The organism is Deinococcus cellulosilyticus NBRC 106333 = KACC 11606 (assembly GCF_007990775.1).
Taxonomy (GTDB): domain Bacteria; phylum Deinococcota; class Deinococci; order Deinococcales; family Deinococcaceae; genus Deinococcus_C; species Deinococcus_C cellulosilyticus.
Genome location: NZ_BJXB01000002.1, coordinates 1 through 57671, shown reverse-complemented (window position 1 = coordinate 57671; position 57671 = coordinate 1). Strand labels below are relative to the sequence as shown.

The following is a 57671-nucleotide window of genomic DNA, read 5'->3' as shown; positions in this document are numbered from 1 at the left end:
CAGTTGAATGGAGCCCGAGGTGTAAGTTGCAGATCCCTGCAGGGCAATGGGGTTGTCTTGCTGGTCCACAGCTGCAATGCGGAGTCCGCTGCCCTGTGCAGAAGTGAGGGAGGTGCCATGGCCAGAAACCACAAAGTTGCCGGTCAGGGTACCCTGTTTCAGTTGTGGCACAAAAGCCCCGGCATTCAGGTTTTCGGTGGTCAGTCTGGCATTCCAGCCTTCTGCGCTGTAGTGCGCGGTGCCCTGGATGGCTCCAGACAGCACAGCCTCCCAGATCTCCTGAGCTCGCTTCACGCTGAACTGAACGCTCTGGCCGGTCTTGCTCTCTCTGAGCTGTCCACTGCCCTGGATGCTCAGGTCGCTCCAGGGTCCAGAAACGGTGGCTGTCGCTCCCACAACCAGCGGATCATTGAGGCCCAGCAGAGGGGAGAGGTTCCACTCTGGAACAGACAGCTTTGCGTTCAGGCCCTTGAAAATGTCCCTCTGGATGCTGCCCTGAAAACGCGCATTCTGCCAGCTTCCGATCAGGTCCAGATCTCCGTTTCCGGTGGCTTGCAGCGTGGTTTGTTCACCAGCAACCTGTCCTGCAAACTGCAGGTTCCCCCTGAAAGCCCCATCCCAGGCCAGCGTTCCGGTCAATTTTCCTGTGGCTTCTTCACGCTGAATGGGCAGGTTGAAGCGCAGGTCTGCTTTTTGCAGGGTCAATTGATCCTGGTAGGTGCCCAGCAAGGTTCCTTCGACGGCTCCGGTAAGCTGGACCTGGATGTTCTTCAGGTCACGCACTTCAATGGCTGCTCTGGATGCGCCGAGTTGCAGGCCTTCGTAGGCTTCTGGCAATGTGGCCTGGACTTTCAGGAGTGGTTTCTGGAGTTCTCCAGAGGCTTCAAAGGTCAGGGGAACCTGTACCGGGTCCTGCAGGGTGCCTGATCCTCTCAGATTCAGATCCGGGTAAAGAGGTCCACTGGCCGTCACAGTGCCCTGAGGCAAAGTGGCTTCCAGTGCACTGGCGCTGAGCAAACCATCAAACCAGCGGAAATTCCCGTTCAGCTGTATATTTTGCACAGTGCCACTGGCCTGCAAGGTGGCATCCTTAAAGCTGTTCAGTGTGGCCTGTACATTGATTTTTCCATCCACATCTGCAATGCCTTTGAGATCCAGCGCACGGATGCTGGCTGTGCCCTGGCCCGAAGCCAGGTCCAGGTTTGCAGACAGTTCCCCTCCATCCACAGTGCCCTGAAGGGTGGTGAGGGTCTGTTCCCGGGTCTGTACCCGCAGATCAACTTCCTGATCAAAAAGTTGCCCCTTCAGTGCAAGGCTCAGGCTGTCATAAGTGCCTGTCGCAGTTCCCTGGGCCTGATCGAAACGCAGGCTGGCCTGAACCTGAGGGTAAACCCGACCCTGCAGTGCATAGGTTTTTTGCAGCGCAGTGCCTTTGAGATCGGTTTGGACCTGCAAGCCGGGGGTGACCTGGAAGGTCCCATCTGTGGAGACATCCTGATAGGCAGCAACCACAGTTCCTGTGGCTGTAAGGGTTTGCACGTCAAAATCCTTCAGACTCCCCTTGAGGGTGGCTTTTCCGGTCAGGCCTTCTGGAAGTTCAGGAACCAGTGCAGCATCCACTGTTCCCTCAAAAGTCTGGGCCTCGGGGGTGATCTGTCCCTGAAGGTCCGCCAGAGGATGCACCACACGCAAGCTGGCCTGATAGGTCCTGGGTGTCCAGAAACCACTTCCCTGCAACGAAAGCGCCTGGTCTTCCCACAGGGTTCCAGAGGTCTGCGCTTTGATGGTGAGGCGCTCGTAAGGTCCCGAGATGTCCGCCTGAATGCGGCCAGGGGTGAGGCTGTTTCTGTATGGCTCAGGAAGCAGACGGGTCACCAGACTGAAGGGAGCATTCACGCTTCCCTGAACATCTGGATAGAGTCGAGCCTGACCGCTGATCAGCCCGGTGAATTCTGCATTGACCCTCTGCAGGGTGGGGGAGACGCGCACCTGCCCGGTTCCTGCATCCCGCAGGGCATAACTCAGGGTCAGGCCCCCCGACAGCTGGCCTGCCAGATAAAGCACCTCTTCGTTGTCCTGTGACAGGGTGAATCTGCCCTGCTGGTAATTGCCTTTCAAGGTGAAAGTCTGGGCAGGAATCTCTGCCAGGTCGTTGAGCACTTGATATGACTGGCGAACAGTGGTGAGGGTTCCAGTGAGGCCCTCAAGGTTGCCCTGCAGGTTGCCTGTCAGGTAATTGCTTTTCAGTTGAACCTGATATTGAGAGAAATCCAGTTTGCCCTGTGCGGTTCCTGCCCCATATGGGCTGCTGAGGCTGGCCGTGAAGGTCTCTCCCAGGGCGTTCACGCTCAGGCGGTTGTCCTGGTAACGTGCTCCGAGCACCCCGTTGATTTTTCCCGAGCTGTACCGCAGGTTGCCACTCGCGGAGATGTCCTGGTAAACAAAGTTGCTGGCCTGGATGCGAATGTCATTCAACCCCCGGACCTGGATCTGTGCGGTGCCCTTTTCTGGACTGAAGACGGTGGCACCCACCCGGAAACGGTCCTGGGTTCCCTGGAGGGTGCCTGATGCTCTCAGGTCCCGATAGGTGGCCGCAACAGACCCGGAGTATTTCAGGCTGGAAGCATCGAGTTGCGCCCGGGCCCGCAGGTTCAGGTCCTGCTGCCTGAAAGCAGCGTCCACCGTCAGGTTTTTCCAGGGCCCTCTCAGGCTGGCCTGAAGTCTAGGTCCCTGCAAGCGTGCGGTGACTTTCCCGGCCCAGTCTGGATTCCACGTTCCAGAGAGTTGCAAAGTATAAGGTGCGCCCTGATAATCCACGGTCTCCTGTCCTGTGACAGACAGGGTGAGCTGCTCCAGGTCCTGCAGTTTTACTTGCAGTCCTCCGACCGTTCCTGAGCCCGTCACTGCAGGGGTCAGGTTGCCCTGCAGGCGGAAAGGTTTGGAGGCAACAACCAGACCTTCTCTCACAAATGCTGGAGTAGATCCACTGGCCTGAAACTTGAGGGCACCAAATGGACCATGGACCCTGATGGCGCTCTGGGTATCCAGTGCTGTCAGTGTCCCCCTCAGGTCGGCATTGGGATACACCTGCCCCTGAGCAGTGGCCCTGAATTGCTCACCCTCCACCTGCAGTTGCCCGGTCACCAGGTCAGGCCTGATGTTCAGCTGGGCCTGAATGGCACTCTCCTGATAACTGCCTGTAAATTCAGCTGTGCCTCTCGAATTCACCAGGTTCACAGCAAGTGTTCCATTCACAGGCAGGTTGAAGGCCTTCTGAACGGTGTCCAGAGGCAGGCTTCCGCTGGCATTCCATTTCCCATCTGCGAAGTTCACCTGCAACTGCCTGTTCTGCTGGGTGAGGGTGGCTTTCAGAGGCTGGTACTGCACATCTGCCAGAATCCCCCCGAGGTCCAGGCGGGCACGTTCAAGATCCGCTGTACCCGCAACAGGAAGGCCTTTCAGCGGTCCAAGCAGGGTGCCTTTCAGTGTGGCTTTCAGACCACTGAGGGTGGCGGTGACATCCTGGTATTCACTCTGCAGGCGCAGTGTTCCAGATGGAGAAAAGTCTTTGATCTGCAGGGTTCCACGGACCGTCTGGCGCACCCCTCCGGTGAAGGTGTAATCCTTCACCGTGACCTTGAAGTCCTCGGGTTTGCCCGAAGCCTGAATTTTTGAGGAGAGGAGGCTGAAATCCAGGGTTCGGGTGTTGAGGGTGAGTTCACCCCGCACAGGTTCTGCATCGGCAGGGAGATCCTGAATGCCCACTGTGCCCAGCAGGGTTTCTCCCCTGAGGTTACCCACCCCATCTATGGTTCCCACCCCCTGAATGGGCACATCTCTCAGTGCCCAGGTGGCACCACTGGACTGGTATCCCAGGTCCAGGTGGCGTGTGGAGAGGTTCAGAACCCCATCCTGATAGCTGCCCTGACCGTTCAGAGACAGCGGTCCGGTGATGTCGGTGTCCAGCTCGGAGTTGACCACACTCAGATTCAGACGGTCCAGTGTGCCACGGGCTTGCACATTGAGTTGGCCCCTCAGGTTTTCCTGCAGATCCTTCAAGTTGGTCTGTGCAGTGGCTTGCAGGGTCTGGTCATCCAGGCGGTAATTTCCGTTCAGATTGACTTTGAATGCCTGTCCTCTCAAACGCACCAACTGGTCTTCCAGTGTGGCTTTCGCAGTGATGTTTTCGCCTTGCAGGGTGGCATCCCCAGTCCAGAACTTGCCGAGGTTCTGCAGGGAGGCTTTCAGGAGCGCAGACTGTCCATAACCAGACGCCTGACCTGTGGCATCCACGAAGCTCTGCAGTTTTTCAGTCAGCCGGTAGCTGACTTCTGCATCTGGAACCTGAAGGTCTTGCAAGGTCACCGAACCAGCGTACCTGGCCTTTACAGTGACCTTTTCCCAGCCTCCTGTCTCAATGTGAAGTTTGCCCTGTCCTCCTAGACCACCAAAATCAAGTGATTTCAGCTGAGGGGTGCCATCTGCCACCACGTCCCAGCGTTCTTTTTTCAGATCAACGGCTGCACGGGCACGCACAGGTCCACCCAGAGCCTGCCCGGACAGGTCAGCAGTGATCAGGTCTCCTTCATGGTGCAGGGTGCCGTGAATGCCTGTGGCATCCACCTGTTTGAATTCAGGGACGTGCACCCGGCCCTCTGAGAGCTGCACATCTCCTTGCAGGTTGTCTGGAGTGATGGAGTAAGTCCCTTCCAGAAGTCCAGACTGGATGCCAGGGTAATAATGCTTGAGGATGCTGGCATCCCCTTTGAAGTCCACTTTGAAGTTGGAAAGGCCAGGATCGAAGCTGGCGACTGCATTGAGTTTCCCATAGCGGGTTTTGATCTGGGATTGCAGGGTGCGGGGTGACTGGTTGGTCAGGGAGAGCTCGGCATCCGGGACATTGATGGGTGTTCCATTGAGGCTGAGGGTGGTCTGTTCCACTTGCAGGGCATCCAGCTGGGTCTGCCAGGTGCCTTCTCCACCCCCTTCCAGTTTGCTGGGGTCCAGATCAATGTGGGCCTTCTTGAGGGCAGCCCGAATGTGAATGGTTTTGGCAAAGATTTCAGAGAGCCCCAGCTGGATGCGGGCTTCCTGGGCCTGGGCCTTGACCCCGGGCTGGCTGTATCTGACGTCCTGCAGTGTGAAATCCCACAGCCACCCACGAATGCCCTGTGCTTCAATGTGGGTGCCTGAGTTCTGGACGAAATTCAAAACAAGACGAAGCCCGACTGGACTCACCAGCAGACCAAGCAGAATGACCAGCAGGAGCACCAGTCCGAGGGTTCCCCAACCGAGGATTCTTCGCCACATACGCTAAATATTAAACACCATTCTGAGATGAAAACGGGTGATGGATTTTCTCATCTTGCTCTCCTTCAGTCAATTGAGCAACATCATGATCATGTTCAAGTCTGATGGTCACGGCCTGACCGGGTCACCTTTTGATGCTGGGCTTCATGGCACAATGGGGGCGTGAAAAGACTCAGCTGTCTGGTGGGGGGGAACTTCAACGGTTACCCCCAATTTCTCAAACGCTACGCCCTCGACCTGAAACTGTGCGGTTACATCGAAACCCTGCAAGATGGCCGCCTGGAAGTGGTCGCAGAAGGCCACGAAAAAGATCTTGAACGCTTCTTGCACTGGATCAAGCGTGGAAATCCTGCATCCCAGCCCAGAATCCTGGACACCCAGTGGTCCGAAAGCACCGGTTTGCAAGGTTATCACATTCACTGAATTGATCGGGCAAGGAAGTTCATGCGGCTGTAGGCCAGTTTGAAACCCATGCGCACCATGTTGTGGTAGGAGGGATTGGGATGTTCCGGGGTTTCTTCACCGGTTTCCACCACCACCCACTGGCAACCCAGATCATGGGCATCCCGGATGCGGGTCCGCATGATGGCCCCCTGAGACCCCTGATTGCGGTGCTCGGGCAGCGTGCAACCCAGACCCAGCCAGCCCACTTCGCCCTGGGTGTATAAAGCCCCTGCACCAACAGGGGTGTTGTCTTTGAAAGCCAGGTAGGACACCCAGCCTGGAATTCCCACCAGGTTGGCCACCCAGGGCCGCAGGAAGGCAGGCATCTGGAATCCCAGGGTGACCACTTCAGCAAAATGAGCGGCATGGCGGGAATCAATTCTTTCGATGCGAAAAGGGGTGTACACATCGGGTGCGTCACCTGCCCTGCGGTACATCTTGACCCAGTTGCTGCGGTGTTCAAGTCCTGCTGCCTCGATGCGGTTTTTCAGTTCGGTGGTGAGCAGGCTGGGGGCCACCTGAATGCCGTATTTTTGCAGCCCTGCTTGCTGGTAGGGGAGAAGCAGGCTTTCCCAGTCTCCAGACCAGTCTGTTCCGATCAGCCGATTGAACATGAAAACGTCCAGTTTCGGAGCAAGCAACTGACAGACATTCCCCTGCCAGGAGGTGCTGAGCCCAAAGCTGGCAGGGGCGTGCTGGTACTGGGCGACAAAAGCTCTGGCTTCGGAAAATTCCAGCATCTCCAGGTCCATGGTTTCCTCCGGTGGTGTGGGGCTGCAGAACAGACACAGCTTTCATTTCTTTCGAAAACAAAAACTGTGCCTGGATGGGATGATATTCAGACGTCCAGGGGCAAAGCGCGGGCACTGTCCAGCAGCTCCATCGCGTGTTGCACGGCCACGCTGGAGGTGCTGCCACTGAGCATGCGGGCCAGTTCAAAAAGCCTCGCTTGATCGTTCAGGCGGGTGACACGGGACACGGTGCGTCCTTCAGCACTGGTGGCTTTTTCCACTTTGAAGTGCTGGGTTGCGAAAGCTGCGATCTGTGGCAGGTGGGTCACCACCAGCACCTGCTTGTTGCGGGCCAGGCGGGACAGTTGCTCTCCGACTTTCATGGCGGTTTCCCCACCGATCCCGGCATCCACCTCGTCGAAAACCACGGTGGGGGTTTCACTCCCCAGCACGGTGCTGATGGCCAGCATCACGCGGGAAAGCTCGCCCCCTGATGCAATCGCTCCGATTTCCTTCAGTTGCTCCCCCATGTTGGCACTGAAGAGCAGCACCACATCTTCCAGTCCGTTTGGTCCCAGGTCGCTGGGGCTGATTTCAAACATCAGGCGTGCATTGGGCATCCCCAGGGCCTGCACCACAGCTTCCAGTCTCACACTCAGGGTGGGAGCTGCGCTCAATCGGGCCTGGGACAGTTCTTCTGCCCGTTTTTGCACCACAGCCCTGAGGGTTTCAATCTCCGATTCCAGGCTGCTGAGGTCGGCATTCTGGGATTCCAGGGTTTCAAGCTCCAGAGAGATCTGTTCCCGGTAATGCAGAACATCTTGCAGGGAAGGTCCGTATTTGCTTTGCAGGCGGTGCAGCTTGCCCAGCCGTTCTTCCAGCCGGTGGAGCCTTTCTTCATCAGGAACACTGTTTTCGGACAGGGAGACCAGTTCCTGACTGATGGCGGTCAGGGTGCTGAGGGCCTCTCTCAATTCTGCAAGCAGGTTCTTGGCATCTTCGCTGTACCTTGATGGTCCCTGCAGAGACTTCATGGCTGCCCTTATGGCATCCAGAGCATTCTGCTCGCTGCTCGACAGGATTTCTGCAGCCGTGCTGGCCCCATTGGCAATTTGCTCCATGTTGCTCAGGAGTGTGACTTCCTCCTGCACCAGCAGGTCCTCACCCACATTGAATTTGACCTCATCGATTTCCTGAAGCTGATAGGAGAGCAGGTCCAGTTGCCGGTTGCGTTCCAGTTCAGATTGTTTCAGGGCATTCAGGCGGCTCTGGGCTGCCATGTAGGCCTGGTATGCACTTTTGAAGCCCTCCACCACCTGGGCAGAGAGTGCCCGGTCCAGGTAGGCGTGGTGTTTTTTGATGCCCAGCAGTTCCTGAGCAGCATGCTGTCCGTGAACAGTGACCCTGGGAGAGGTGAACTCTGCCAGTTCCTTGACTGTGACCACTTCGCCTTCAATGCGGGCGGTGGAACGTCCAGCGGTGGAAACCCTGCGACTGGCCGACTGGTCTTTCCACCAGGCGGTGACCAGCAAACTGTCTTCCCCGGTGCGAACCAGATCCGCGCTCCCTCTGGCACCGAGGAGCAATTCGAGGGCATCCACAATCAAACTTTTTCCAGCTCCGGTTTCCCCGGAGAACACATTCAGGCCCTCACTCAATTCCAGATCGAGTGCGTCGGCAATGGCCAGGTTCCGCACTTCAAGGTTGTTGATCATGACATTTATTATAGAACGCCTGAAGCGAGTTTCCATGCCTTGCAGGGCTTTTTCGTACGGGCATCCTCAGGAATTCCTGAGGGGAGGGTTCAGGGTGAACAGGTGTTCATGGGTTTCGAAAAAGTGTGAACAACCTTTCGCTTCTAAAGTGAAAAAATTGAAAGTTTTGGAGCAGGATCATTGCTGGGTGATCGGCATTGTAAATAGAGGATCTTCGAAAAAACGTGTACAGAATAGGGAATACTTGAAATTTATCTGAAAGACTGACTTTGTTGTCTCTCAAAAACAACGCAAATTGTGAAGCTTTTGAAACCGGGGGTGCTTGACATTTCGCAAGAAGTGGAGTAAAAATTGAAACAAGCAAAAGAACGGAAAGGAACAGGTCATGGCCACACGAGACGACATCATCCTGTCACGTATTGAACAAGCCGGGAAAGTCACGGTAGAGGAACTGGCTGACCTGCTCGGTGTGTCCACTGTCACCATCCGCAGTGACCTGACCCGCCTCAGTGAGTCCGGTCTGATTCACCGCACCCGTGGAGGAGCCACCAAACCCATTTTGCAAAAGGTCGAGCGGCCTCTCGAAGAGACCCGCAAGATTCTCGAAGCTGAAAAACAACGCATCGCCAAAAAGGCAGCTTCACTGGTTCAGGACGGAGACACCATCTTCATTGATGTGGGTTCCACCTGCACGGCTCTGGCACGTGCCCTTCCCAACACCCTGCAGCATGTCACCATTGTCACCAATGGCCTGAACATTGCGCTTGAACTCGAAACCAGACAGTCGTTCACCATCGTGGTGACCGGCGGGACCGTACGCAAACTGCAACACTCCCTGGTCCAGCCTTACGGCATGGAAATCATCCGAAATTTCCGTTTTGACAAGGCCTTCATTGGCTGCAACGGGGTCAGTGCCGACTTTGGGGTCAGCAACAAGAACCTGCCTGAAGCGGAAGTCAAACGGGCGGTCTGCCAGAACTCCAAAGAGGTCTATGTGCTGGCCGACCACGAAAAGATCAAAACCGAATCCACTGCCCTGATCGCACCCCTGTCTGGCATCACTGCGCTCATCACCGACCACCGGGTCAAACGCAATGACCTGCATGAACTGGAGCAAACCGGACTTCGCGTGCTGGTGGTCTGATCCAGTAAAGCTTGACCATCCCCCTGTGCTCTGAACCCTTCAGAGGACAACCCCCATTCATTCCATTGTCTTGACAGTCTGAGGACCCTCAGATTGCGGGAAATTGTTGCGCTGTTTCACCCCACAGTCTGCCGCTGTGAGGTACAGGTCTGTTTGCCCTTCTGTATTGCAGGTGGGTCAGGATGTTTGCTGTCTCAGAGGAGACGTTTTAAGGAGGAGAGGTATGAAGAAAACCGTTCTGTTCAGTCTGGCACTGGTGGCAGGTGCTGCTGCTGCCGCCCCCAAAGGGGAAATCACGGTGTGGAGCTGGGACGTGGCTGCCAAAGCCCTGGAAGCCACCATCCCGAGTTTCAACAAGAAGTACCCCGAAGTGAAAGTCAAAGTGGTGGACCTCGGCAACCAGAATGTCTATGACCGTGGCCTCGCAGGTTGCGCCGCAGGTGGAGCAGACCTCCCTGATGTGTACAGCGTGGAAAATGGTGAAGCCGAAGTGTTCTGGGCCAGATTTCCCGACTGCTTCACCGACCTGAGTACCCTTGGGGCAGGCAAGTACCTCAAAAGCTTTCCCGCCTTCAAATGGACGGAACTGAGTGTGGGCAACAAGCGTTACGCCATGCCCTGGGACTCCGGCCCGGTGGTGATGTTCTACCGCCGTGACCTCTACAAGCAAGCAGGAGTGAGTGTCTCTTCCATCAAAACCTGGGATGACTTCATCAAGGCTGGCCAGAAGGTGAATGCCAAGTTCGGTGGCAAGGTCAAGATGGGTGTGATTGGCAACGGAAGTGATGACGAGTGGTTCCGCATGCTCGCCAACCAGAACGGGTGCTTCTACTTCGACAACGAAGCCAAAGAAGTGACTGTCAACAAACAGGGTTGCGTGGATGCATTAAATACCGTGAAAAAACTCTACGACGCCAAAGTTGTGCAGACCGGCGACTGGGGTGGGCAGATCACGGCGTTCAAGAAGGGAGACATTGCCACCTCGATGTTCGGGGCCTGGTATGAAGGCACCATCCGCAGCAATGCTCCTGAGTTGAGTGGCAAGTGGGGCGTGTACACCATGCCTGCCAACAAGAAGGGTGGCGTGCGTGCAGCCAACCTGGGGGGTTCCGCTCTGGCCCTGCCTGCCAGCAGCAAGAACAAAGAAGCCGCTTACGCGTTCATTGAGCACGCTCTGGCGACCAACGAAGGTCAGATTGCCATGCTCAAACAGTACGGTCTGGTGCCCTCCCTGCTGAGTGCAGCCAAAGATCCTTACGTGGCTCAGGGGCAGAAGTACTGGGGCAACCAGAAAGTATGGAAGACCATTCTGGACACCCTTGGGGATGTGCCTGCTGCCAGAGGAACGCAGTTCTTCCAGGATGCCCGTCAGGTCATGATTGTCGTCCAGGCTGATTTTGTGGCTGGCAAGTACAAGAGTGCCAAGGAAGCACTGGATGCTGCAGCGAAACAGATCAGTGCCACCACTGGACTGCCCATCGCCAAGTGAGTCCTGATCTCAGGAATTGACCGACCCTTTTTGCACCCGTAATGCACTGTTACGGGTGCACTTGCCCGAAGGAGGACCCCCATGCTTCGACTCAGGCAGAACCTGGTCCCGTATGGTTTTCTGTTGCCCTACCTGCTGATTTTCCTGCTGTTCTGGGCTTATCCGCTGGTTCAAAGCCTCATCGATTCTTTTGACGACTCCCGCATTCTGGGGTTTGCATTCAGCACCACAAACTGGACTCGACTTTTCGCAGATCCCTTTTTCATGACCGCCCTGAAGAACACCCTGATCATTCTGGCGATTCAGGTGCCCTTCATGCTGGCTCTCGCCATCAGTCTGGCCATTGCCATGAATTCACAGATGCTGAAGGCCAAGGGGTTTTACCGTTTTGCGTTTTTTGCTCCCCTGGTGGTGGGGACCACTGCTTACTCGGCGATCTTCCGCCTGATTTTCAACACCCAGTACGGTGCAGTGAACCACGGCCTGAACGCCCTGGGCCTGCCTTCCGTGGACTGGCTCAACCAGGGCACACCAGCCCTCATTGTGATCATGCTGGCCATCACCTGGCGCTGGACCGGATACAACGCCATCATCCTCCTCGCTGGCCTGCAATCCATTTCCAAAGACGTGTACGAGGCTGCTGCAATTGATGGTGCCTCCAAGTGGACCACCTTCTGGAGAATCACCTTGCCCCTGATGCGTCCAAGCATCCTGTTCTGCATGGTGCTGTCGGTGTTTGGGACGCTTCAGCTGTTCACCGAGTCTGCCCTGATCACTGCTGGTGGACCGGGGAATGCCACCATGACACTGGGCACCTACCTGTACCAGCAAGGCTTCAGAAGCTTCAACTTCGGCTACGCCAGTTCCATTGCTTACGCGGTTGCCATCCTGGGCGCCTTCGTGAGCTGGATTCAACTCCGCCTCCTCGGGAGGGACAACACATGACCACACCCACCCAGACCCACACCCAGGCCAAAGAAAACCAGAACCACAAAGCTGCAGAAAGTGTGCAGTCCCTGCTGCTGCACGTGTTCATGACCATTGGTGCGCTTTTGTTTCTGGCCCCGTTGTACCTGATGCTGGTGTACGCCACCCACCCGGACAACGGGATCTACTCCGGAGCCTTATGGTTTGGCAGTGAAGCGGTCAACAACTTCAAGAACCTGCAGGCCGACACCAACTTCCTGCGGGCGATGGGCAACTCCATCATCATTGCGGTGCTGTACACCGTGGTCAGCCTGATGCTGACCAGCATGGCAGGATTCGCGTTCACCAAGTACGAATTCTGGGGCAAGAACTTCTGGTTCGGGGTGATCCTGGCGACATTGGCGATTCCAGTGTTCGTGACGATCATCCCGCAGTACATCCTGATGGCCCGCAACTTCCACCTGACCAACACTTACTGGGCCGTGATTTTGCCTACCCTGGCAAACACCGTTGGGATTTTCTACATGCGACAGGCGTTTTTGATCGTGCACACGGATCTGCTCAACGCAGCCCGGATTGATGGAGCCAGTGAGTGGCGGGTGTTCTGGCAAATTGCCCTGCCTGTGGTGCGTCCAGCCCTTGCAGCCCTCGCCATTCTGTTGTTTCTGTCGAGCTGGAACGATTACCTGTGGCCTCTTCTGGTGCTGAACAACAAGGATGCCTACACCATTCCGGTGGCCTTAGGGACCCTGGTGGGCCTGACCCGCGTGTCATGGGGGGGCATCATGATGGGTACCGCACTGTCCACCGTTCCTTTCCTGATCCTCTTTGTGATTGCCCAGCGCCAGATCATTGCAGGTGTTGCGGGTGGCTCGGTTAAAGGATAATTGAAACGATGACAGAACAACACCATCCCCATTTGACCCTGGGCGTCTGCGACTATCCTGAGCATGTTCCACGTGATCGCTGGGAAATCTACGCCCAGCAACAGAAAGAACTGGGCCTGACCTATGTGCGGATTGCAGAATTTGCCTGGGCCCTGATGGAGCCCACAGAAGGGGAATACAACTGGACCTGGCTCGATGAGGCTGTCGAAGTCCTGCACCGGGAAGGATTGAAAGTGGTCCTTTGCACACCCACAGCCACCCCTCCAGCCTGGCTGATTCGCAAGCATCCCGAAATTCTGGCCTGGGATGCGCAGGGGAAGGTCCGGGCCTTTGGATCTCGCAGACACTACGATTTCGCCTCTGAGGTTTACCGTGAGCATTCCAGACGCATCACCCGTGCCATGGCTGAGCGCTATGGGCAACATCCCGGGGTTGCTGGGTGGCAGACAGACAATGAGTTCGGTTGCCACGACACCACCCGCAGTTACGGACCTGCCAGTCAGGCTGCATTTCCAATGTGGCTGCAGTCTCGGTACGAAAGCATTGACCAGCTTAATGAAGCGTGGGGCAATGTGTTCTGGAGTCAGACCTACTCAGGCTTTGACCAGATCGGGCTTCCCAACCTGACCGTGACTGAACCGAACCCGAGCCATGTGCTGGATTATTGCCGATTTGCTTCTGACATGATCAGGACCTTTCAGGAAGAACAGGTCAGCATTCTCCGGGAATGCTCTCCAGGGCGCTTCATCACCCACAACTTCATGATCTTCTTCTCAGATTTTGACCATTATGAAGTGTCAAAATGCCTGGATTTTGTCAGCTGGGATGCATACCCCACCGGGATGCTGGAATTCTTTGCCAGCTGGGAAAGTGATGAAGTCAAGCAGAAGTATGCCCGCACCGGCCATCCTGACCTGATCAGCTTCAACCATGACCTTTACCGTGGCCTCAAAGCTTACCAGGGTGGCCATCCACTGCCTTTCTGGGTGATGGAGCAGCAATGCGGTCAGGTCAACTGGGCTCCGTACAATCCTCTTCCTGCAGATGGTGCAGTGAAATTGTGGACAGCCCAGGCATGGGCACATGGTGCAGACACCGTGTCTTACTTTCGCTGGCGTGCAGCAACCATGGCCCAGGAGGTGATGCACTCAGGGCTTTTGCGCCACGATGAAACTCCAGACCGGGGTTTTGACGAGGTGAAGGCCCTTTCTCTTTCAGATTTTCCGGCAGGAGATGTTCCTGCGCAGGTGGCCCTGCTTCACGACTACGAATCCCTGTGGATCTGGGACCAGCAAAAACACAACCAGGACCTCAGTTACTGGCGTCAGGTGATGCTGTATTACTCCACCCTGCGCAGTCTGGGTGTGGATGTGGATGTGGTTCATCCCAGTTCAGACCTGTCAAAGTACGCCCTGATTGTGGCTCCAGCCCTCACCTTGATGACAGAGGAGACCATGGAGGCCCTCAGGAAAGCCACTGAGCATGCTCTGCTGATTTTTGGTCCAAGAACAGCTTACCGTACTGCTTCAGGCCGTACCCCTGAAACAGGACAGTTCGGAACTCTGGCAGATCTGGTGGGTGGAAAATTGAGAAATTTTGATTCCCTCCGCCCAGGCTTGCGAGAAAAGGTGGACCAGTACGATGTGACCTTGTGGGCAGAGGGGTACCAGTGTGAAGATGCCACACCAGTGCATGTCTATGAATCTGGACCACTGGCAGGTGTATGTGCAGTGATGCGCAAAGGGAATGTGCTGACCATTGGAGCACACAGTCCTGGACTTGTTTACGACCTTTTGAGAGAGGCACTTGCTGAAGCCAGAGTTTCTGTTCTGGATGTCCCTGAAGGCATTCGGGTGTCCAGAAGATCAGGCAAGATGCTGGTGCAGAACTTCAATGCCTATGGTGTGGACGTGCTGGGAACGCGGATGCCTGCTGTGAGCGTTGAGATGCTGCCGTAAGACTCAACCTTGTGGAGGGGACCCTGGCCCTTGAAAGCCAGGGTCCCCTCCATGATTTGGTCTATGGCGTATTGATGTTCGCCGAAAGAACTGCAGTTCTTTCGGCGAACATCAATAGAGGAGGTTTACTTGCTTTTGTGTAGATCAACAAGAGGGGAAATTGGATAGGCTCTGGCCCAGGCAAGCACCACAAAGACATAGAACAGAGGCTCAACGCTTGAGAAGGGAAACCAGAAAACATAATAAGCCAGGGTTGATATGATCGCCAGAGAAGCGGAATTGGAGACAAAATCCTTTTGTTTTATAATTTTGAGCAGTGGTAAAACCAGTATCAGTACGTTGATGATCATGTAGATGACGCCTCCTCTCATGATCATGTCCAAATAATTGTTGTGAACTTTATCTATTAGATAGCTATATAGAATATTTGTTTTTTTGTCTTCGGCTTGTGTCGTCACTACCAGTGAAGACAGGGTTTCAATCTTGCTGCTGGAAGGTAATTTTTGTACTTTTGTGATTTTGCCTTTGATGCCATCTTCTTCCAGTTGAGCCCTGACAATTGCGTTTGTGTCTCCATACCTCACCTGGCCAAGAGTGAAACCATCATTGCCCAGACCCAGCCAGGGTTGAAGTGGGGTTTTTTGAAAAACATCAGCGGCAAGAGCCCAGTAGGTCAATCTGTACTTTAAAGTTGCAGAAGACTTAACGGTTCTCTCCAGAGCACCATTGGTTGACTTGAAAACCTTCAAGCCACCCAGAGGTGTCCAGACGAACAAAAGGGCACTTAGAGCAAGGGGAATCATTATCCATCGATACTTCACCAATAGCAACAAATTGATCAGGATAACGGCTGCAAAAGTAGTTCTGTTTGACAGGAAACCTATGAACAATATAGCTATGATTATCAAAAATAAATCAAATCTAGACTTATATTGTAGATAACGAGAAATGTATAAACAGTAAAAAATCATAATTAAATACGACAATGCTCCATAATTTCCTATGGTTCCAGTATAATCATTAAACTTGGCGGTTTCTCCATGGGCATATATTGCCACTACATCTAGGTTAAATACCTTTAGGACCACTAAGAGAATCTGAATAAAGAGAACGGGAATAGAAGCTTTGTAGATAGTTTCAATGATGACATCAGATTTTCTGCTGGCGTAGGAAAATAAACCCAGGGAAAAAATAAAGAGAAATGTTTGATAAAATAATCCATCGTCTCTTCCGTTTACACCAAAAAATGAAAAATAAATCCCCGATCCACTCATAAAGCAGGATAATGCAAAAAATAACAATTGAGCTGATAGCAATATAGCAAATAGTGGTGTTAATCCTTTAAATCTTGTCATTAACGCAAAAAGTAAAGCTATTAACACTAATAATATTATTTTCCCTTCACTCCAAATAAAATTGGTAATTGTGTTAGGTAGAACAATTAGAGGAAAAAGCAAGAAAAATCCAGCAATGGCAACTTTGCCCCAATCACCAATACTTCTATTCATTTTGTGGCCCTTCTGAAGCAATTTTCTGGTTACCCGTACTATCTAAGAGATGTATCCTTGCCTCTTTGGTTTTTTGCATCTTTGCCCAACCAATTGCAACGACGATCATAAATATAGGTTCAGTTTGTAAAAAAGGAAACCAAAACATGTAGAAAGCAAAAGTCGCAACTGTCCACAGGAAGTACACTAAATACAGTAGATCATGTTTTAATCGTCTAAAATAAACAATGGGATAAAATATGATAATAGAGAGAATAATTGCATATACAAGACCGCCTGCGACGGTTTTGTCCAGAAAAAAGTTATGAGCTCTATCCGTGTTGTACTTAAAGAATCTAGTCAGATTTTGACCGCTGGCTGTTTTGGTTGTTATGTATAAGACCCCTAAAGCCTCAATACCACTCTCAGAAGGTTTCTTCTCCCAGTCCACCAATTCTTCATTGATGTTTTCTTCAAGCAGGTAAGCCCTGGCAATTCTTTCAGTGTCAATGTATCTTATCTGACCCAGGATCATGCCCGTGTTGCCAAGCCCAAGTAATGGCTGAAAGGGTGTTTTTTGTGCGATATCGAGGGCCATACCCCAGTAGGCCAGCCGAGTTTGAAGGGTAGACGAAGAAACGATGGACCGATTCCCTGTACTCAAGTTGTTGTTGGCTGGAAAAAAATTACGGACAGGCACCAAAATTGCCACCAATGCGGCTATGGCCAACAAGAACCACCATTTCTTGTTGTAAAAAACCACAAATACGATATTTGCCAATAGAAACGATGCAATAATTGTTCTATTGTAAGTGAAAACTATTATAAGCACAGAAAGAAACAGAGGTGCAATAAATCGTCGATCACCAGTAAAGAATTTAACCAGAAAAATAATGTAACAGAGGATGGTAAAATATGCAAAGATACCATAATTACCAAACGTACCAACAAAATCAGGAAACCGCCCTCCACCCGTCAAAAACAATGCAACGATATCAATATTGTATAATCGTAAAACAAAATATATGAACTCCATTGAAAACACAATGGTAAGCGGTAAATATATATTTTGTTCATTTATTTTGTTGCGCAAAAAATATGAATAAATCCCCATCACAAAAATGGAAAGTGTTGTGTTATATATAATCCCGTCCTCTCTATTGTTTAGTCCAAACAAATATATAAAGCTTTCCTGAGAAGAGATGATACAGGAAATCGAATAAAGAATAAGTTGGACTATGATCAGTAGAAAGAATGGAGTCTTGAAGTCTGAAAGCTTGATCTGTGTCGCAAAAAACAAGGCGGTAGCAAGCATGATGAAAAATTTACCATCGGCCCAGGGATCAGGAATCAAACTTTGTGGCAAAATGATGAGCGGAAAAAGCAAAAAGAATACAAACACGATGACATGGCCACCAGAACTTCTCTTTTGAAGCATATGTCTCCTAAACACAAAATAAAGCGTAATGGATCTCAAGATCCATTACGCTGCTAGGTATTTTACGATAAAACTGCAAGTGCTGTTCTGGGATCAGCTGCAGGCAATTTCAGTGATGCCGCTGGCAGGGGTGGCATAGAAGGTCTTGCCGCTGCCGCCACCGTGGGTTGCACTCATGCAGTAGGTGTTGGTGTTGCCGGAAACGACGACCAGACTGACCTGGGCAGGCTCAGATTTCAGACCTTTGGAAACCAGAGTGGTCTCGCTGTTGGTGTAGGTGCTGTCGTCCACCTGGGTGATTTCCTGGAACTTGACAGCGTCGTTCAGGTAGGATTTGGCGACCACGTCGTTGGAACGCTTACGTGCACCCAGCAGGTTGGGAATCAGCACGGCGGCCAGAATGCCGATGATGGCGATGACGATGAGCAGCTCGATGAGGGTGAAACCAGCGTTGGCTTGACCTTTGCGCATGTGTAACTCCTTGTGCCCCTGAGAAAAGGCATGAAATAACAACTCAGGAGCGGGTGAATTGCTGCTAAGGGATGAGAAATTCCTTAACGATCTCAGGGTAATGGATGAAGTCTTTCAGAAATCTTACAAGATCACAGGCGTCTCTGCTGACCCTTGAATTCTCATCAAAAAGCGAGTTGCTGGATGGCCTCTAGCAGGCACTTTCAGTGACTCCAAGCTCAGGTGTGGCATAGAAAGTTTTGCCGCTGCCACCCTGATGGGTTGAACTCATGCAGAACGTCCCAGTTGCAGTTGTGACATTCAGGATGAGTTGATTGGGTTCCTCCCTGAGGCCCAGTGTAAGCAGGGTTGCTTTGTCCGTGTAATTTCCAGTGTCTACTCGGCTCATTTCCTGGAACTTCACAGCATCATAGATGTAGGCTTTTGCCTCTGAGTCATGGGCACTTTTGAATGCCCTGAGCAGATTCGGGACCAGAATGACTGCCAAGATCCCAATGACTGAGATGGTGATCAGCAACTCGATCACGGTGAAACCTGCGCTGAAATCTACTTTGCGCATACTTGCTCCTTGTTGTCCGCAGAGATCAGGCATGGAATAAAGACTCTTTGGACAGGGGATTGCAGTTAAGGGATGAGAAGTTCCTTAACGTAATTTCAGTATGCTGCAGGGACTCTCAAGAAAGTCTTACAGAGATCTTAAAAGGCTCTGGATTATTCTGTAAGACTTGAGGATGGTTTTGATCGAATGGCAGGACGCACAGAACACCCCAGGCCAGGCGATCCCTTCAGGAAGGAAAATGGATCAGAAAATTGTGGGTGCAGACAAAAAGCATGAACTCTGTATAAGGATGTCTATACGAATCATTTATTGGCTTCTCATTTATTGATCTACGCAAAAACAAGTGCAATCTCCTCGACTGTCCTGCCCGTTCCCTTCGCGGTGCTCAGCAAAAAGAACTGTAGGTCCCTATTGCGAACATCAATAAACCAGGCTTGGAAGGTGGGTTTTTCAAGGGTCGTGCCATTCCCTTCGTTGTCTTGTCCTGATGGATGCTTGCCCAGAGGGGGTTTAGTTCCCTGGGCTGAGGGAGCGGCTCAGCCAGAGCAGACCGCGAAAGCAATAGACTCTTTGCAACCCAGCGTAAGAGATGAACCAACCCTTTGATCGGCGTGAGCCAGGGTCATGAAGCATATTGTCAGCGTCAAGAGACGCGTGTGAAGAACCAAGACAGCGAATGAGGAAGGTCAGGAACGCTGTCCTGTGTACAGTTCTTTTTGCAAGGATCAACAGCGGATGGTCTGCCTGGAGTTGGAACCCCCTTTTTGGGCTTTTCAAACAGTTGAGGACCTTCTCCAGCTCCATCGCTCTACCCATCCATTTTCGTGGAAGATGAGAAAGGGAGACAGCTGCAGACGGGCAGAGATTGGATAGAATAAGGTCAATTTCCTGGTGCTGTTCAGGCTGTTGCTCCCACAAGTTCTGGGTGGAAACCTTCGCGCAGACATGATAACCTAGACAAAATTAGACTCGGTACACAAATGGAGGTTTCAGGTGCTCCCCACTTTGCACCAGGTGCTTTTTGCCCTGTTCGGACTTCTGGCCATTGCGGTCAGTCTCAAGGGATTCAGGCAGGTTTACGCCAACATTCGCTCTGGACGTGATGCAGTTGAATTGCGTTTCAACGAACCTGTGCGGAGGCTGCTGTACTCTCTCGCCACCACCCTTACCCAGTCCAGGGTCTTCAGAAAAAGACCCCTGGTCAGCTTCTTCCACAGCCTGATCATGTATGGTTTCACCTTCTACCTGCTGGTGAACCTGATTGATTTTCTGGAAGGATATTTCCATCTGGAGATCTCGTCAGGCAACCCCATTGGAGCAATTTACAACCTGCTGGCAGACCTGCTCAGTCTGGGTGTGCTGCTGGGTGTGATCAGCCTGTCCATCCGCAGGTTTTCTCCGAGAGGAAAGAGGGTCTTCTCCTGGAATCAGCGCACCCTGCTGCATCCCAAAGTGCTTGAGCGATACATCTCCCGTGACAGTGTGATTGTGAGCAGCTTCATTCTGTTTCACGTGGGCTGCCGCATCCTGGGACAGGGCTTCAAGCTCATCTACTTCAGTGAAGACGGACAGTATCGTGATGCATTCCAGCCTCTGGCCTCCAGCGTTGCAGGCCTGCTTTCCAGCCTGGGGGTCACACCTGAAACGGCCCTTTCTGGATTTGCTTTTGGATACTGGGGCGCTCTGGGCAGCATTCTGCTGTTCCTGAGTTACTTTCCCTATTCAAAACACATCCACCTGTTCATGGCTCCCGTGAAATATGCCGTGAAGCGCTTTGAGAATTCTGGGACCATTCCGCTGCAGAAAGTTGATCTTGAAGCAGAAGAACTCAAGATGGGTGCCCAGAAAATGTCTGATCTGGAGTGGCCCCGACTGGTGGATGCCTATGCCTGCATCCAGTGCAACCGCTGCCAGGATGTGTGCCCTGGCACCCAGACAGGCAAGGCCCTCAGCCCGGCTGCAATGGAAATCAACAAGCGCATGGCGTTCAATGCCGGTCAAGATGACGTTATCCTGCTCGACATGGTGATTTCCCCAGATGCGGTGTGGGCCTGCACCACTTGTGGGGCATGTATGGATGTGTGCCCTGTACAGAACGAACAGATGCTGGACATCATCGACATCCGGCGTCACCAGGTGCTGGTGGAAGGGGATTTCCCCCAGGAACTCAACATGGCCTTTCGGGGAATGGAACGTGCAGGGAACCCCTGGGGCATTTCTCAGGACAAACGCATGGACTGGGCACAGGGACTGCATGTTCCCACCATCGACCAGAACCCGAACCCCGATGTGTTGTACTGGGTGGGTTGTGCAGCGGCCTATGATCCCGGAGCCCAGAAGGTGGCCCGCAGTTTTGTGCAGCTTCTGGAACGGGCCAAAGTGAACTTTGCTGTTCTGGGGAAAAAAGAAACCTGCACAGGGGACAGTGCAAGACGTGCAGGAAATGAACTTCTTTTCCAGCAACTTGCAGAGCGCAACATCAGCAACCTGAATGCCGCAAATGCCAGGCTCATCGTAACCACCTGCCCCCACTGCATGAACACACTGAAAAACGAGTATCCACAGCTTGGGGGAAATTACCAGGTGATTCACCACACCGAATACCTGGAGAAACTGCTCAATGACCACCTGCTGGAACCCATCGAGAAGGGTGGAGAGGTCACTTTTCATGATCCCTGTTATCTGGGACGGCACAACGGAATTTACGATGCTCCCCGTGATGTTCTGAAGAGCATGGGGGCCACGGTGCTGGAACTGGAACGCACCCGCGAGAAGAGCTTCTGTTGTGGTGCAGGCGGGGCGCAGTTCTGGAAAGAGGAAGAGGATGGAGAACTGCGCATCAGCGAAGCCCGCTTCATGGAAATCCAGCGCAGGCTTGACCAGTCCAAAGAAGGCAACACTGTGGCGGTAGGCTGTCCTTTCTGCAAGAGCATGCTGAATTCCAGCCCAAGCAAGGCAGACACCAGCATCGAAGTGAAAGATGTCGCAGAGCTGCTGCTGGAACGTGTTACAGGAAAAGAGGGTGCTGAACCTCTCCAGCAACCTGAGCTTCAACCTCAGCCTGCTGGAGCAGAAGCGACCCCTGCTGCTCCTCAGGTGGCCCAGGAGGCTCCCATCCATCACATTGAACCTGTTGTGACACAGGAAGAGCAGCTTCCAACAGAACAGCCAGCGCCTGCCCGCAAGAAGTGGGGCAGCAAGACTGCCGAGGTTGCCCCTGAAACGTCCACTGTTGAATTGCCTGCTGAGATCGAGCGTCCCACTGATGCACCAGCAGGTCACCCCGCACCGACCCGTAAAAAATGGGGCAGCAAACCTGAGTCCGCTGCCCAGGAAACACCTCCCTTGCTTCCAGGTTCCAACCCTGTACAACAGGCAACCTCCGGTGAAAGTGCTTCCAGTGAAAATGCTCCTGTGGCCCGCAAAAAATGGGGAGCAGATAAACAGGCGACTCCAGATGCAGCAACCCCTGTGATTCCTGAGTCCGAAAATGTGTCATCGACAGCTTCCACAGAAGCCCCATCTGCAACAGAACCTGCAACCCGCAAAAAATGGGGAGGCAAAAAAGAGGAGCCAGCAGACCCATCCGGGCCTCAAGTGGTGATGCAGCAAGAGGAGGCTCCTCAGGTTTCTGAAACACCACGCAAAAAGTGGGGAGGCGCAGCAAAACAGGAAACGCCAGAAGCCCTGAAGGCTCCTGTTTCGCACCAACCCTCTGAACCACAGGAGAGTCCTGCTCCCACCACAGAGCAGGTGACAGCAGAACCTCTCAATGCTCCATCTGTTTCTGTGCAAACACCAGCACGCAAAAAGTGGGGTAGCAAGTCGGCCCAGCAACCTGTGGTGAATCCTGAGGCTGATCAGCGAGCTGTTTCATCAGATGAACCTGATGCCCCAGAAAACAATGCTGAAGGTTCGCCCCCAGAAGGCCGCAAGAAATGGAAGCCCAGAAAGACCGAAGAATAAAGACAAAGAGAGGCGCTTAAAAGCGCCTCTCTTCTTTGCACCTCAGCTGGGTTAAAGCGGGCTTCTGTTGCTGCTGGTTTGCACCAGCGTGTTGCCGTTCTGGTCGATCACCTGCAGGCTTGTATACTTCCCGGCAACCGTGTACAGACCCCATGGACTGGTGAAAGCCTGGGTCAGAATGGCCCCGGGCTTGGGTTCGGAGACGGTGACCCGCACGATCAGCGTGCTGCCCCGGGCTTCCATGCTGTTCACCTTGAAGCCGTACCCTCCAGTGGGACGCTGCCCCAGGAACAGGAACACTGCAGAGGAGGCATTGAAATCGATGTCGGGTGCAGAAGGTGTGGGAAGAATGATGGAGTTGGTCTTGGACCAGATGGACTGGTAGGTGCTTTCACTGGTGATGAGTGCTGCTCCGAAGTTGCTGCTGCCATACCCGCTGTTGCCTGCATAACGCACCTGACTGAATGTCACAGGGCCTCCTGTCCGGCGAATTTCCTGAGGAATGCCTTTCTGGACAAACAATGCAGTGGTGCGGTACTGGGCAGGAGCAGGTTCCACATTGAGTCTGGGGTCAGGGCTGTCTGCCAGAACGGCCACCACCACAGGCTGGTCTTTCGCCAGCACATTGCTGAGGGCCACAGCTTCCGCGTCGGTCAGCTGACCCACACCCTGGAGGCCATTTGAACGCCAATCTGCATCTGCTTCACCACTGAATCCTGCTCTGACACTGCTGGAGATGCGGTACCAGTTGTTGTTTTGCAACAGGTAGACGCCCTCCAGGGCACGGGAGGTTTTGATGTAATAATTTGAGCTTGCAGGGTTGTAGGTGACTGTAAAGTCCTTGGGAATGGTGGTGGTTTTGGTCAGCAGGCTGCTCTGTCCATTGATGGCAAGGGTTCCGGCCAGTGCAAAACTGTCGGTGGCGGTCTGCTGCTTCAATTCATAGCCCAGTCCATTGATTTTCAGGGGCTTGGTTTGACGATCCATCTGGGTGTCATAGAACCAGGTCACACGATCATTGGAATCGCCATAAAAGAGCACATCATGTACTTCAAAGGTTGGGCTGCCCTGTACAGCAGCACATCCAGCGAGCATCAGACTGAGGGTGGCAAGTCTTCTTTTCATGAGACCATCGTACTGTGAAGTTCCTTGCATTGCTTTAAGTTGCGCTTAATGCAAACAGTGGCTTCAATTAACACTCAGTTTCACCTGTATGGCACGGTGATCTGAGCCTCTTTCTGGCAGCACTTCATGCTTCTGGTGACAGAGCCCACCAGAGTACCAGACCTGATCCCGTCGTTCCACAGGGAGAAATGTGGGATAGGTGTAACCAAAGCCCAGTCCCATGGCTTCGCTGTATCTCGCTCTCAGGGGCTTGACCCACAGGCCATGTGGAACGGCATTGAAGTTTCCGGCAATCACTGTGTTTCTGGAGGCCAGACCAAGGATCTGTTTGAGCACCCCCTGATGGGTTCGGGCCTGGAGCTGGAACTTTAGAGGATCACGCACTTCTGGGAGCAGGACATTGATGATTCTCACCGTGCGACGCTGAAGCTGCAGATCCGTGACCAGAGCGTGCACACTGGACAGTCCTTGCTGTTTTTTCAGTGGGTAACGGCTCAGGGTGATGAGACCCTGATGCTCAGCCGTAAACCAGCCAGAGCGTTTCAGGCTGGAGATGTACATGGAGGTGGAGGGTGCTGTGTCCTGCAAAAGCACAACCTCAGGTTGATGCACGGTCAGGATGTTCTGCAGCACAAAGGCAGACACCTGGCCCTGATGGGTGCTGTAGCTCATCAGGGCCAGGGGATGGCCTGTGCATTCTTGAGGAGTGGGGATGCGCAGATTCATCAGGGCGACCATCACAAAAATGAGGGTCAGGGCCTGCACATCCAGAGCAGCCCAGTTTTTCTTGCGAAAAGCAGAGTGCATCAGCAAAAAGAGCGGAATCAGCCAGAAAAAGTGAGGTGAGTAGGTGAGGGCCACGGTGATCCCCAGATGGGACTCTTCGTATTCTTCCAGCACCCAGATGCCAATCACCAGCAGCAAATACAAAAGAGAAGTCAGTAAAAGACGCACACGGCCCATTATATCGAGCCCGGACCTCGTGGAAGGAGCAGGTGCATGCCTTTTCGTGTGGCCTTGAGGGTTTCACGGGAGGTGCTCCTGGCCACTTCTGTGTGGTCCAGCAGCATTTCGATCAGGGTGCTTTCTTGCTCATCCAGTTGTGACCGGTGTTCACGAATGGGTTGCAGGGCTGCGTTGATGCAGGCAGCAAGCTCACGTTTGCACATCACACACCCACGGGTTCCACTGTTGCATTCCTGGTAAACCGTCTGAAGGTGGTCAGGCTGAAACAGGGCATGGTACGTGTAAACCGTGCAGATGTCAGGGCGTCCAGGGTCATTCTTGCGGATCTTATGTGGATCGGTGACGGCCTGCATCACTTTCTTTTCTGTGTCTGCACTTGAATCTGCCAGAAAGATGGCATTTCCCAGGCTCTTACCCATCTTCTGCTGACCATCAAGACCTTTGATTCTGGAATGCGAGGAGAGCAGGGCACGGGGTTCTTTCAGCACCTCACCGTAGTGGCGGTTGAATGTGCGCACCAGTTCGCGGGTCTGTTCGATGATGGGCAACTGGTCTTCACCCACCGGGACCACCTCTGCCTGAAACACCGTGATGTCAGCAGCCTGACTGATCGGGTATCCCAGGAACCCATAGGTCACAGATTCACCAAAAAGGGCCTGTTTTTGCCTGATCTCATGCCTCACCGTTGGATTCTGTTGCAAGCGACTGACGGTCACCAGATTTGAGAAGAAGACGGTCAGTTCGGCAATTTCTGGCACCTGGGACTGCAAGACAAAGGTGCATTTTTCCGGAGAGAGTCCCACTGCAAGATTGTCCTTGAGCACTTCCAGAACATTCTGGGACACTTTCTCAGGATGGTGAAAGTTGTCGGTGAGGGCCTGGACATCTGCAATCAGGATGAAACTGTGGTGCTGGTCTTGCAGGTGCACCCTGGATTGCAGAGAACCAAAAAAATGTCCAAGGTGCAGGCGCCCGGTGGGGCGGTCTCCGGTGAGCAGTTTGGGTTGAGCTGGGTTCATGGGGTCCTCCGGTAAGAAAGTGAGAGGGCTCAAAATGAAAAAGCCGCCCGGTTTCCCGAGCGGCTCCTGTTCCAAAACGCGTTACATCACAGCAGACCTTTCCCGGGAACCTCCCGGGTCACGCCAGTTCAGCTGTGAGAACATCTGTTTCATGTTGGTGATTGTACCCTTCCGATCAGGTCAGGACATGCGGATGATGGCCTATTGGACATGAATGAAAAAGCAGGCCAATTTTCAGGCCTGCTTCCTGGTTTGCCTTGATGTCTAGCGGATGCGTTTGGTGGATTCCCGGATCACCAGTTGAAGCTCTGGAGCTTCCAGACGCACCTCTGCGCCCTCAATCATTTGCAGCAGGGCCTCTGCCGCCTGCCGCCCAAGTTCGTGCATGGGCTGTCTTACAGTGGTGAGTGGGGGAGAGAAGTACTCGGAGGTCTTGGCATCATCGAAGCCGACCAGTGAGACTTCTTCAGGGACCCGGATTCCCCGACGGTACAGGGCCAGTCTGGCCCCGTAAGCCATCTGATCGTTTGCTGCAAAGATCGCAGTGAACATGGTTCGAGACTCCAGCAGGGTTGCCACAGCAAGCAGACCTGCCGATTCGTGGTAATCCCCTTCCACAATCAGGTTGGGACTGACTTCATGCCCTGCAGCCTCCAGTGCGTCCCGGTAGCCGTGCAGGCGTTCAATGGCGTCGGGATGGTCTCTCGGGCCAGCAATGTGGGCAATGCGGACGTGACCGAGTTCAAACAGGAAGTCCATGAGTTTGCGGGTGGCCGAATAATTGTCCAGGATCAGGCTGTGGTGCTCCTGATCGGGAACTTTGCGTCCAATGGCGATGATGGGCATGTTGTCGGCCAGTCGCTTCAGGGTGTCTTCTGCGAGGCTGCCCCCCATGATGATCAGGCCATCGACACGGCCCATCAGGCGTCCAATGGCGGTTTCCTCGTCTTTCGGGTGCCAGTGACCGTCCACGAAGACAGGGACATAATCGGTGCCCTGCAGCGCTTCCTGAACCCCCAGCAGGGCATCGTTGTAAAACGGACTGGAAATGTCCTGGGTGAGCACCCCAATGGACATGGTCTGGCCCCGAACCAGGCCCTTGGCAATGATGTTGGGCTGGTAATTCAGCTTGCGAATGGCTTCTTCCACAGCGTGCCGTTTGCGCAGACTGACGTTGGCCGTACCGCTCAGGATGCGTGACACGGTGCTGGGGGAAACTCCGGCTTCCTGCGCTACTTCAACCAAGGTGACCATTCTCTTCATGCTGTATCCTGGGGGCCTGCGAACCACACACAAGCGGGTGAAATCGTTTGCCCTTATTGTAACAGCATGAAATCGTTTGTCAATGAATCCAGCAAGGCATCAGGAAAGAAAATCCTCGAATGCATCAATGAAAATTCTTTTCAGGCTTTTGAAGCTCGGCTTCAATTCCCAGACTTCTCATGAATACAGATGTCAAAACCAGCCAGAGCCAGAGCAGGGGTGGGTAAATGTGTCCACCCCTGCTCTGCAGAAAACTCAGCGGAGAATCACCAGGTTTCCCTTTTTGTCCTTCCACCACAGCATGTTTCCTCCCTGGGGGGTGATTTCCACGTGGGAAAACGTGTAACCAAGCTGGCTTTCGGTATTCTGTACGAGGGCCTCAAACACAGGAACCCAGGACATCACCGTTTTCCAGGACTCCATGTTGCGCACCTGATCTGCACAGCGGATGGAAATCCAGAAACCCCGCACCTTGTTTTTCTCGGCTCCAATGGGGGGTTGCTCGGCGGTCAGATTGAAGGTGAGGGCTTCCTGGTCCTTGCGCAGGAAACTGATGTTGGTGGTGGAAGCTCCCCGCAGGTAGTAATTCACCATGGTGTTCATGCGTTGCAGGCTGTTGAAAATGCAGCGCCTTTCGTCGTTCCCCATCGGCGTCATGTCGACCCACTCCCGGACATCTCCGAAACTTTCCACGTAGGCCCGGGTGATCTTAGCAGGATCAGTGATTTTTTCGGTGGGTGCTTTTGCAACGGCAACTTGAGCGGCAAGAGAGGCAAAAACGGTCAGGAACAGAACAGCAGGTTTAAACATGTGAACTCCTTTGTGCTTTATCATTTTTCAAAGATGAACAGTGAAATCACACCGACTTTTTCACCACTCCCCTTGATAGAGGTGCGTGACCCTGAAGCGGCCCAGTTGCTGACCGATCCCCGGCAGGTGGAAGTGCTCAAACCCTTCTTGCAAAGGGAGATCAGTGTTCCCGAAGCGGCCCGTGAGCTCAAAGTCAAAGCCAACTCCCTGCTGTATCAGGTGCGCAAAATGGAGCGCCTGAACCTGATCACCTTCACCCGCATGCGGGGCAGGCAAAAGCTCTACCAGAGCACAGCAGACGCCTATTTTGTGCCTTTTGACCTGAGCACAGCCGACACATTTCAGGGTTTTCTGGATGCCCAGTATCTCGCGAAGCTGGACCGTTTCACCTACAGCTATTCCCAGTCCATGCTGCGCCTCATGGGCGTGCCTGTGGGCATTGGAATAAAGCGTGATCCGGTGAATGGTGTGGCTTACTCCTTCCTCAGCAAAGATGGAGAATCCAGCCTGTCCCCGGAAATACTTGCCCCAGAAGGGCCAGCCATCCTGACCCTCTGGACCCGTCTGTTTCTGGACCCTGAGGATGCCAAAGAATTGCAGCAGGACCTTGCTGGCCTGTATGCCAGATACAAACAACGACAGGGCAAGACCCCGTACCTGATCCATCTGGACCTCACCCCTGAACGGTCCTGAAGCGAAACTGAAACATCAGGTCACAAATCTGTCACAATGGGGTCATCTCCTGACAGGGGAGCCTCCATGCCAAGCCAGCAGAACCTCCTGACCCGCCTCAAACACCACAACTACAGCCTGCTTCTTCCTGCAGCGATCCTCTTGACCTTTCATCACCTCTGGGAGATCAGGAATCCTCTGGAGCAACAGGTGGTGGGGCTTGCCCTGTTCATGATGCTGGTTTCGCTGGGACTCTATCTGAAAAATCGCACTGCTTATCTGGGTGCCCTTGACTGGATCAGCACCTGGGGACAGATGCTGGTGGTGGGTCTGACCCTTTACTTTGTGTTGCAGTCTCCTGCAGTGGAACCAGACAGTGGGATCTACCTGCTTCCCGCATGGGGCATCGTGATGGTCTGGCACTGGACCGTGGTGTACCATGCCCGCCCGGTTTTCTCCCTGGTGATCAGTGGGGTGTATTTTGCCCTCAGTGTCCTGATGTTCTGGGTGCTCAACCTGCACGGATTCCAGAACCTCAAAGCGCTGGATGTGGCGATTCTGGGACTGATGGCGATCGTCATCTGTCGGGCCATCCACAATGTCTACGGCCAGATGCAGGAGGAAACCCGCAAGCGCCGGGATGCCGAGCGCATGGCGGTGATTGATCCCCTGACCCGCCTTCCCAACAGACGGGCATTCCAGCAGGAACTTGAAAAAGCCATGGATCAGGTGCAGACCACCCATCTGGTGGTCTTCGACATTGATCACTTCAAGCAGATCAACGACCGTCATGGACACGATGTGGGAGACCTGATTCTGCAACAGGTGGCAGAGCGTGCATCAGACGTGTTTCAGGTGCAAGGACGGGCCTTCCGCTGGGGAGGAGAAGAGTTCTGTGTGATTCTGACTGGCATGGAGGACACCGAAGCGCACGCCCTGTGTGAGCAGTTCAGAACCACCATCGAAACTGCAGAATTCATCAATGGACTTCGAATCACAGTGAGTGTTGGGGTCACCCGGGTGCAGCCCTGGGACAATACCGAGAGCGCATTCAGACGGGCAGACGGTGCACTGCTGAACGTTAAAGGAAGCGGACGCAACCACACGCGGGTGGTCTAATGGATTTTCATGCTCTTCATCTATAATCGAAAAGATTCTTCATGACGACAACATTCAAGGTGTTCTCAATGCTGGGTCTGGCGCTTCTGGTCGGATGCAACAGTTACGTCATTCTGCCTCCAGATGGCCAGGGGCAGGCCACCCTCAACCTGATTCTGCCCTCCGGGGTGACCTCACAGAGCCAGCAAACTGCACCGATCCCTGGGGAATATATCGTGACTTTTCAAAAGGCCTCTGATTTGCAAAAGCTCTCAGGAACTGGAGTGGTGATCACACAGCCACACAACAACCAGGCCCTCCTGAAAGCCAGCAGTGCAGAAGAGCTGCGCAACTTGCCTGGAGTGCTTCGGGTGCAGCCCAACTACCGTTATCAAAAACAACTGACACCCAATGATCCCTATCTGGATCAGCCCTGGGAACCCACTGATCCAGACACCCACCAGTGGTATCTGGACCAGATCGGTGCAGCAGGGGCCTGGAATGACCCGGGAACCACCACCCAGGTCAAGGTGGCAGTGCTTGATGATGGGTACACCCACCACGAGGACCTGAAAGGCAGTCACCTGGACCTGCAACCCATCGGGTGCAACCAGGCGACAGGAGAACGCTGCCTGAATCCTGCAGACAAGAATGATGACCCCTACTATCCTGATGAATCCCTTGCCTCGCATGGAATGTCCCTGATTGGCCTGATCGGTGCCACCACCAACAATGGCAAGGGGATGGCTTCACTGAACTTCAATGCCGGCCAGCAGGCCCCCATTCAGGTGGTTCCCATCAACATCTATACCCCTTCAGGCAGTTCAAGCACAGACATCATTGCCAGAGGCATTCGAACAGCCATTGCCAAAGGTGCAAAGGTGATCAACCTGAGCCTCTGCATGAGCAGCGGAGGTGTGTGCACCAACACTGTTTCCGACCCTGTGCTGGATCAGGCTTTGAAAGAGGCGCGTGATGCGGGTGTGGTGGTGATGGCCTCAGCAGGAAACAACGGAAAATCCTTTGTGGCTTACCCGGCAAACAGTGTCAATGCGGTCAGTGTGGGGGCCACCAACCTCAACAAAGAAAAAGCCACCTTCTCCCATTATGGAGGGCACCTGAGGCTGGTTGCTCCAGGGCAAGACCTGCTGGTCTTCAATGGTCGAACAGATGATCAGCGGTCTGTTCAAACCGAGTACATGCTCAACTCTGGGACCAGTTTCAGTGCACCTCTGGCGGCGGCAGCAGCAGCCCTGCTGTTCAGCAAACGTCCCACTGCCACCTGGGATCAGGTGGTGGGTGCCCTGATCCACAGTGGAGATGACCTGACCGACCCCACCCTGAAGGATGCAAAGTTCCTGCGGATTGACAAAGCACTTCAGGAGATCGGGGGAAATCCACCTGCGCCCCCAGCTTTGCGCGGGAGCTATCAGGCCCATGTGACCGTTTCTGGTGTGAAAGTGAACAGCCCTGTGGTCTTTGCCTTTGGCACCAACGTGGCAAACGTATTTTCCAGCCAGACCCTGGAATCTGGTGCATATCGGGTTCGTGCCACCATTGAGGACCGTTACCAGCCAGGCAAAACCATCTACTCCTGTGAGGGCACGATGGTGGTTGCTCCAGATGACTCCACCACCACCGACATCCAGTGCAAGTGAGCTGAAAAACAAAAGAAACGCCCTCTTTGTATTCGAGGGCGTTTCTGCTTTTGAACTCAGCGCAACTGGCGGTAAAGACGAATCAGATGATTGGTGCTGCTGTCGTGCTTGAGTTCAGGCATTCCGGCAGCTTCAAGCTCAGGGGTGATGCGGTTGGCCAGCACCTTGCCCAGTTCAACACCCCACTGGTCGAAGCTGTTGATGTCCCAGATGACCCCCTGCACGAAAACCTTGTGCTCATAAAGCGCAATGAGCTGGCCCAGCACGAAGGGGGTCAGTTTTTGGGCGATCAGGGTGTTGGTGGGACGGTTCCCTTCAAAGGTCTTGTGTTGCACCAGACTGCCAGAGATTCCTTCAGCGGCCACCTCGTCACTGGTCTTGCCAAAGGCAAGGGCTTCGGTCTGGGCAAAGAAATTGGCCATCAGCAGGTCATGGTGACGGCCACTGGGGTTCAGGCTCTGGGCAAAACCAATGAAGTCTGCAGGGATGAGTTTGGTTCCCTGGTGGATCAACTGGTAGAAGGCGTGCTGCCCGTTGGTTCCAGGTTGCCCCCACACGATGGGACCCGTCTGGTAATTCACCACCTGACCGTCAAAGCGCACGTATTTGCCATTGCTCTCCATGTCCAGTTGCTGCAGGTACGCACTGAAGCGGGCCAGATACTGGTCGTAAGGCAAAATTGCAACACTCTCGGCACCAAAGAAATTGTTGTACCAGACCCCGATCAGGCCCATCAGGACAGGGAGGTTGGATTGCAGGGGCGCGGTTCTGAAGTGGCGGTCCATGGCGTGGAATCCTGCCAGCATGTCCCGGAAGTTGTCCGGGCCAATCGCGATCATCAGGGAGAGGCCAATGGCGGAGTCCATGCTGTAGCGTCCGCCCACCCAGTCCCAGAAGCCAAACATGTTGTTGGTGTCAATGCCGAACTTGCTGACTTCGCCAGCGTTGGTGGACACAGCCACAAAGTGTTTCGCAACAGCAGCCTCATCTTTGAGGCCTTTCAGAAGCCATTCGCGGGCGGTGTGGGCATTGGTGAGGGTTTCAATGGTGGTGAAGGTCTTGCTGGAGACCACAAAGAGGGTCTCTTCAGGGTTGAGGCCATGCACAGCTTCTGCAAAGTCGGTGCCGTCCACATTGGAAACAAACTTGCAGGTGATGTTGCGGTCAGAGTAGGCACGCAGGGCCTCGTAAGCCATGACTGGACCGAGGTCTGATCCGCCAATGCCAATGTTCACCACGGTCCTGATGCGCTTGCCGGTGTAACCCAGCCATTCTCCAGAGCGCACCCTGTCACTGAAGGCGGCCATGCGGTCCAGAACAGCATGCACTTCGGGAACCACATTTTCGCCATCCACCAGCACCTCAGCATCTCCTGGTGCACGCAGGGCAGTGTGCAGCACTGCACGGTTTTCGGTGGTGTTGATTCTCTCACCAGAAAACATTTTTTCCCTGTGTTCTGCCACCCCTGCTTCTCTGGCAAGGTCGAGCAACAGTTTCAGGGTCTCATCGGTGAGGCGGTTCTTGGAGTAGTCCAGGAACAGACCGTCTGCCTCGGCGGTCAGGCGTTCTCCACGGGTGGGGTCCTGGGCAAAGAGATCGCGCAGGTGCTGGTTCTGAATCTTTTGATAATGGGCTTCTAAGGCCTTCCATGCGGGGAGTTCAGTGGGATTCTTGAACATGTGTATAATCTACACCAATTGTCCGGGGGGAAGAAAAGAAACGTTTGTCACTTCTCAGAATGATTCATGAATTCCTGATCAGTTCAGCAGAAACAGCTGCAGGTTGCATGAATTTGTGCCACACAAATGGAGCATTCAACAAGTGAACTTACGCAACAGTTGCAGCACCCCAGAATGGCTATGCTGAAAACACATGACATCCCAGCGTTCTGAAGAAGCCACAGACAGGCAGGACCTCAGCCTGCTCTGGCCCGAACACACCAGGCCCACGGCTCCGTCTGCCCGCAACTGGCCTGGAAACAGCATCCGGGACACAGGACTCTCTGAATTGCTGGAATTTTTCAAATTTTCCAGTGGAGTGAAACCTGGTGCAGTGCTGGCCGAGGCCCTGCTTGACCTGTGCACCGACCCGCAGGTGATCGAGTACCGACAGGCAGTGCTGGAAGATGTGCTGTTTCACCCGCAATTTGAGTCACGTCTGAAAGAGGTCATCCCGCAGATCACCACCCTGACCGATTATGTGGCCAGTCGGGACCGCAGGCTGAGCCCCCTGCATGAGGTCAGCTGGCGTCTGGGAGAACTTGAGCTTTACCTGCAGTGTGTGGAAGGCCTGCTGGAAGCCATGGGTGGTGTGTCATTCCATTCCCAGGGGTTCCGGGACCTGCAGAGCCACCTGACAGGGATTCAGCAGGACCCTTTGTTTGCATCTTTGAAACACGAACTTCCGGAGATGCAGGCCCGTTTTGGAGGCCTCGCCAGCATCAGCATCGGAGTGAATCTGGATGCCCAGTTCAAACCTGTGGAGGCCACCTTGCTGGGGGTGCATGGAGAGGCTTTCAAAGGTGCACCTCTGCTGGGCCGCCTGTTTGGAACAAAACCCAGATCTGGCAGCTCGAGTGGACTGGGACCTCTCCACGTGCTGCCCTTTCGCCAGGAGATCATCAACGGGGCGTCCTTTCAGCATTATGAGCGTCAGGACACCCTGCTGCACCCGCTTTTCGCTGACCTGGCCAGAATCATTGGGGATGTGGCCAAACCCATCTCCAAGGCGCTGGCCCAGTACACCAGCCTGAGTGGAAAATTGCTTTCGCGTCTGGAACCAGAGTTCCATTTTTACCTGGGAGCCGTGTCCATCATTCGCAAATTGCAGAACAGTGGGCTTCCCCTGTGCAAACCCCAGATTGCTCCCATGTCTGAAAGGACCTGTCAGATCCAGCAGAATTACAACATCAATCTGGCCCTGCGGCACATCCAGCGTACTCCAGATGAAAACCTGCAAAAGACCATCATCACCAACACCGTGGACTTTGGCGAAGAAGGAAGGGTCTTTCTGATCACCGGACCCAACAGGGGAGGGAAGACCACCTACACCCAGGCGGTGAGTCTCACCCAGGCCCTGTTTCAGGCAGGCTGGTATGTGCCGGGATCACATGCCCGGATCAGTCCTGTGGACCACATCTACACGCACTTTCCCATGGAAGAGCGGCCTGATCTGGAAACCGGGCGCTTCGGAGAAGAGGCCTCACGGCTGGGAGACATTTTTCAGAAAGCCACCAGGTACAGTCTGATCCTGCTCAATGAGTCCCTCACCAGCACCAACCTCACCGAGAGCCTGTTTCTGGCAGAAGATGTGGTTCGGGGGTTGAGGTTGCTCGGGGCAAGGGCCATTTTCAACACCCACCTGCATGAACTGGCCCGCAATGCCAGCAGAATCAATCAGGACCTTGCAGGTGAGGCACGAGTGGTCAGTCTGGTGGCCGAAGTCCAGACGGATTCCAGTGGAGAGATCCAGCCCACCTATCAGGTGCGGCCCGGACTTCCCCAGGGGGTCAGTTATGCCAGACGGATTGCTGCCCAGCATGGCATCAGCTTCGAAAAAATTGCCCAGACCCTGCAGGATCGGGGCGAGGTCTGAAACTCAGGAAGAAGCCACTTCTTTCAGCACCGGAAGGTGCAAAGTGATGGTGCTTCCAATCCCCAGCTGACTCTGCAGGCTGATTTTTCCACCGTGTTTCTCGATGATCCACTTGGCAATGGGCAGGCCGAGACCCGTGCCCCCGGGATCTTTCTCTCTGGAGAGTTGTCCCCGGTAGAAGCGCTCAAAGACCCTGGGCTGGTCCTCTTCTGCAATCCCCATACCGGTGTCTGAAACGTGGATCAGCACCTGCTGGCCCGACCGCTCCAGATGCACCCGGATCTGCCCTCCGGTGGGGGTGTATTTGGATGCATTGTCCAGCAGAATCACCAGCACCTGCTTCAGGCGGTCATAGTCTCCCAGGATGCACACATCTTCAAACTCAGAGACTTCCAGCAGGTGTTCGCGGGTCAACATGGTGGTGGCTTTCACGGCATCTTCCAGCACCGTGCCCAGTGAGAACTCCTCCATGCGCAGTTCCGTCCCTGCATCCCCTTTGGCAAGGGCCAGCATGTCCTGCACCAGGCGACTCAGACGGGTGGCTTCTCTGGCCACATCTGCAAGGGCCTCTTCTTTGTCTTCCTCTGCCATGTTGGAATAACGGTGGATCAGGTCCAGATTGCCCTGAATGGCGGTCAGGGGCGCCCGAAGTTCATGGGCCGCATCGTTCACGAAGCGCTGCTGGGCCTGGGAAATCTCCCGCAGGGCAAGTTCGGCTTCTTTCAGGTCCGTGATGTCCACCAGCGTCCCCAGTACCTGAGGGTTTTTCCCTTGCAGGTCAGACCTGCCCCGGGCCATCACCCAGCGGATGCTCCCGTCGGGTTTCGGAATGCGCAGCTCAACAGCAAAGTCGGTCTGGTGGTCCAGGCTTTCTTGCAGGCAGCGCTCGAATTTTTCGTGGTCCTCCGGGTGCAGGCTTGCCAGCAGATGTTCCAGTCTGGGCTGCTCGGGGAAAGGTTTCAGGCCAAAAATGTGCGCAGTCTGGCCAAGCCAGCTCAGCTCATCTGCCATGCAGTCCCACTTCCAGGTGCCCACCCGGGTGGCCTCCAGGGTGAGGTTCAGCTGGTTCTGGCTTTCTTGCAACAGCAGGGCGTCGCGCTTGCTCTTGGTGATGTCTGTGACGGTGATGCCGATCCACAGGATCACGCCAGGCTGATTGGAGATGGGGTAGATGTTCACCAGATAAAACTCGGTCTGGAGGCCAGTTCCGGTGCTGATTTCCACATCACGGAAGGGCTTGCCAGACAGCAAGACCCTTTTGCACATCCATTCCAGCTGATGGAGCAAGGGACTCGCCAGACTGGAATAGGGGACTGCTGCCATGTCCTCCAGCCTCAGGTGGGCAAACTGGGCGAACTTGTCATTGACGTTCAGGAAATTCAGGTCACGGTCCAGCAGGCACATGCCCACCGGGGTTTCCTGGATCATCCGGGAAATCTGCAGCTGGGTGCTGACCAGTTGCTCGTTCAGGCGGTGACGCTCCAGGGCAGAGTCAATCGTCCTTTTCAGGGTCTCTGCATCCAGGTTGTTCTTGCTCAGGTAATCCATGGCTCCGGCCTTCAGGGCACTGACTGCAGATTTCTCATCGCCGTTGCCCGTCAGGGTGATCACCACAGTCTTCACAGACAGCTGCGAAAGCCGATCCAGAAAGGTCAGGGCGTTCATGTCGGTGAGGTTGAAGTCCAGAAAAATCAATTCTGGCGTGCTGAGGGTCAGGGCATGCAGCCCGTCCTGACCGCTGGGGGCGACGGTGAACTCGAAGGAGTGATCTGGAAGACGGCGGAGGCGCCTGATCAGCAGTTCAGAGTCATCTGGGTTGTCCTCTACGATCAGAACTTTCAAAGTCATGGGTGAAACCTTCTGGTGGACCTTCTGTTGAGCATGGTGGTTCTCTTCATGAGATTACAGCACATTTCAGAATGCCGCATGGGGACTGGGTGGATTGTATGAGAACATGCAGTCTGATATACAATTCGCTGTACCCTTGCTGAGAGAGCTCTGGCTCCCCCTGAAAGAAAGTGTTATTTTGTGATTTCTATGGTCCGGGCGGTGGGAAAAGATGCACCAGTGCGCAGCAAAGCGGTCTGCAAGGTCCGTTTTGTGTGCAGCATGCTGTATTGGGTTGCATCTCCCCAGGAGGGGTGGCGGTGAGCACCCTTTCCATTGTCATCACTGCTGTGCTGGGGGTGCTGGCTGGCTGGCTGATTCCACACTTTGCCAGAACGAAAACCAGACAGGAGAAACCGCCTCAGGTGAATCCACAGGCAATGATTTTGAACGCCCTGAAAGACCTTGGACACGATGCCTGGTGGGTTTACGATGCCCAGGGCCAGGTCACCGAGTTCAACAGGTGTGCCCGCGAAATGCTGGGACTTTCACCAGACCAGGATTTTCCCTCAATGCAGGAGCTGCAGGTCTTTGAGCCCGACAGCAAAACCCGCACCACAGGCTTTGAAGACCTGAACCAGGAAGACCGCTGGGTTCAGGTGCATGAAACCCGCAGGCCCATTCGTCTGAGTGTACAAAGGCTGCAGCTGGAAGCAGGAACGTCTGCCCTGCTGTTTGTTGCCCAGGACCGCACTGCAGAATTCACCCGGGAAGTCACTTCTCTGTCTTCAAAAGAAGAGCTGCAAAGCCGAAACGATGCCCTGAACATGCGCACCGAAGAACTCCTGATGGACCTGCACAAACGCAATCTGGAACTGGAGTCGGCCAACCGGGACCTGCAGTCCTTTGCCCACAGTGTCGCCCATGACCTGCGCACCCCCCTGAGGGGTCTGGATGGTTTCAGTCAGGCCCTGGTGGAGGATTACAATGACATCCTTGATGACACTGCCCGCAGTTACCTGCAACGCATCCGCAAGGCAAGCCAGCGCATGGGAGACCTGCTGGACGACCTGCTGGATTACTCCCGGGTGACCCGTGCCTCCATGCAGATCACCCTGATCGATTTCACCGCCATGACCAACAGACTGGTGTCCAGCATGATCAAGGCCTCACAGCCAGATGTGGAGATTCGCATTGCCAGCAACATGGAAGTGTATGGCGACCTGGGTCTGGTGCGCACCCTGATGCAGCACCTGATCACCAACAGCATCAAGTTCTCTGCAGGACGTGCCCACATCCTCATTGAGGTGGGGGTGCAGCAGATGGATCAGGAAAACGTGTTTTTTGTGCGGGACAACGGGGTGGGATTTGACATGCGTTTTGCAGGTCAGATGTTTCAGCCCTTTCACCGCCTGCACGGGCATCAGGAATTTGAAGGAAACGGCATGGGACTTGCCGTGGTGAAACGCATTGTCGAGAGACATGGGGGCAAGGTCTGGGCTGAAGGGACCCTGGACCAGGGAGCCACCATCTTTTTCACCCTTCCTGCTCCGGAGGAGAAAGCATGAGTGTAGCGCAGACACAGGTTCACAACTCACAACTGCCTTTTTCCGCAGAATGGATGGCACGGCTGGCCGCTCTGGTTGCAGCCATCATCGGCCTGTGGGTGATGGTGGGTTGGAAACTCCACCCGGACTGGAAAGATTCCACAACCGTGTTCATGAATCCCCTGACTGCCATGAATTTTTTGATGTGTGCAATTGCATTGTGGCTGGTCAGTGGTGCACGCACCCAATTGAGGCCGCTGGTGGTGGCCATCGCCTTCATTCAGATTCTGCTGGGCCTGATGGTGTGTCTGTCCTGGGTGATGGGGAAAGACTTCACCTTTGATGACTGGCTGTTCCAGAACCTGTATGGCATTCCTGATCTTATAGTCAACAATATTGCGGTTCCCACAGCCCTTGCTTTTGTGTTTCTGGGACTTGCCCTCACCATCATGGATGTGCGCAGGGATGAGAAACGCTGGCCTGCCGAAATTCTGGTTTTTCTGGTTTTTCTGCTGTCCCTGTTCTCTATTTTGAGTTACCTCTTTGGCATCACTGGCCTGACTTTCCTGGGCTGGAAAGCCCAGATGGCCCTCAGCACCGCAAACACCTTTGTGCTCTTGTGCTTTGGGTTCTGGTGTGCACGTGCAGACTGGAGCATCGTGCACCTGATGCGCCAGCGCACTGCAGGCGGTGCAGTGGTCCGGCAATTGATTCCAGCGGCAATTCTGGTTCCGGTCGTGCTGTCCTGGTTGCGCTACCAGGGCATCTACTACAACATTTTCGGGCGGGATTTCGGGATTTCACTGTTCACAGTCAGCATCATTGCTGTGTTCACCCTGATGGTCTACTACCTGGGCTGGACATTGCACCGCAGTGACTTGCAGCAGCGGGAATCCAGCCAGAAACTTCAGGACAGTGAGCTGCGCTACCGGGTTCTCACCGAATCGGCACACGATGCCATTATTACCATTGATCCAAAGGGGACGATCCTCAGCTGGAACCGTTTTGCAGCTGAACTTTATGGTTACACCGAAGAAGAAGTCATTGGAAAGCCGGGCAGCATCCTCAGCCCACCAGAAGTGCTGGAACAGCAACAACGGCAGCAGCAAGAGCAACCCCCTCAGGAAGCTCCAGAAGTGGCCCTCACTGCTGAAACGGTGGGCCTGAAGAAAGATGGCACCCGCTTTCCCATCGAATACTCCATTGCGCACTGGGACATTCCAGAAGGCCGCTTCTACACTGCCATTGTTCGTGACATCACCGAACGCAAGAAGGCAGAGGAGCAGCTCAGGGAGCTCAACGCATCCCTCAATGAGCGGGCCCTGGAACTCAACAAGGACCTGGTGCGCAAAACCCAGGAAATGGAATTCATCAACCGGGAACTCGAAGCTTTTGCCTTCAGTGTGTCCCATGACCTCAGGGCCCCCCTCAGAAGCCTCAACGGATTCAGTCAGGCCCTGCTGGAAGACTATTCCGACCAGCTCGATGAAACCGGGCAGGATTATCTGGACCGCATCAAGAAGAACAGTGACCGCATGGCCCACCTGATTGACGACATCCTGCACCTCTCCCGCATTTCCCGCACCGAGATGCGCCACCAGAAAGTCAACCTGACCGCCCTCGCTGAAAGTGTGCTTGAAGACCTGCGTTTTGCCGATCCAGAGCGTAAAGTGGAAGTGGAGATTCAGCCTGGGCTGGCCGCCGTGGGTGACCCCACCCTGCTCAGGGTGGTGTTGCAGAACCTGCTGGGCAATGCCTGGAAGTTCACCTCCAGAACCGAACAGGCCAGAATCCAGTTCGGCCAGATGCAAGACGATCAGCAAGACGTTTACTTTGTGGCAGACAACGGTGCAGGATTTGACATGCAGAACATGGACCGCCTTTTCGGGGTGTTCCAGCGCCTTCACAAAAACAGCGAGTTCGAGGGGACCGGAGTGGGCCTCGCCAGCGTGCAGCGGGTGATTCACCGCCACGGAGGCCGGGTCTGGGCGCACGGTGAAGTGGGCAAGGGAGCCACCTTCTTCTTCACCCTCGGGCATTTCAACGAAGACACAGGAGAGCAGGCATGAAAAAAGTGGTTTTGCTGGTGGAAGACAACGAAGACGATGAGCTTTTGACCCTGAGGGCGTTTAAAAAGAGCCGCCTTGCCAATGAAGTGATTGTGGTGCGCGATGGTGTGGAGGCCGTGGAGTACCTCTTCTGCGAAGGGCAGTACGCAGGCAGAGACCCCACCGACCTGCCCCACCTGATCCTGCTGGACCTGAAATTGCCCAAAATGAACGGTCTGGAGGTGCTGGAAAGAATCCGGTCCAGTGACGCCACCAAACTGATTCCTGTGGTGATCCTGACCTCCTCCAAACAGGACGAGGACATGGTGCTGAGTTACAACCTGGGGGCGAACAGCTACATCCGCAAACCTGTGGACTTTGAGCACTTCATGGACGCCACCCTGCAACTGGGCATGTACTGGCTGGTCCTCAACGAATACCCACCCAGACAGGACTGAACAACCGACACCTTCACTTGTGATGACCTTGAGTGACATGAGCATGTTTATGCTCTTGCTCTTGGTCATCTCACTTATTGTTGTCTGAACGGAGATTTCCGACAATCAAAAGAGACCAAAGGGACAAATGTTTCAGAGATGTAACGTATCATGAAGATGTACTGTACCTCTGACATCTGGCCCTACCCCAGCACAATTCATTTTCGATCCCACCCTGCTGAAGAATCCCAGCCGAGGTTTCCATGAAACACCTGCAAAACCCTGCCCTTTTTGAAGAAGCCTACACCGCGATCCGCACAGCAGAACGCCTGCTGGCCGAAGCCCGCTTTTACACCTCCACTGCCCCTGCACTGGCCCAGAAACTCCTGGGTTCTGCCCGTGATGAACTCCGGCAGGTGCTCAGCTATGCCCGGGAAGAACATCAGGACACCGCCCGCATTGAGAAGGCGATCCTGGAAATCGAGCACATGGGTGGTCTCAGAACCACACTGGCCTGAGTTTCAGGTCTGGTGACCCCTCCTCAGAACATGAGGAGGGTTTTTCTTGTGCCCACCTTCTTTTGTAAACTGAAAGAAAGGATGCCTCTGCTGCCATGACCGAAGCCAGAATGCCTGACCCCATCACCCTGACGGAATACCTGGAGCTTGAAGAGACCAGTCCAGTCCGGCATGAGTTTCTGTATGGCACCATCCATGCCCAGGCGGGAACCACCCGAAGACACAACCAGATCACGCAAAATGTTGCTTTTGCCCTCAGACAGGCTGCGCGTTCCATGGGGGGGCAGGTGTATCTGCAGAACGTTAAATTTTCCCCTCTGGAAGGTGTGGTTTATTATCCAGATGTATTCGTGACCTGTCAGAATACAGGCAGCGAGGTGCTGTTCAACGATGCCTGCCTGGTGGTGGAAGTGCTTTCGCGGAGCACCCAGAATGTAGACCTTCGAGAGAAACTGGTTCAGTACCGCCTGTCTCCATCTGTGCAAACCTACATCATTGTGGACCAGTACCACGCTCTGGTGCGGGTGTTTCAGAAACCTGAATGGAAAGACCAGCATTTTACAGCAGGGGAAGTTCCAGTGCCCTGTCTGGGAAGCAGCCTTGCAGTGTCAGACGTTTATGAGGGCATCGATTTTGAGGCATAAAAAGAGAGCCCTCCTCGGGCTCCTTTTTCCAGTCGGTGTCACTCTTCGTCGTCTTCGGCCAGAAGTTTGTACAGGGCTTTGCGGGTCTTGATCAGCAGTTTGCTGGCTTCGGTGACCTGATCTGGCGTTCCCACACTGGCAACCTGCTGGGTGGCGTGAATCAGTTGCTCCAGGGTGGCCCGCAATTCGAAGATGCCATCACTGACCCCCTCGGAAACCACTTTCCATGGCGCATCGATTTCTTCAGGGTGGTCTTTGCAGTATGCACTGCCTGCTTCTGTCAGGGTAAAGGCACGTTTGCCTTCTGAGACGGTTTCCTGAATCAGCCCCTCATCGATCAGCTGTTGCAGGGCAGGGTAGACCGAGCCTGAGCTGGGTTTCCAGACGTTGTCGCTGCGCTGGGCAATTTCCTGAATGATCTGGTAACCATTGAAGGGACCTTCTGAGAGCAGGGCCAGAATGGCAGCACGGACATTGCCAGGCTTGACTCTGGGGCCGGGGCCTCCTCTGCCTCTGGCGTGACGCAGTGCATGAATGGCCCCCCTGCGACCCCGTTCCCCAAAGGGTGAGCAGCGGAAGTCAGGATGTTCAGGGTGGTCCTGGGGACCAAAATGCTCACGGGGATCTCGGCGAAAATCAGGTCTTTCGTGAGGGCCTTCGTGGGCATGGTGGTGGGAATGATGTCTGTGGTGGTCGAGCTGATGCTGGTGCCATCTCTGGCGGATGAATAAGGCTCTGCGGTGCATAAGCACCTCCTTTCGATATATCGAAGATACTGCTAGATAGCCTTGATGTCAAGAGGTATCGCCGATATATCGAAAGACCGTTGATCAGCAAAAACCCCCTGCAAATTTGCAGGGGGCAGCGATGATGCGGATTAAGCTTTGACGCCAGATTTCAGCAGCTGACGCAGCACGGTCTGCAGAATCCCACCGTTGCGGTAGTAATCAATTTCCACAGGGGTGTCGATGCGGCAGGTCACGATGATCTCGCGCTTGTTGCCTTCTGCGTCGGTCAGGCGGACCTTGATGTCCTGGCGGGGTTTGAGGTCTTCGGGAATGTCGAAATCGAAGATCTCGTCGCCCTGGATGCCCATGGACTCGGCGTTTTCACCGGATTTGAACTGCAGGGGCAGCACGCCCATGCCCACCAGGTTGCTGCGGTGGATGCGCTCGAAGGACTCGGCGATCACAGCCTTCACGCCCAGCAGGAAGGTGCCCTTGGCAGCCCAGTCACGGCTGGAACCCATGCCGTAGTCTTTGCCTGCGACGACCACGAGGGGGGTTCCGGCAGCTTTGTACTGCTCAGAGGCCTCGTAGACGGTGGTGACTTCTCCGGTGGGGAAGTAGGTGGTGAATCCACCTTCGGTGCCGGGAGCCAGCTGGTTCTTCAGGCGGATGTTGGCGAAGGTGCCACGGGTCATCACGCGGTCGTTGCCACGACGGGAGCCATAGCTGTTGAAGTCCCTGGGCTCGACACCAGCAGCCACCAGGAATTTACCGGCAGGGGTGTTGGCTTTGAAGCTTCCTGCAGGGCTGATGTGGTCGGTGGTGACAGAGTCGCCGAGCTTCAGCAGCAGGCGTGCGCCTTCGATGGGCTTGATGGGGCCGGGTTCACCCGCGAGACCCTCGAAGAAGGGGGGGTTCTGGATGTAGGTGGAGTCCTCGTCCCACTCGAAGAGTTCGCCCTCGGTGATGGGGATGTTGTTCCACATCTGGTTGGACTTCTCGATGCCTTCGTAGACCTTGCGGAACATTTCGGCGTTGATGGTCTGGTCCATGATGTCCTGAATTTCTTTGCTGGTGGGCCAGATGTCTTTCAGGTACACGGGGTTGCCGTCTTTGCCGATGCCCAGCATCTCGGTGGTGATGTCCTTGGCAACCGTCCCGAAGATGGCGTAGGCCACAACGAGGGGTGGGGAAGCCAGGTAGTTGGCCTTGATGTGGGGGTTGATGCGCCCTTCGAAGTTGCGGTTGCCGGAGAGCACGGAGGCCGCCACAAGGTCGCCTTCCTGAATGGCGTCCACAATGCGGTCAGGAAGGGGACCAGAGTTGCCGATGCAGGTCATGCAGCCGTAACCCACAGTGTTGAAGCCGATCAGGTCAAGGTACTGTTGCAGGCCAGCGGCCACCAGGTACTCGGTCACCACGCGGCTTCCGGGGGCCAGGGAGGTCTTCACCCAGGGCTTGCTGGTGAGGCCACGCTCTGCGGCTTTCTTGGCCACCAGACCTGCAGCGATGAGGACGCTGGGGTTGGAGGTGTTGGTGCAGGATGTGATGGAGGCAAGGGTCACTGCACCGTGGCCAATCTGGATGTCGGTTCCGGTGATGGTGCCTTTGGCGTCCAGTTTGTCTTCGCTGAGCTCGAAACCACGCTCTTTCACTGGGGCAACCAGTGCGGTGTTGAACACATCTGCCATGCTGTCCAGGTTCACGCGGTCCTGGGGACGCTTGGGGCCGGCCAGAGAGGGTTTGACGGTGCCGAGGTCCAGTTCGATGCTCTGGGTGAAGATGGGGTCTTCGAGGTCATCGGTGCGGAACATGCCCTGGGCTTTGTGGTATTTCTCCACAAGTTCGACTTCGTCTTCCAGGCGGCCAGTGCGGCGCAGGAAGCGCAACGCTTCATCATCGACAGGGAAGAAGCCGATGGTGGCACCGTACTCGGGGGCCATGTTGGCGATGGTGGCACGGTCCTGCAGGGTCATGTTGGACAGACCGGGGCCGTAGAACTCCACGAACTTGCCCACCACGTTGGTTTTGCGCAGGATTTCGGTGACGGTGAGGGCCAGGTCGGTGGCAGTTGCCCCTTCAGGCAGTGCGCCCGTGACCTTGAAGCCCACCACTTCGGGCATCAGCATGTAGATGGGCTGACCGAGCATCACGGCTTCGGCTTCAATGCCCCCCACGCCCCAGCCCACAATGCCCAGACCGTTGATCATGGTGGTGTGGGAATCGGTGCCCACGAGGGAGTCGGGGAAGACCACGACGCCATCGTCTTCAGGGCGGTCCTGCACGCCTTTGGCGAGGTACTCCAGGTTGACCTGGTGCACGATGCCGGAAGCGGGGGGAACCACACCGAAGTTGTCAAAAGCCTGCTGGCCCCATCTCAGGAACTCGTAACGCTCACGGTTGCGCTCGAATTCGAGTTCCATGTTGTGGATCAGGGCGAGGTCGGTGCCGAACTCATCCACCTGCACGGAGTGGTCGATCACGAGGTCCACAGGGATCAGCGGGTTGATCTTCTTGGGATCGCCACCCATCTTGACCATGGCCGTGCGCATGGCGGCGAGGTCCACCACTGCAGGCACGCCGGTGAAGTCCTGGAGGATCACACGGGCGGGCTTGAAGGGGATTTCCACTTCGGGGTTCTGGGGCTGCCAGCTGGCGACGTTTTTGACATCGTCCTGGGTCACGTCGTAGTCGTTGGCTTCACGCAGGACGCTTTCGAGCAGCACTTTGATGGAGAAGGGCAGACGGTCGATGTCGTACCCGAGTTCTTTCAGTTTTTCCAGGCGGTAATAGTAGACTTTCTGACCGTTTTGTTCGGTCAGCACTTCTCTAGCGCCAAACAGGTTTTTCGCCATGAATGTGATCCTCCTCAAGAGCAGGCTCAAATTTTTCCTGCCTTTTTTCCTTGCCCATTTATGATACTTCTTCCTGTCTGAGATGAGCTGAAAACCCTTAAACTTTGTTGTCACTAGGTGGGGTACATTTAACTCAGGGAAATCATGCCTCTGGGAGTAGAGAAATCAGGAACAAACCCACGAATCCGTAAAACACCACACTGCGCAACAGCCAGATCGCCTGCAAGCACCCCACGAACCCATTCTGGCCGCCCAGCACATTGTTTCTGAGGGCATTCATGTAACGCATCAGCAAGACGATCATCAGGCCACCTGCCAGCACAATTCTGGAAAGCTGGTACAAAACGCGTTGAAGGTTGTGCAGGAAGGAATGATCTGCACTGAAATCCACCACCAGCCACAGGATCACATAAAGGCCCAGAAAGAGGGGAAAGATGTTTCGATGCGATTTTTTCCACTGGTCAAAAGCGATGCGCAGTGCAGCGGGCAACCTGTTGTTCTTGATGCCCAGATGGATCTCATGTTGAGCCAGCAAAATCCTGGCACTGTAGCCCATTCCCAGGCTCAGGGTGCAGAGGGGAAGGGCCTCGATCCAGTCTCCATAAATTTCCCGGGTGGCGTATCCTGTCAGGACCCCTGCAAGCAGCATGCCCACCCAGCCCTGTCTTTGGACCATGCTTTCAATCAGGGCCTGCACCTGATGTTGTGCCCTGGAATTGGTGGGATCATTGCGCAGTGCACCCAGAGCCACCTGGGTGGACTCCCGGCTCTGGTTTTGCATTTCATGCACCTGGCTTTTCAGCACCAGCAAATTCGTGTGGTCTGCCTGAATCCTCAGGCCAGCATCCAGAAATGCCTGTGAGAGGCTCAGGTGTTCTGCACTGCGTTTTGGTTCCCACCCAGAGAGCCTCAGGTGCACCAGGGCTGCCTGATGGTAGGCGTCAGGTTCCTCTGGATCAAGGGACAGGGCTTTCTCAGCATGCTCCCTGGCTCTGGTCAGTCTTTCCAGAGCTTGCTTTCTGAACAGGGTGGCGGTCCGGTCATCGGTGTAGACCAGATGCACAATGCTCATGTTGATGTGTTCGTACACACCATCTGGCTCATAGGAGAGGGCTGTGCGGGCGAAGTTCTCGGCTTCCTTTAGACGGTTTCTTCGGCGCATCACCGAAGAGGCAATGCGGTAAGCCCAGGCGTTGTGGGGATCTTCGGCAAAGACCACCTGCAGGTGTTTCATGGCTGAATCAAACTCTTGCTGCAAATAGAAAATATAGGCCAGATAGCAGTGGGCTGTGGTGTGCCGGGGGTCTCCTGCCAGGACGGTGAAGAACTCGGTTCTGGCTGCGTCCAGCCTGCCCAGTTCAATGAGTTGTTTTCCGCGCTGAAAGTGACTGGTGCTGTCCATGAGGGTTCAGATGAACTTGCGAACTTTCAGGTATTTTTCCAGATCGTCATAAAGCCCGTTTTCATTGGCATACAGGGCGAAGTTTTTGGACAGTTCAAACCATTCTCTGGTGCTGGGACGCACCTCTTTGAACGCGGCCATCAGGTCCTGCCTGCGGATGGGTCTGGGGGTACCAGAATTCAGGGACTCTGAGAGGGCATAATCCGTCGCTGTGTCACAGAGGTGCTTCAAATCGGCTCCAGAGAAATCTTCGGTTTGTGCCGCCAGTGTGTCCAGATCCAGCTGTTCTGTGGGCCGGTTTCTGAAGTTCATTTCCAGAATGGCCTTTCTGGCTTCTCTGTCTGGAGGCAGGACCAGAATGGTGCGGTCCAGTCGGCCTGGACGCCTCAGGGCTGCATCCACATCCCAGGGAGCATTGGTAGCTGCCAGCACAAAAAGACCATCGTTGTTCTCCTTGCCATCGAGTTCCATCAGAAGCTGGTGAATGGCATTCGAATTGCTGTTGCGCACCAGACTTCTCTTGCGTCCCAGGGCGTCCATCTCATCAAAGAAGATCACACAGGGGGTGCGCCTGCGTGCAGAGTCAAACAGGTCTTTCAGGTTGTGTTCGGATTGACCGATGTACATGTCCAGCACATCGGTCAGGGAGATGCTCAGGAACCGGGCTTTCATTTCTCCAGCGATGGCTTTTGCAAGGTAAGTTTTGCCGCATCCGGGAGGTCCATAAAGCAGCATCCCACCCCGCAGGGACTTGCCATACATGGAGGTGAGTTCTGGATTGCGCAGAGGTCCCAGAAGGGTGCGGTGAATGCGGTCTTTAACGGCCTGCATGCCAGCCACATCTGCAAGGGTGATGGTGCTGGGTTCGGTGTCCCACAGGTCATCAAACGCATTTCTGGGTCCAGATGGCTCCACGACATGAACCGCTTTCTCAGGTGTTCCCTGGTCACTTACGGTGACTGCAGCTTTCGCCGGGCTCTGGGTCTGGAAGGCACTTAGGGCATTGAGCAGGGTCTGGTAGTTCTGGGCGGTGGTGAATTCTCCTGTCATCTCACAGGCCTGAATGGCAAACACCAGGGCACGGGTGCTGGTGGGCTGGAAGGACAGCCAGTCACGGGTGATCTGGAGGGCTTCTTCGCCCTGATGGCCGTCCAGCAGAAGCTGAACCAGATGGGCAAGCAGGGCTTCATCTCTGGGGCTGGCTTGCAGGGCAGTGCGCAGGGCCTGAATCACGGATTCGGTCATGTGTGCCCTCAGTTTAGCGGACCTTAAGCTTCATTGGATGGGGCTTTTCTGACAGATGCACAGGTATTCCGACTGCTTAGATTGGCTTACTGCGTTGAGTTTACAGAGGTCAAGCGGTAAAATCTTATTGAGAATCATTCCTGATAAGGAAACTTTTTCAAACACATTCAGGAAAGGATCAGACCATGCAAAGCACCCGGACGCTTCCGCCCGTACACAATGCAAAACCCACCCTGGACCCAGGCACCCGCAGAGGGTTCATCCTGACCGGACTCACCCTGTTCGGCCTGCTGGTCGGCTGGATTTTTCAGGATCTCAAATGGCTCTCTGTTGCTGGCTACACCCTGGCCTTTCTGACCGGAGGAATTCCTGCTGCAAAAGAAGCCCTGACTGAACTCATTCACGAGCGGAAATTGGACGTGGATTTGCTCATGGTGCTTGCTGCCCTTGGTGCCGCGAGCATTGGAGAGGCCAGAGACGGAGCCATCCTGCTTTTTCTGTTCAGTCTGTCCAACACCCTGCAGGACTGGGCCATGGGAAGAACCAAACGGGCCATTGAAGCCCTGATGGACCTCAATCCCGATGGTGCGACGGTGAGGCGCGGTGGCGCAGTGAGCTGGATGAAACTGGAAGACATCCAGCCTGGTGATGTCCTGATCATCAAACCTGGTGAGCGCATCGCTGCAGATGCCAGACTCATTGCCGGTCAGACCAGTGTGGATGAAAGCCCCATCACCGGAGAAAGCCTCCCCATCGACAAACAACATGGGAGCCCTCTGTTTTCTGGAACTGTGAATTTGAATGGTTCCATTGAAGCGGAAGTTATCAAACCTGCAGGCGAGAGCACCCTGGCCAAACTGATTGAACTTGTGGAGAAAGCCGAGCACGAAAAGAGCCCCACCGAAACACTGGCAGAAAAATGGGAGAGCCCTTACGCCACGGTGGTGCTGATCAGCGTTCCTGTGGTCTTTGCGGTGCTTCATTACATGTTTGGCCTCTCTGTGGGCGATGCCTGGTATCGGGCCATGACCTTCATGGTGGTGGCAAGTCCATGTGCGGTGGTGATCAGCACACCTGCCGTGATGCTCAGTGCAATGGCCGCCAGTGCCAGAGCAGGCGTCCTCTTTAAATCCAGTGCTGCTCTGGAAGTGCTGGGCCGCGTCAAAACCATTGCCCTGGACAAAACCGGAACCCTCACCCATGGCAAAATGCGGCTGACCGACGCCCAGCACCTCTCTGGAAACGAAGAAGACAACTGGAAGGGCATCTACGCTCTGGAAACCCACAGTGAACACCCTGTTGCTGTTGCAGTGGTCCATCATGTTCAGGAAATGAAGATTTCTTCTGCTCTGAAACTGGAGAACATTGAAGCGGTTCCCGGGTATGGCATCCAGGGGAAACAGGGCAACAAGACCTTCTGGGCCGGAACCCGCAAAATGGCAGAGCGCATGGGAGTCACCCTCTCACCAGATCAGGAAGCCAGATTGACAGGCTGGGAAAATCAGGGCAAGAGCACCATCATTTACGGTACAGACCAGCAAGTGCAGGTGATTCTGGGCATTGCTGACACCCTCAGAGATGATGCCAGAGCCATGGTGCACGAACTGACCAAACTGGGTGTGAACACCGTCATGCTCACCGGCGACCGCAAAGGGGTTGCTCAGGAGATTGCCCGTCAGGTGGGCCTGACCGATTACCGTGCAGAACTGCTTCCTGAACACAAACTCGATGTGATCAAGTCGCTTCCTGCCCCAAATGCCCATGTGGGAGACGGGGTCAATGATGCTCCAGCCCTGAACGCCGCCAGCATTGGCATTTCACTGGCAAGTGGAACAGACATCGCCATGGAAAGTGCGGACGTGGTGCTGATGAATGGAGACCTCACCCGACTCTCCAGTGCCGTGCGTCTGGCCCGCAAAGCCAACCAGACTGTGATCTTCAACCTGACGTTTGCCTTTGCGATCATCGTGGTGGTGGGCATTCTCAGCATCTTTGGCAAGGTGCCTCTGCCTCTTGGCGTCGTTGCCCACGAAGGTGGAACGGTCTTCGTGGTGTTCATGGGGCTCAGGTTGCTGGGGGAAAGGTTGAAGACACACTGATCCAGTTGCCCTTACAATCAGAGACATGAGGGAGAGCCTGGGTCGGTGCATCAAAGGAGATCTGATGATCGAATTCCCGATCTTGATTGCTCAGGATTCCATACGATACTCCCTTTTTGGAACCGAGATCTCAACAAGTCTGGACCACATCTCAATTGGATGGCATCATCTTGAGGGCTATCAATTCGAATACCTGATTCCGGTGCAGACTTCTGTTGGAGAGATCGCGTTGAGATTCAAAGTGTGGACTCTACAAGGAATTTCCCATTTCAAATATGTTCTTTATCGGAATGAGGAAATGCTTTATGAGGACCATCAAGTAGAAGGCGGAAAAATCGAGAAATACAATCAGGATTTTTATTTCAAATGCTGTGCAACCTGCAAGTGGGGCGGAAAGTTCCTGGTCAGTGCTGAGGGTTATTTTTGTTTTGAAAAGACCGCAGAAGATCGCCAGACTTTGCTTGACGCTCCAAAATACCCATACACCTGGGAAGTAAGAGAGAATATGCCTTCACTTCTCGCCACCCATTCCTGTCATCAATTTGAGTTGAGGCCAGGACATCCAGCCATGTCAGTGCTGGAGCAAGAATGAAGCTCTGAATTTCAGCACTGACACAGCCTTCTCATTTTCATCAACACCTGATCGAAGCATGAAGAAGGTTCTGCTTTTCATACAATCTGCAAAGTGACCCTGCTGTTACTCTGAGGTTCAATCCCCTGTGCCAGCAGAAGATGGACACAGGATTTCCGCTGCATCCTGATGCAAGCCTCTCAATTTACAGGAGGACAACATGAAAGCACAGAAAGTGGCCCGGGCACTCGGGTGGTTCAGCATTGGTCTTGGCGTTTTTGAAACCTTTTTTCCCGGCAAATTGAATGGTTTTCTGGGGCTTGATGACCGCACCAGAGTCACCCGTGCTTATGGCATCCGGGAGCTTGCTGCAGGTGCAGGCCTGCTCACCCAGCCTAAACCCACCGTCTGGCAGTGGTCCAGGGTGGCCGGTGATGTGCTGGACCTGACCAGCCTGGGACTCGCTGCCCGCCGCAAAGACGCTGCCAGAGGCCGCATTGCTGCCGCCTTCGGTCTGGTCGCTGCCATCACCGTGCTTGATGTGCTGTGTGCACGCGGACTGGCTCAGGAATAAAGAACTTAAATAGAGGAGGTCTTATGACAGTCATCAAACCCAACACCCAGCGGATCAGCAGCAAAAACGCAAGCCCGGCTGAACGGATTGTGATCGGCAGCCTTGGGGCAGGACTGATCCTGCTCAGCCTGAAGCGATCCGGTCGGCTTCGTGCCCTGATGGGCAGTGCCGGAGCCCTGATGGTTTCCAGTGCGGCCATGGGCAAGAGCCCATACAACAGCATTGCCAAAATTCGTCGCACCGAGAGCAATGACATCAAGGTGGACAAGGCCGTCACCATCGGGGTACCTGTTGAGCAACTGTATGCTTTCTGGCGCAAGCTGGAGAACCTGCCTCGTTTCATGAGTCACCTCGAAGAGGTCAAGGAACTCGATGAGACAAAATCCCACTGGGTCGCCAAAGCACCCGCTGGAACCCACGTTTCATGGGATGCTGAGATCGTAGAAGATGTGCCCAGTGAACGCATCGCCTGGCGCTCGGTTGAGGGTTCCATCGTTCCCAACGAGGGATACGTGGAATTCAAAGCTGCACCCCAGGGGCGCGGAACAGAAGTGCGGGTCAGCCTGATCTACCATCCACCCGCAGGAACCCTGGGTGCAGGTGTGGCCCGCCTGTTTGGTGAGGAACCTGCACAGCAAGTCGAGCATGACCTCAGGAGACTTAAGCGTCTGCTGGAGGTGGGCATTGAACCCACCACCGAGGGGCAACCCAGTGGCCGCAAGAGCATGCTCACCGAAAGCATTGCAAAAATGTTTGACAGCAGGAGGACTTCATGAAAGCACTGGTCTGGCAGGGCGTCAACCGCGTGGGCATTGAGACCGTTCCTGATCCCGAGATTCTGCAACCCACCGACGCCATCATCAAAGTGACCTCCACAGCCATCTGCGGCTCGGACCTCCACCTGCTGGACGGATACGTGCCCAGCATGGTGCATGGGGACATCCTCGGACACGAATTCATGGGTGAAGTGGTCGAGGTGGGCAGTGAGGTCAAAAACATCAAGGTTGGGGACCGGGTTGTGGTACCTTTCCCAATCAGCTGTGGTCACTGCTGGTACTGCCAACAGGGCCTGACTTCTTTGTGCGACAACTCCAACCCGAACTTCAAACTGGCAGAAACCATGTGGGGATATTCTCCAGCAGGCATCTACGGTTACTCTCACATCACTGGTGGATACGCGGGCGGTCAGGCGCAGTATGCCCGCACCGTCTTTGCAGATTCCAACCTGTTCAAAGTTCCAGACCACCTGACAGACGATCAGGTGCTGTTCCTGACCGACATTCTGCCCACAGGTTACATGGCCGCTGAGAACTGCAACATCACCCCTGGTGACACGGTTGCCGTCTTTGGTGCAGGTCCGGTGGGACAATTCACCATTCGCAGTGCTTTCCTGCTGGGTGCAGAACAGGTGATTGCCATTGACCGCTTCCCGGAGCGTCTGGACATGGCCCGTCAGGCCGGAGCCATCACCCTGAACTACGAAAAAGAAGATGTCTTCGAGAAACTGAAGATGCTGACCGGTGGACGTGGACCGGACAGTGTGGTCGATGCTGTTGGAATGGAAGCCCACGGCACAGGCCTGATGGGGGTTGCAGACGCCGTCAAGCAGACCACCCGTGTGCTGGAAACCGAGCGTCCCCACGCCCTGCGTGCAGCCATCATGGCCTGCCGAAAAGGGGGAACGGTCAGCGTGGCCGGGGTGTACGGAGGACTGGGAGACAAGATTCCTCTGGGCTCCCTGATGAACAAGGCCCTGACCATGCACACCGGGCAGACCCACGTGCACCGCTATCTGGACCGCCTGCTGAAGCACATCGAAAATGGTGACATTGACCCCTCCGTGATCATCACCCACCGAATGCCGCTCGATGAAGCGCCTCAGGCCTACAAGTTGTTCAAGCACAAGCACGAGAACTGCATCAAGTGCGTGCTTGATCCCTGGGCAGACCACTCCACCCACACCCAGGACACCTCAGGCGAGAAGTCAGAGCCTGTTCAGCAATAACAGATGTGTTGCAGGGCCTCTGGTTTTCAACGCCAGAGGCCCTGCTGCATTTACCTTTCTTTTTCAACCTCCCGGGTCTTTTTGGCTTCCTCCTGAATCTCTTTGCGAATCTCCCGGTCCAGAAAGTGGTTCAGCAGGGTTCTGAGGGCAGCAATGGCTGCAAGTTTGCCAATCTCATCCCAGGTTGGGGCCACTGCAGTCCTTAGGATGTCTGCAGCCAGTTCGAACTCCAGTGCAACTGCCAGCCAGCGTGCCAGATGAAGCCTCACTTCCTCTCTTGAGCGCACGGAGGCACTTGATGGCCTCAGCATGGTCAGGATCACCCTCCATGTGGCCTGCAATGTGGCGTAGGCGATGATCACGCCTGCAATGGCTTCAATGATGAACGAAAGTTGAAAAGTCCAGTGTTTGATGGTCTCTTCCATGATCACCTCCGAGCTTAGTGCAGGATGTTTTGAATTCCCGTAAGGGTTGATGGTATCCCAAGATCCCTGACGGGTGTTCTTGTATTTTGAGAAGAACGTGGCGTAACCTGAGGCAAATTGTGCCATCATGGCAGGATTCCAGTTTCCATATGCTGGCCTGGGGGAGACTGTGCAAAACAGTCTTCTTTGTTGATGGTCATGAGGAGGGCAACCCCGCCATGGAACACGAAACCTCAGGTTTGCTCCCACTTCTGGGAATACCACTCACCCAGGCCAGCATGATGTCCTGGTCCCTGGCGATTTTTGTGGGCACCTACATCATGATTGTGCTGGAAAAGTACATTCACCGCACCATTGCTGCTCTGCTTGGTGCATCGGTCATCATGACCCTGGGCATCCTCACGCCAGAGCAGGCGTGGGGGAGCATTGACTTCAACACCATCTTTCTGCTCTTCGGCATGATGAACATTGTCACCATCCTGAGCCACTCCGGATTCTTCTATGTGGTGGCCCGCAAAGCCGTGCTGATGACCAGAGGCAATCCCACAAGAATCCTGTGGGTTTTTTCCTTGCTGACAGCACTTTTTTCAGCATTTCTGGACAACGTGACCACGGTGCTCTTCATGGTTCCGGTGATGCTCAAGGTGACCCGTCAGTTGAAGCTCAATCCGATTCCCTATGTGATTGCGCTGGTGATGGCCTCCAACACTGGAGGGACCACCACATTGATCGGGGACCCACCCAACATCATCATTGGTTCTATTGCTGAAAAGAGCTTCATGGACTTTCTGGTGCAAGTCGCCCCTTATGCTTCGGTGGCCTTCATTGCAGGCCTTCTGGTGATGCAACTGCTGATGCAAAGAAGCGGGCACCTGAAAGCACAACTGACCGAAGCAGAATTCAAGGCCACCCTGGAAGCCTCTCCTGATGAGTTCCTGGATTCTGGACTCATGGTCAAAGCCCTGTCGATTTTTGGGGTCACCATTGTGCTGTTTGTGCTGGCAAGGCCCCTGGGCCTTGAGCCAGGAGTGATTGCCCTTCTCACCAGCACCATACTGGCCCTGATGACCCGTCTTTCTGCGGCCTGGATCATGGAGAAAGTGGAATGGACCACTCTGATTTTCTTCATGGGCCTCTTCATTGTGATTGGTGGCCTGGAGCACTCGGGGGTGTTTTCGATTGTGGCTTCTGCCCTGCAGCAGTGGATTGGTCAGGACATCAGCAGTGGAATTTTGCTGCTGGGGTTCTCCAGTGCCCTGATCTCAGGATTTGTGGACAACATTCCCTTCACCATCAGCATGGCCAAAGTGCTGCAGGAAATGGAAGGCGCACTTGGACCCAGCATGGACCCCCTGTGGTGGGCTTTGTCGCTGGGGGCCTGTCTGGGAGGAAACCTGACCCTGATTGGAGCCAGTGCCAACATTGTTTCTGCAGATCTGGCAGACCGTGAAGGGTACAAGATCACCTTTATTGGCTTCATGAAGTACGGGACACCAGTGGCAGCAGTGACTGTGACGCTGGCCCTGCTGCTTTTCTGGTTCACTCACAGGTAAATGGTCCTCTGGGCAGAAGGGGTGGATGCGAGACCCAGCATCCACCCCCATTTTCTTGAAGCATTTCACCCTGCAGGTTGCAGCAGGGTTTTGACCTGTTCAACGGATGCTTTGGACCCCAGCACCTGCAGGATGTCGCCTTCTCGCAATTCGGTGGACCCCCGGGGGATCACATACTCTCCTGCACGAAGGATCAACACAATCAGGGCTTCTTCTGGGAGGTGGGCATCCACAATGCGCAGGCCGTGCATGCGGGACCCTCTGGGAATGGTGATCTCCTGCAGGTCATTTTTGTTGCGTCCAGTGGGGGTGTAATCCAGAGGCATGGGCCGCTCGGAGATGGCCTTGCTGCCCACATTCAACCAGCGGGCCACCAGGGGGAGGCTGGTACCCTGCACCAGAATGGAAGACAGCACAATGAAAAACGCTGCATTGAAGATGGTCTGGGAATGCTCAACTCCGGCGAGCAGGGGAAAGGTGGCAAGGGTGATGGGGACCGCTCCTCTGAGTCCTACCCAGGCAACCATGGTTTTTTCTGCAAAGGGCATTTTTGAAAAGAGCGTCGAAAGGTACACGCTGAGGGGCCTCGCAACAAACATCAGGATGAGGGCGAGAATCAGGGCAGGTTCGGCCACTGCCAGAAGCTGGGAAGGGAACACCAGCAGACCCAGGATCAGGAACATTCCGATGCTCATCAGCCACGAGATGCCGTCATGGAAGTGCACCACACTTTTCTTGTGGATGAATTCACTGTTGCCGATCACGATGGCGGCCAGGTACACTGCCAGAAATCCACTGCCTCCTGCTACAGCTGTGAGGCTGTAAATGAGCAGGGCCAGACCCAGACTCAGCACCGAATACAGTCCGTCGAACATCAGGTTGCTCTTGTTGAAGAGCAGCACGGCAAAGCGTCCAAGCAGCAGCCCAAAAATGGCTCCGATGGACATCTCCTGAATGAATTCGGGCACGATGGAATACCACGGGTGGCCCGGATGTTCGATCAGTTCAATAAGACCAATGGTCAGAAAGACAGCCATCGGATCATTGCTGCCAGATTCAAATTCCAGCAGGGGTTTGATGCTGCCTTTGAGGTCCAGAGCCCGTTCTTTGAGCACGCTGAACACAGCAGAGGCATCTGTGGAGGCCACGACAGCCCCCATCAAGAGGCCGTGCATCAGGGGAATGTGAAAGAGCAGGCTGGCCACGTAGCCAGCGATTCCGGTGGTCACCAGAACCCCGAACGTCGCCAGCACGATGCCTCTGCGCAGAATGGGTCTGGTGCTCTTCCAGTGGGTTTCCAGACCGCCGGTGTACAGGATGAACACCAGGGCGATGATGCCCACGAACTGGGTGATGGTGTAATTGGCAAATTCGATGCCTCCGGGCCCTTCACTGCCAGCAATCATGCCGATGATCAGGAAGAGCAGGAGCCCGGGAATGCCAAGGCGTCCGGAGAGTTTGCTGGTGACAATGCTGAGAATCAGCAGCAGTGCAGCAATCAGCAGGGCAAGGCTGGTCATGGTACCTCCACAAACAAGAAACAGAGAGGGCTCCAGAGAGGAAGAAAACAGTCTCTCTCTTGTGGATCAGGGAGCATCCAACTGCTGTTTCTGGTACAGCTGCAAGGGATGGGACTTTTCGTCAAACAGTGCAGGATCAGGAACGAAGGGCTTCTGTTGCAGAACCTGCAGGAATGAAAGAGCAGGTTGCCACGCTCCAACTGTGAGCAGTTCATCGTCCTGCCCTTCGTGCTGTTGCTGCAGGATGGCCCAGAGGCTCTGCTGGGGCAGCGTGTAAGTCAGGTGAATGGGCAGAGCATGCCCCACCTTTGGGTGCAGGGTGGGAGAAGATTGATGAACAGACCACTTTACAGGTGCCCAGACCAGCAGAAGCAAGATCACCAGCAGGTGTTCCAGAGACAACCCGGCAGTTTCCTGCACACCAACAGAACTCCGAAAGGAGGGGCGGGTCTCTGGTTGGTGCTGCATCTGGAGGGTCATCTTGCTTCTCCTGTCCCTGAGGTGAATTCGGCAATAAAAAAGGCGGCTGTTTTCAGACTCCGCCAGGCCAACGTATGGAGGTTGGGCTCCAGGTGTAAACCTCTGTTGCCCCCATTGTAGTGAACGTGTGTCAGGCGTGCAAGTTGCTCTGAGGGCGAAGGTATGCCCACCAGACAATTCAAACGTTTCCATCACCAGGGTCCGAATGTGGCCTGTGTGAAGAGATTGCGTGTCAGGGACATCCCTAGCCACTTGACAACGTTTTCATATACCGGTAAATTTAGAACACACGCATCCAATTCACTCTTCTGATGACACCACAAACGTCAGGCTCGCACCCATGTTGCTGATGCTCTTTTGTGCTCCATCTTTGCGGCCTGGACCTTGGTGGGGTCTCAGGGAATCTGCTGTCCATCTTCATTCCAGTGTGACCGGGAACCCACTCACTCCAGGCGTCACCTG

The 57671-nt window shown here is 54.5% G+C and carries 43 protein-coding genes (1 of these 43 running past the window's edge); 22 read left to right on the top strand and 21 right to left on the bottom strand.

What is annotated here, in order from left to right; genetic code table 11:
- A protein-coding gene (locus DC3_RS02525) for a translocation/assembly module TamB domain-containing protein (RefSeq protein ID WP_146882028.1) crosses the window boundary here: on the bottom strand, window positions 1-5310 show its 5' end (the start). The gene continues 5562 nt to the left of window position 1, outside the view; 5310 of the gene's 10872 nt are visible here — the first part of the coding sequence; its start codon is at window positions 5308-5310; the stop codon falls past the left edge of the window.
- 162 nt (window positions 5311-5472) lie between these two features.
- On the opposite strand from DC3_RS02525, the gene DC3_RS02520 reads away from it, so the two are divergent.
- Window positions 5473-5733, top strand: coding sequence for an acylphosphatase (locus DC3_RS02520; protein WP_146882027.1), 261 nt, complete (start codon window positions 5473-5475; stop codon window positions 5731-5733).
- Here DC3_RS02520 and DC3_RS02515 read toward each other — a convergent pair.
- Together DC3_RS02515 and DC3_RS02510 are read right to left on the bottom strand one after the other, a co-directional pair.
- Window positions 5727-6506 (bottom strand): GNAT family N-acetyltransferase, encoded by a 780-nt coding sequence (locus tag DC3_RS02515; protein ID WP_146882026.1) that lies wholly within the window; start codon window positions 6504-6506, stop codon window positions 5727-5729. The two genes, DC3_RS02520 and DC3_RS02515, sit on opposite strands and share 7 nt — an antisense overlap.
- Window positions 6507-6592: 86 nt before the next feature.
- On the bottom strand, window positions 6593-8200 hold the full coding sequence (locus DC3_RS02510; RefSeq protein WP_146882025.1) for a DNA repair protein RecN: 1608 nt from the start codon (window positions 8198-8200) through the stop codon (window positions 6593-6595).
- 385 nt (window positions 8201-8585) lie between these two features.
- Between DC3_RS02510 and DC3_RS02505 the strand changes: the two genes are divergently transcribed.
- The 5 genes from DC3_RS02505 (at window position 8586) to DC3_RS02485 (ending at window position 14605) form a co-directional block, all read left to right on the top strand.
- The gene (locus DC3_RS02505; protein WP_146882024.1) at window positions 8586-9344 is read left to right on the top strand and encodes a DeoR/GlpR family DNA-binding transcription regulator; all 759 of its coding nucleotides are present in this window, start codon (window positions 8586-8588) and stop codon (window positions 9342-9344) included.
- A 223-nt stretch (window positions 9345-9567) separates the two neighbouring features.
- Window positions 9568-10833 carry an ABC transporter substrate-binding protein gene (locus DC3_RS02500; RefSeq protein WP_146882023.1) on the top strand — a complete coding sequence of 422 codons (1266 nt, stop codon included), beginning with the start codon at window positions 9568-9570 and terminating at the stop codon, window positions 10831-10833.
- A gap of 81 nt (window positions 10834-10914) precedes the next feature.
- Window positions 10915-11778, top strand: coding sequence for a carbohydrate ABC transporter permease (locus tag DC3_RS02495; RefSeq protein WP_146882022.1), 864 nt, complete (start codon window positions 10915-10917; stop codon window positions 11776-11778).
- Window positions 11775-12647, top strand: coding sequence for a carbohydrate ABC transporter permease (locus DC3_RS02490; protein WP_246130514.1), 873 nt, complete (start codon window positions 11775-11777; stop codon window positions 12645-12647). The genes DC3_RS02495 and DC3_RS02490 overlap by 4 nt, the downstream gene beginning before the upstream one ends.
- Before the next feature lie 8 nt (window positions 12648-12655).
- Window positions 12656-14605 (top strand): beta-galactosidase, encoded by a 1950-nt coding sequence (locus DC3_RS02485; RefSeq protein WP_146882021.1) that lies wholly within the window; start codon window positions 12656-12658, stop codon window positions 14603-14605.
- 125 nt (window positions 14606-14730) lie between these two features.
- Here DC3_RS02485 and DC3_RS02480 read toward each other — a convergent pair whose 3' ends face one another.
- The 4 genes from DC3_RS02480 to DC3_RS02465 all read right to left on the bottom strand — a co-directional run bounded on the left by DC3_RS02480 (window position 14731) and on the right by DC3_RS02465 (window position 18560).
- Window positions 14731-16113, bottom strand: a complete 1383-nt coding sequence (locus tag DC3_RS02480) for a hypothetical protein (RefSeq protein ID WP_146882020.1) — start codon at window positions 16111-16113, stop codon at window positions 14731-14733.
- Entirely contained in the window at window positions 16106-17530 is a 1425-nt protein-coding gene (locus tag DC3_RS02475; RefSeq protein WP_146882019.1) for an O-antigen ligase family protein, read from the bottom strand. The genes DC3_RS02480 and DC3_RS02475 overlap by 8 nt, the downstream gene beginning before the upstream one ends.
- A gap of 93 nt (window positions 17531-17623) precedes the next feature.
- The gene (locus DC3_RS29920) at window positions 17624-18001 is read right to left on the bottom strand and encodes a type IV pilin protein (protein ID WP_281292430.1); all 378 of its coding nucleotides are present in this window, start codon (window positions 17999-18001) and stop codon (window positions 17624-17626) included.
- Between the two features lie 190 nt (window positions 18002-18191).
- A complete protein-coding gene (locus tag DC3_RS02465) occupies window positions 18192-18560 on the bottom strand; it encodes a type IV pilin protein (protein WP_146882018.1) in 369 nt (122 codons plus the stop codon).
- Window positions 18561-19553: 993 nt separating this feature from the next.
- Between DC3_RS02465 and DC3_RS02460 the strand changes: the two genes are divergently transcribed.
- Window positions 19554-22526 (top strand): (Fe-S)-binding protein, encoded by a 2973-nt coding sequence (locus tag DC3_RS02460; protein ID WP_146882017.1) that lies wholly within the window; start codon window positions 19554-19556, stop codon window positions 22524-22526.
- A 51-nt stretch (window positions 22527-22577) separates the two neighbouring features.
- Here DC3_RS02460 and DC3_RS02455 read toward each other — a convergent pair whose 3' ends face one another.
- The 5 genes from DC3_RS02455 to DC3_RS02435 form a co-directional block, all read right to left on the bottom strand.
- Complete coding sequence (locus DC3_RS02455; RefSeq protein WP_186815780.1) at window positions 22578-23651, bottom strand: protease complex subunit PrcB family protein; 1074 nt, start codon at window positions 23649-23651, stop codon at window positions 22578-22580.
- 63 nt (window positions 23652-23714) lie between these two features.
- Window positions 23715-24605, bottom strand: a complete 891-nt coding sequence (locus DC3_RS02450; RefSeq protein WP_146882015.1) for an endonuclease/exonuclease/phosphatase family protein — start codon at window positions 24603-24605, stop codon at window positions 23715-23717.
- A gap of 8 nt (window positions 24606-24613) precedes the next feature.
- The gene (trpS, locus tag DC3_RS02445) at window positions 24614-25636 is read right to left on the bottom strand and encodes a tryptophan--tRNA ligase (RefSeq protein WP_146882014.1); all 1023 of its coding nucleotides are present in this window, start codon (window positions 25634-25636) and stop codon (window positions 24614-24616) included.
- A gap of 264 nt (window positions 25637-25900) precedes the next feature.
- Window positions 25901-26899 (bottom strand): LacI family DNA-binding transcriptional regulator, encoded by a 999-nt coding sequence (locus DC3_RS02440; protein WP_146882013.1) that lies wholly within the window; start codon window positions 26897-26899, stop codon window positions 25901-25903.
- A gap of 255 nt (window positions 26900-27154) precedes the next feature.
- Entirely contained in the window at window positions 27155-27709 is a 555-nt protein-coding gene (locus DC3_RS02435) for a hypothetical protein (RefSeq protein WP_146882012.1), read from the bottom strand.
- Between the two features lie 33 nt (window positions 27710-27742).
- Between DC3_RS02435 and DC3_RS02430 the strand changes: the two genes are divergently transcribed.
- From DC3_RS02430 to DC3_RS02420, 3 genes are all read left to right on the top strand, one after another.
- Window positions 27743-28402: a helix-turn-helix domain-containing protein gene (locus DC3_RS02430; RefSeq protein WP_146882011.1), complete on the top strand. Its 660-nt coding sequence runs from the start codon at window positions 27743-27745 to the stop codon at window positions 28400-28402.
- Window positions 28403-28468: 66 nt separating this feature from the next.
- The gene (locus DC3_RS02425) at window positions 28469-29500 is read left to right on the top strand and encodes a GGDEF domain-containing protein (RefSeq protein ID WP_186815779.1); all 1032 of its coding nucleotides are present in this window, start codon (window positions 28469-28471) and stop codon (window positions 29498-29500) included.
- A gap of 41 nt (window positions 29501-29541) precedes the next feature.
- Entirely contained in the window at window positions 29542-31137 is a 1596-nt protein-coding gene (locus DC3_RS02420) for a S8 family serine peptidase (RefSeq protein WP_146882009.1), read from the top strand.
- A 56-nt stretch (window positions 31138-31193) separates the two neighbouring features.
- On the opposite strand, the gene pgi is transcribed toward DC3_RS02420, so the two are convergent.
- Complete coding sequence (pgi, locus tag DC3_RS02415; RefSeq protein ID WP_146882008.1) at window positions 31194-32816, bottom strand: glucose-6-phosphate isomerase; 1623 nt, start codon at window positions 32814-32816, stop codon at window positions 31194-31196.
- Between the two features lie 193 nt (window positions 32817-33009).
- On the opposite strand from pgi, the gene DC3_RS02410 reads away from it, so the two are divergent.
- A complete protein-coding gene (locus tag DC3_RS02410; RefSeq protein WP_146882007.1) occupies window positions 33010-34731 on the top strand; it encodes a MutS-related protein in 1722 nt (573 codons plus the stop codon).
- Between the two features lie 3 nt (window positions 34732-34734).
- Here DC3_RS02410 and DC3_RS02405 read toward each other — a convergent pair whose 3' ends face one another.
- Window positions 34735-36579 carry a hybrid sensor histidine kinase/response regulator gene (locus DC3_RS02405; RefSeq protein ID WP_146882006.1) on the bottom strand — a complete coding sequence of 615 codons (1845 nt, stop codon included), beginning with the start codon at window positions 36577-36579 and terminating at the stop codon, window positions 34735-34737.
- A gap of 299 nt (window positions 36580-36878) precedes the next feature.
- Here DC3_RS02405 and DC3_RS02400 point away from each other — a divergent pair, with 299 nt between their 5' ends.
- From DC3_RS02400 to DC3_RS02380, 5 genes are all read left to right on the top strand, one after another.
- Window positions 36879-38126, top strand: a complete 1248-nt coding sequence (locus DC3_RS02400; RefSeq protein ID WP_146882005.1) for a PAS domain-containing sensor histidine kinase — start codon at window positions 36879-36881, stop codon at window positions 38124-38126.
- A complete protein-coding gene (locus DC3_RS02395; RefSeq protein WP_146882004.1) occupies window positions 38123-40174 on the top strand; it encodes a PAS domain S-box protein in 2052 nt (683 codons plus the stop codon). The genes DC3_RS02400 and DC3_RS02395 overlap by 4 nt, the downstream gene beginning before the upstream one ends.
- Window positions 40171-40611 carry a response regulator gene (locus DC3_RS02390; protein ID WP_146882003.1) on the top strand — a complete coding sequence of 147 codons (441 nt, stop codon included), beginning with the start codon at window positions 40171-40173 and terminating at the stop codon, window positions 40609-40611. The genes DC3_RS02395 and DC3_RS02390 overlap by 4 nt, the downstream gene beginning before the upstream one ends.
- A 242-nt stretch (window positions 40612-40853) precedes the next feature.
- A complete protein-coding gene (locus tag DC3_RS02385; RefSeq protein ID WP_146882002.1) occupies window positions 40854-41108 on the top strand; it encodes a hypothetical protein in 255 nt (84 codons plus the stop codon).
- Window positions 41109-41203: 95 nt separating this feature from the next.
- Window positions 41204-41752 carry a Uma2 family endonuclease gene (locus DC3_RS02380; protein WP_146882001.1) on the top strand — a complete coding sequence of 183 codons (549 nt, stop codon included), beginning with the start codon at window positions 41204-41206 and terminating at the stop codon, window positions 41750-41752.
- Between the two features lie 38 nt (window positions 41753-41790).
- Here DC3_RS02380 and DC3_RS02375 read toward each other — a convergent pair whose 3' ends face one another.
- From DC3_RS02375 to DC3_RS02360, 4 genes are all read right to left on the bottom strand, one after another.
- Complete coding sequence (locus tag DC3_RS02375; RefSeq protein ID WP_146882000.1) at window positions 41791-42498, bottom strand: PadR family transcriptional regulator; 708 nt, start codon at window positions 42496-42498, stop codon at window positions 41791-41793.
- Window positions 42499-42629: 131 nt separating this feature from the next.
- A complete protein-coding gene (gene acnA / locus DC3_RS02370) occupies window positions 42630-45335 on the bottom strand; it encodes an aconitate hydratase AcnA (protein ID WP_281292429.1) in 2706 nt (901 codons plus the stop codon).
- A gap of 142 nt (window positions 45336-45477) precedes the next feature.
- Window positions 45478-46737: a tetratricopeptide repeat protein gene (locus DC3_RS02365; protein ID WP_146881999.1), complete on the bottom strand. Its 1260-nt coding sequence runs from the start codon at window positions 46735-46737 to the stop codon at window positions 45478-45480.
- A gap of 6 nt (window positions 46738-46743) precedes the next feature.
- Window positions 46744-47982: an ATP-binding protein gene (locus DC3_RS02360; protein ID WP_146881998.1), complete on the bottom strand. Its 1239-nt coding sequence runs from the start codon at window positions 47980-47982 to the stop codon at window positions 46744-46746.
- Between the two features lie 185 nt (window positions 47983-48167).
- Between DC3_RS02360 and DC3_RS02355 the strand changes: the two genes are divergently transcribed.
- The 5 genes from DC3_RS02355 (at window position 48168) to DC3_RS02335 (ending at window position 53231) form a co-directional block, all read left to right on the top strand.
- Entirely contained in the window at window positions 48168-50081 is a 1914-nt protein-coding gene (locus DC3_RS02355; protein ID WP_146881997.1) for a heavy metal translocating P-type ATPase, read from the top strand.
- Between the two features lie 64 nt (window positions 50082-50145).
- Window positions 50146-50673 (top strand): hypothetical protein, encoded by a 528-nt coding sequence (locus DC3_RS02350; RefSeq protein WP_146881996.1) that lies wholly within the window; start codon window positions 50146-50148, stop codon window positions 50671-50673.
- Window positions 50674-50872: 199 nt separating this feature from the next.
- Window positions 50873-51226: a hypothetical protein gene (locus DC3_RS02345; protein ID WP_146881995.1), complete on the top strand. Its 354-nt coding sequence runs from the start codon at window positions 50873-50875 to the stop codon at window positions 51224-51226.
- A 23-nt stretch (window positions 51227-51249) separates the two neighbouring features.
- Entirely contained in the window at window positions 51250-52002 is a 753-nt protein-coding gene (locus DC3_RS02340; RefSeq protein WP_146881994.1) for an SRPBCC family protein, read from the top strand.
- Window positions 51999-53231 (top strand): zinc-dependent alcohol dehydrogenase, encoded by a 1233-nt coding sequence (locus DC3_RS02335; RefSeq protein ID WP_146881993.1) that lies wholly within the window; start codon window positions 51999-52001, stop codon window positions 53229-53231. The genes DC3_RS02340 and DC3_RS02335 overlap by 4 nt, the downstream gene beginning before the upstream one ends.
- A 50-nt stretch (window positions 53232-53281) precedes the next feature.
- On the opposite strand, the gene DC3_RS02330 is transcribed toward DC3_RS02335, so the two are convergent.
- The gene (locus DC3_RS02330; RefSeq protein ID WP_146881992.1) at window positions 53282-53656 is read right to left on the bottom strand and encodes a DUF1622 domain-containing protein; all 375 of its coding nucleotides are present in this window, start codon (window positions 53654-53656) and stop codon (window positions 53282-53284) included.
- A 218-nt stretch (window positions 53657-53874) separates the two neighbouring features.
- On the opposite strand from DC3_RS02330, the gene DC3_RS02325 reads away from it, so the two are divergent.
- The gene (locus tag DC3_RS02325) at window positions 53875-55209 is read left to right on the top strand and encodes an ArsB/NhaD family transporter (RefSeq protein WP_246130513.1); all 1335 of its coding nucleotides are present in this window, start codon (window positions 53875-53877) and stop codon (window positions 55207-55209) included.
- Window positions 55210-55274: 65 nt separating this feature from the next.
- Here the strand turns inward: DC3_RS02325 and DC3_RS02320 are convergent, their stop codons facing one another.
- Window positions 55275-56729, bottom strand: a complete 1455-nt coding sequence (locus tag DC3_RS02320) for a potassium/proton antiporter (RefSeq protein WP_146881991.1) — start codon at window positions 56727-56729, stop codon at window positions 55275-55277.
- 66 nt (window positions 56730-56795) lie between these two features.
- A complete protein-coding gene (locus DC3_RS02315; RefSeq protein WP_146881990.1) occupies window positions 56796-57209 on the bottom strand; it encodes a hypothetical protein in 414 nt (137 codons plus the stop codon).
- Between the last annotated feature and the right edge of the window lie 462 nt (window positions 57210-57671).

Excerpts from the sequence above, each read along its gene's own strand:
- DC3_RS02515 (WP_146882026.1), bottom strand. The coding sequence starts at position 6,506 with ATGGACCTGGAGATGCTGGAATTTTCCGAAGCCAGAGCTTTTGTCGCC.
- DC3_RS02510 (WP_146882025.1), bottom strand. The coding sequence starts at position 8,200 with ATGATCAACAACCTTGAAGTGCGGAACCTGGCCATTGCCGACGCACTC.
- DC3_RS02505 (WP_146882024.1), top strand. The coding sequence starts at position 8,586 with ATGGCCACACGAGACGACATCATCCTGTCACGTATTGAACAAGCCGGG.
- DC3_RS02500 (WP_146882023.1), top strand. The coding sequence starts at position 9,568 with ATGAAGAAAACCGTTCTGTTCAGTCTGGCACTGGTGGCAGGTGCTGCT.
- DC3_RS02495 (WP_146882022.1), top strand. The coding sequence starts at position 10,915 with ATGCTTCGACTCAGGCAGAACCTGGTCCCGTATGGTTTTCTGTTGCCC.
- DC3_RS02490 (WP_246130514.1), top strand. The coding sequence starts at position 11,775 with ATGACCACACCCACCCAGACCCACACCCAGGCCAAAGAAAACCAGAAC.
- DC3_RS02485 (WP_146882021.1), top strand. The coding sequence starts at position 12,656 with ATGACAGAACAACACCATCCCCATTTGACCCTGGGCGTCTGCGACTAT.
- DC3_RS02480 (WP_146882020.1), bottom strand. The coding sequence starts at position 16,113 with ATGAATAGAAGTATTGGTGATTGGGGCAAAGTTGCCATTGCTGGATTT.
- DC3_RS02475 (WP_146882019.1), bottom strand. The coding sequence starts at position 17,530 with ATGCTTCAAAAGAGAAGTTCTGGTGGCCATGTCATCGTGTTTGTATTC.
- DC3_RS29920 (WP_281292430.1), bottom strand. The coding sequence starts at position 18,001 with ATGCGCAAAGGTCAAGCCAACGCTGGTTTCACCCTCATCGAGCTGCTC.
- DC3_RS02465 (WP_146882018.1), bottom strand. The coding sequence starts at position 18,560 with ATGCGCAAAGTAGATTTCAGCGCAGGTTTCACCGTGATCGAGTTGCTG.
- DC3_RS02455 (WP_186815780.1), bottom strand. The coding sequence starts at position 23,651 with ATGAAAAGAAGACTTGCCACCCTCAGTCTGATGCTCGCTGGATGTGCT.
- trpS (WP_146882014.1), bottom strand. The coding sequence starts at position 25,636 with ATGAACCCAGCTCAACCCAAACTGCTCACCGGAGACCGCCCCACCGGG.
- DC3_RS02440 (WP_146882013.1), bottom strand. The coding sequence starts at position 26,899 with ATGAAGAGAATGGTCACCTTGGTTGAAGTAGCGCAGGAAGCCGGAGTT.
- DC3_RS02435 (WP_146882012.1), bottom strand. The coding sequence starts at position 27,709 with ATGTTTAAACCTGCTGTTCTGTTCCTGACCGTTTTTGCCTCTCTTGCC.
- DC3_RS02430 (WP_146882011.1), top strand. The coding sequence starts at position 27,743 with ATGAACAGTGAAATCACACCGACTTTTTCACCACTCCCCTTGATAGAG.
- DC3_RS02425 (WP_186815779.1), top strand. The coding sequence starts at position 28,469 with ATGCCAAGCCAGCAGAACCTCCTGACCCGCCTCAAACACCACAACTAC.
- DC3_RS02420 (WP_146882009.1), top strand. The coding sequence starts at position 29,542 with ATGACGACAACATTCAAGGTGTTCTCAATGCTGGGTCTGGCGCTTCTG.
- pgi (WP_146882008.1), bottom strand. The coding sequence starts at position 32,816 with ATGTTCAAGAATCCCACTGAACTCCCCGCATGGAAGGCCTTAGAAGCC.
- DC3_RS02410 (WP_146882007.1), top strand. The coding sequence starts at position 33,010 with ATGACATCCCAGCGTTCTGAAGAAGCCACAGACAGGCAGGACCTCAGC.
- DC3_RS02405 (WP_146882006.1), bottom strand. The coding sequence starts at position 36,579 with ATGACTTTGAAAGTTCTGATCGTAGAGGACAACCCAGATGACTCTGAA.
- DC3_RS02395 (WP_146882004.1), top strand. The coding sequence starts at position 38,123 with ATGAGTGTAGCGCAGACACAGGTTCACAACTCACAACTGCCTTTTTCC.
- DC3_RS02390 (WP_146882003.1), top strand. The coding sequence starts at position 40,171 with ATGAAAAAAGTGGTTTTGCTGGTGGAAGACAACGAAGACGATGAGCTT.
- DC3_RS02385 (WP_146882002.1), top strand. The coding sequence starts at position 40,854 with ATGAAACACCTGCAAAACCCTGCCCTTTTTGAAGAAGCCTACACCGCG.
- DC3_RS02380 (WP_146882001.1), top strand. The coding sequence starts at position 41,204 with ATGACCGAAGCCAGAATGCCTGACCCCATCACCCTGACGGAATACCTG.
- DC3_RS02375 (WP_146882000.1), bottom strand. The coding sequence starts at position 42,498 with ATGCACCGCAGAGCCTTATTCATCCGCCAGAGATGGCACCAGCATCAG.
- acnA (WP_281292429.1), bottom strand. The coding sequence starts at position 45,335 with ATGGCGAAAAACCTGTTTGGCGCTAGAGAAGTGCTGACCGAACAAAAC.
- DC3_RS02365 (WP_146881999.1), bottom strand. The coding sequence starts at position 46,737 with ATGGACAGCACCAGTCACTTTCAGCGCGGAAAACAACTCATTGAACTG.
- DC3_RS02360 (WP_146881998.1), bottom strand. The coding sequence starts at position 47,982 with ATGACCGAATCCGTGATTCAGGCCCTGCGCACTGCCCTGCAAGCCAGC.
- DC3_RS02355 (WP_146881997.1), top strand. The coding sequence starts at position 48,168 with ATGCAAAGCACCCGGACGCTTCCGCCCGTACACAATGCAAAACCCACC.
- DC3_RS02350 (WP_146881996.1), top strand. The coding sequence starts at position 50,146 with ATGATCGAATTCCCGATCTTGATTGCTCAGGATTCCATACGATACTCC.
- DC3_RS02345 (WP_146881995.1), top strand. The coding sequence starts at position 50,873 with ATGAAAGCACAGAAAGTGGCCCGGGCACTCGGGTGGTTCAGCATTGGT.
- DC3_RS02340 (WP_146881994.1), top strand. The coding sequence starts at position 51,250 with ATGACAGTCATCAAACCCAACACCCAGCGGATCAGCAGCAAAAACGCA.
- DC3_RS02335 (WP_146881993.1), top strand. The coding sequence starts at position 51,999 with ATGAAAGCACTGGTCTGGCAGGGCGTCAACCGCGTGGGCATTGAGACC.
- DC3_RS02330 (WP_146881992.1), bottom strand. The coding sequence starts at position 53,656 with ATGGAAGAGACCATCAAACACTGGACTTTTCAACTTTCGTTCATCATT.
- DC3_RS02325 (WP_246130513.1), top strand. The coding sequence starts at position 53,875 with ATGGAACACGAAACCTCAGGTTTGCTCCCACTTCTGGGAATACCACTC.
- DC3_RS02320 (WP_146881991.1), bottom strand. The coding sequence starts at position 56,729 with ATGACCAGCCTTGCCCTGCTGATTGCTGCACTGCTGCTGATTCTCAGC.
- DC3_RS02315 (WP_146881990.1), bottom strand. The coding sequence starts at position 57,209 with ATGACCCTCCAGATGCAGCACCAACCAGAGACCCGCCCCTCCTTTCGG.